The sequence below is a fragment of the Streptomyces sp. NPDC040545 genome, assembly GCF_055595065.1.
The window spans coordinates 1-54,839 of record NZ_JBVIWA010000033.1 but is presented as its reverse complement, the minus strand read 5'-3'; the positions used below and the strand labels follow the sequence as shown (position 1 = coordinate 54,839).

Annotated in this window: 54 protein-coding genes, 3 tRNA genes and 1 pseudogene; 19 read left to right on the top strand and 39 right to left on the bottom strand. The window is 72.7% G+C overall.

Annotated elements, in window-relative coordinates:
- Positions 1 to 184: 184 nt before the first annotated feature.
- The gene (locus ACZ573_RS36625) at positions 185 to 781 is read right to left on the bottom strand and encodes a histidine phosphatase family protein (RefSeq protein ID WP_329101729.1); all 597 of its coding nucleotides are present in this window, start codon (positions 779 to 781) and stop codon (positions 185 to 187) included.
- Positions 782 to 867: 86 nt separating this feature from the next.
- Between ACZ573_RS36625 and ACZ573_RS36620 the strand changes: the two genes are divergently transcribed.
- From ACZ573_RS36620 to ACZ573_RS36610, 3 genes are read left to right on the top strand one after another with little or no spacing between them, the layout of a single operon-like run.
- The gene (locus ACZ573_RS36620) at positions 868 to 2,076 is read left to right on the top strand and encodes a hypothetical protein (RefSeq protein ID WP_471312910.1); all 1,209 of its coding nucleotides are present in this window, start codon (positions 868 to 870) and stop codon (positions 2,074 to 2,076) included.
- Positions 2,064 to 3,647, top strand: coding sequence for a hypothetical protein (locus ACZ573_RS36615; protein ID WP_471312908.1), 1,584 nt, complete (start codon positions 2,064 to 2,066; stop codon positions 3,645 to 3,647). The genes ACZ573_RS36620 and ACZ573_RS36615 overlap by 13 nt, the downstream gene beginning before the upstream one ends.
- Positions 3,644 to 4,984: an AAA domain-containing protein gene (locus ACZ573_RS36610; protein ID WP_471312905.1), complete on the top strand. Its 1,341-nt coding sequence runs from the start codon at positions 3,644 to 3,646 to the stop codon at positions 4,982 to 4,984. Before ACZ573_RS36615 ends, ACZ573_RS36610 begins: the two co-directional genes overlap by 4 nt.
- 38 nt (positions 4,985 to 5,022) lie before the next feature.
- Here the strand turns inward: ACZ573_RS36610 and ACZ573_RS36605 are convergent, their stop codons facing one another.
- On the bottom strand, positions 5,023 to 5,505 hold the full coding sequence (locus tag ACZ573_RS36605; RefSeq protein ID WP_471312903.1) for a MarR family winged helix-turn-helix transcriptional regulator: 483 nt from the start codon (positions 5,503 to 5,505) through the stop codon (positions 5,023 to 5,025).
- A gap of 115 nt (positions 5,506 to 5,620) precedes the next feature.
- On the opposite strand from ACZ573_RS36605, the gene ACZ573_RS36600 reads away from it, so the two are divergent.
- Positions 5,621 to 6,190, top strand: coding sequence for an NADPH-dependent FMN reductase (locus tag ACZ573_RS36600; protein WP_471312901.1), 570 nt, complete (start codon positions 5,621 to 5,623; stop codon positions 6,188 to 6,190).
- Here the strand turns inward: ACZ573_RS36600 and ACZ573_RS36595 are convergent.
- The gene (locus ACZ573_RS36595; protein ID WP_471312899.1) at positions 6,180 to 6,386 is read right to left on the bottom strand and encodes a hypothetical protein; all 207 of its coding nucleotides are present in this window, start codon (positions 6,384 to 6,386) and stop codon (positions 6,180 to 6,182) included. The genes ACZ573_RS36600 and ACZ573_RS36595 overlap by 11 nt on opposite strands.
- A 226-nt stretch (positions 6,387 to 6,612) precedes the next feature.
- Here ACZ573_RS36595 and ACZ573_RS36590 point away from each other — a divergent pair, with 226 nt between their 5' ends.
- The 4 genes and pseudogenes from ACZ573_RS36590 to ACZ573_RS36575 all read left to right on the top strand — a co-directional run bounded on the left by ACZ573_RS36590 (position 6,613) and on the right by ACZ573_RS36575 (position 8,255).
- Complete coding sequence (locus tag ACZ573_RS36590) at positions 6,613 to 6,954, top strand: hypothetical protein (RefSeq protein WP_301370906.1); 342 nt, start codon at positions 6,613 to 6,615, stop codon at positions 6,952 to 6,954.
- 131 nt (positions 6,955 to 7,085) lie between these two features.
- Positions 7,086 to 7,710, top strand: a pseudogene (locus ACZ573_RS36585) (bifunctional DNA primase/polymerase).
- Positions 7,701 to 7,774, top strand: a tRNA-Lys gene (locus ACZ573_RS36580). Before ACZ573_RS36585 ends, ACZ573_RS36580 begins: the two are co-directional and overlap by 10 nt.
- Complete coding sequence (locus ACZ573_RS36575) at positions 7,764 to 8,255, top strand: Crp/Fnr family transcriptional regulator (protein WP_471312920.1); 492 nt, start codon at positions 7,764 to 7,766, stop codon at positions 8,253 to 8,255. Before ACZ573_RS36580 ends, ACZ573_RS36575 begins: the two co-directional genes overlap by 11 nt.
- A gap of 381 nt (positions 8,256 to 8,636) precedes the next feature.
- Here ACZ573_RS36575 and ACZ573_RS36570 read toward each other — a convergent pair whose 3' ends face one another.
- Positions 8,637 to 9,845: a M6 family metalloprotease domain-containing protein gene (locus ACZ573_RS36570; protein WP_471312896.1), complete on the bottom strand. Its 1,209-nt coding sequence runs from the start codon at positions 9,843 to 9,845 to the stop codon at positions 8,637 to 8,639.
- 373 nt (positions 9,846 to 10,218) lie between these two features.
- Between ACZ573_RS36570 and ACZ573_RS36565 the strand changes: the two genes are divergently transcribed.
- Positions 10,219 to 12,090 carry a putative bifunctional diguanylate cyclase/phosphodiesterase gene (locus tag ACZ573_RS36565; RefSeq protein WP_471312894.1) on the top strand — a complete coding sequence of 624 codons (1,872 nt, stop codon included), beginning with the start codon at positions 10,219 to 10,221 and terminating at the stop codon, positions 12,088 to 12,090.
- A 128-nt stretch (positions 12,091 to 12,218) separates the two neighbouring features.
- The gene (locus tag ACZ573_RS36560; RefSeq protein WP_471312892.1) at positions 12,219 to 12,785 is read left to right on the top strand and encodes an ALF repeat-containing protein; all 567 of its coding nucleotides are present in this window, start codon (positions 12,219 to 12,221) and stop codon (positions 12,783 to 12,785) included.
- 83 nt (positions 12,786 to 12,868) lie between these two features.
- On the opposite strand, the gene ACZ573_RS36555 is transcribed toward ACZ573_RS36560, so the two are convergent.
- The 4 genes from ACZ573_RS36555 to ACZ573_RS36540 form a co-directional block, all read right to left on the bottom strand.
- Complete coding sequence (locus tag ACZ573_RS36555; RefSeq protein WP_471312890.1) at positions 12,869 to 14,179, bottom strand: tachylectin-related carbohydrate-binding protein; 1,311 nt, start codon at positions 14,177 to 14,179, stop codon at positions 12,869 to 12,871.
- 94 nt (positions 14,180 to 14,273) lie between these two features.
- Positions 14,274 to 15,440, bottom strand: a complete 1,167-nt coding sequence (locus ACZ573_RS36550) for an aggregation-promoting factor C-terminal-like domain-containing protein (protein WP_471312917.1) — start codon at positions 15,438 to 15,440, stop codon at positions 14,274 to 14,276.
- A 7-nt stretch (positions 15,441 to 15,447) separates the two neighbouring features.
- Positions 15,448 to 15,774 (bottom strand): hypothetical protein, encoded by a 327-nt coding sequence (locus ACZ573_RS36545; RefSeq protein WP_471312887.1) that lies wholly within the window; start codon positions 15,772 to 15,774, stop codon positions 15,448 to 15,450.
- 5 nt (positions 15,775 to 15,779) lie between these two features.
- On the bottom strand, positions 15,780 to 15,962 hold the full coding sequence (locus ACZ573_RS36540; RefSeq protein WP_471312885.1) for a hypothetical protein: 183 nt from the start codon (positions 15,960 to 15,962) through the stop codon (positions 15,780 to 15,782).
- Between the two features lie 263 nt (positions 15,963 to 16,225).
- Here ACZ573_RS36540 and ACZ573_RS36535 point away from each other — a divergent pair, with 263 nt between their 5' ends.
- Positions 16,226 to 17,212, top strand: coding sequence for a helix-turn-helix transcriptional regulator (locus tag ACZ573_RS36535; protein WP_471312883.1), 987 nt, complete (start codon positions 16,226 to 16,228; stop codon positions 17,210 to 17,212).
- Between the two features lie 3 nt (positions 17,213 to 17,215).
- On the opposite strand, the gene ACZ573_RS36530 is transcribed toward ACZ573_RS36535, so the two are convergent.
- The 4 genes from ACZ573_RS36530 to ACZ573_RS36515 form a co-directional block, all read right to left on the bottom strand.
- Positions 17,216 to 17,404 (bottom strand): DUF397 domain-containing protein, encoded by a 189-nt coding sequence (locus tag ACZ573_RS36530; protein ID WP_471312881.1) that lies wholly within the window; start codon positions 17,402 to 17,404, stop codon positions 17,216 to 17,218.
- Positions 17,352 to 18,212 carry a helix-turn-helix domain-containing protein gene (locus ACZ573_RS36525; RefSeq protein WP_471312879.1) on the bottom strand — a complete coding sequence of 287 codons (861 nt, stop codon included), beginning with the start codon at positions 18,210 to 18,212 and terminating at the stop codon, positions 17,352 to 17,354. The genes ACZ573_RS36530 and ACZ573_RS36525 overlap by 53 nt, the downstream gene beginning before the upstream one ends.
- Before the next feature lie 160 nt (positions 18,213 to 18,372).
- Positions 18,373 to 20,067, bottom strand: coding sequence for a glycosyl hydrolase family 18 protein (locus tag ACZ573_RS36520; RefSeq protein WP_471312877.1), 1,695 nt, complete (start codon positions 20,065 to 20,067; stop codon positions 18,373 to 18,375).
- 255 nt (positions 20,068 to 20,322) lie between these two features.
- Positions 20,323 to 21,462 (bottom strand): LLM class flavin-dependent oxidoreductase, encoded by a 1,140-nt coding sequence (locus ACZ573_RS36515; protein WP_471312874.1) that lies wholly within the window; start codon positions 21,460 to 21,462, stop codon positions 20,323 to 20,325.
- A 250-nt stretch (positions 21,463 to 21,712) separates the two neighbouring features.
- Between ACZ573_RS36515 and ACZ573_RS36510 the strand changes: the two genes are divergently transcribed.
- Positions 21,713 to 22,471 (top strand): IclR family transcriptional regulator, encoded by a 759-nt coding sequence (locus ACZ573_RS36510; RefSeq protein ID WP_030012142.1) that lies wholly within the window; start codon positions 21,713 to 21,715, stop codon positions 22,469 to 22,471.
- 99 nt (positions 22,472 to 22,570) lie between these two features.
- Here the strand turns inward: ACZ573_RS36510 and ACZ573_RS36505 are convergent.
- From ACZ573_RS36505 to ACZ573_RS36475, 7 genes are all read right to left on the bottom strand, one after another.
- Positions 22,571 to 22,644 (bottom strand) — tRNA-Lys (locus tag ACZ573_RS36505).
- A gap of 48 nt (positions 22,645 to 22,692) precedes the next feature.
- Complete coding sequence (locus tag ACZ573_RS36500; RefSeq protein WP_471312872.1) at positions 22,693 to 23,364, bottom strand: response regulator; 672 nt, start codon at positions 23,362 to 23,364, stop codon at positions 22,693 to 22,695.
- Positions 23,331 to 24,632: a sensor histidine kinase gene (locus tag ACZ573_RS36495; RefSeq protein ID WP_471312870.1), complete on the bottom strand. Its 1,302-nt coding sequence runs from the start codon at positions 24,630 to 24,632 to the stop codon at positions 23,331 to 23,333. Before ACZ573_RS36495 ends, ACZ573_RS36500 begins: the two co-directional genes overlap by 34 nt.
- A 108-nt stretch (positions 24,633 to 24,740) precedes the next feature.
- On the bottom strand, positions 24,741 to 26,411 hold the full coding sequence (locus ACZ573_RS36490; RefSeq protein ID WP_471312868.1) for an AMP-binding protein: 1,671 nt from the start codon (positions 26,409 to 26,411) through the stop codon (positions 24,741 to 24,743).
- A 26-nt stretch (positions 26,412 to 26,437) separates the two neighbouring features.
- Complete coding sequence (locus ACZ573_RS36485; RefSeq protein ID WP_468114083.1) at positions 26,438 to 27,031, bottom strand: lytic polysaccharide monooxygenase auxiliary activity family 9 protein; 594 nt, start codon at positions 27,029 to 27,031, stop codon at positions 26,438 to 26,440.
- 211 nt (positions 27,032 to 27,242) lie between these two features.
- On the bottom strand, positions 27,243 to 29,153 hold the full coding sequence (locus tag ACZ573_RS36480) for an SPFH domain-containing protein (protein ID WP_471312866.1): 1,911 nt from the start codon (positions 29,151 to 29,153) through the stop codon (positions 27,243 to 27,245).
- Positions 29,150 to 30,496, bottom strand: coding sequence for a peptidoglycan-binding protein (locus tag ACZ573_RS36475; protein ID WP_471312915.1), 1,347 nt, complete (start codon positions 30,494 to 30,496; stop codon positions 29,150 to 29,152). Before ACZ573_RS36475 ends, ACZ573_RS36480 begins: the two co-directional genes overlap by 4 nt.
- A 223-nt stretch (positions 30,497 to 30,719) precedes the next feature.
- Between ACZ573_RS36475 and ACZ573_RS36470 the strand changes: the two genes are divergently transcribed.
- A tRNA-Lys gene (locus tag ACZ573_RS36470) sits at positions 30,720 to 30,793 on the top strand.
- 80 nt (positions 30,794 to 30,873) lie between these two features.
- Here the strand turns inward: ACZ573_RS36470 and ACZ573_RS36465 are convergent.
- The 13 genes from ACZ573_RS36465 to ACZ573_RS36405 all read right to left on the bottom strand — a co-directional run bounded on the left by ACZ573_RS36465 (position 30,874) and on the right by ACZ573_RS36405 (position 44,414).
- A complete protein-coding gene (locus ACZ573_RS36465; RefSeq protein ID WP_471312864.1) occupies positions 30,874 to 31,542 on the bottom strand; it encodes a class F sortase in 669 nt (222 codons plus the stop codon).
- Between the two features lie 55 nt (positions 31,543 to 31,597).
- The gene (locus tag ACZ573_RS36460; RefSeq protein ID WP_468113589.1) at positions 31,598 to 32,194 is read right to left on the bottom strand and encodes a hypothetical protein; all 597 of its coding nucleotides are present in this window, start codon (positions 32,192 to 32,194) and stop codon (positions 31,598 to 31,600) included.
- A gap of 186 nt (positions 32,195 to 32,380) precedes the next feature.
- The gene (locus ACZ573_RS36455) at positions 32,381 to 33,160 is read right to left on the bottom strand and encodes an HAD-IIA family hydrolase (RefSeq protein WP_030016791.1); all 780 of its coding nucleotides are present in this window, start codon (positions 33,158 to 33,160) and stop codon (positions 32,381 to 32,383) included.
- A 141-nt stretch (positions 33,161 to 33,301) separates the two neighbouring features.
- Positions 33,302 to 34,825, bottom strand: coding sequence for an alkaline phosphatase family protein (locus tag ACZ573_RS36450; protein WP_471312861.1), 1,524 nt, complete (start codon positions 34,823 to 34,825; stop codon positions 33,302 to 33,304).
- A 174-nt stretch (positions 34,826 to 34,999) separates the two neighbouring features.
- A complete protein-coding gene (locus ACZ573_RS36445) occupies positions 35,000 to 36,076 on the bottom strand; it encodes a 2-aminoethylphosphonate ABC transporter substrate-binding protein (RefSeq protein ID WP_471312859.1) in 1,077 nt (358 codons plus the stop codon).
- A gap of 68 nt (positions 36,077 to 36,144) precedes the next feature.
- Entirely contained in the window at positions 36,145 to 36,942 is a 798-nt protein-coding gene (locus ACZ573_RS36440) for an ABC transporter permease (RefSeq protein WP_471312857.1), read from the bottom strand.
- Complete coding sequence (locus ACZ573_RS36435) at positions 36,929 to 37,744, bottom strand: 2-aminoethylphosphonate ABC transporter permease subunit (RefSeq protein ID WP_471312913.1); 816 nt, start codon at positions 37,742 to 37,744, stop codon at positions 36,929 to 36,931. The genes ACZ573_RS36440 and ACZ573_RS36435 overlap by 14 nt, the downstream gene beginning before the upstream one ends.
- A gap of 283 nt (positions 37,745 to 38,027) precedes the next feature.
- Entirely contained in the window at positions 38,028 to 39,077 is a 1,050-nt protein-coding gene (locus ACZ573_RS36430; RefSeq protein ID WP_471312854.1) for an ABC transporter ATP-binding protein, read from the bottom strand.
- Entirely contained in the window at positions 39,074 to 39,823 is a 750-nt protein-coding gene (locus ACZ573_RS36425; protein WP_471312852.1) for a phosphonatase-like hydrolase, read from the bottom strand. The genes ACZ573_RS36430 and ACZ573_RS36425 overlap by 4 nt, the downstream gene beginning before the upstream one ends.
- Before the next feature lie 5 nt (positions 39,824 to 39,828).
- Positions 39,829 to 41,004 (bottom strand): TIGR03364 family FAD-dependent oxidoreductase, encoded by a 1,176-nt coding sequence (locus ACZ573_RS36420; protein WP_471312850.1) that lies wholly within the window; start codon positions 41,002 to 41,004, stop codon positions 39,829 to 39,831.
- A gap of 148 nt (positions 41,005 to 41,152) precedes the next feature.
- Positions 41,153 to 41,917 (bottom strand): GntR family transcriptional regulator, encoded by a 765-nt coding sequence (locus ACZ573_RS36415; protein ID WP_301370853.1) that lies wholly within the window; start codon positions 41,915 to 41,917, stop codon positions 41,153 to 41,155.
- A gap of 238 nt (positions 41,918 to 42,155) precedes the next feature.
- Entirely contained in the window at positions 42,156 to 42,899 is a 744-nt protein-coding gene (locus ACZ573_RS36410; RefSeq protein WP_471312847.1) for a hypothetical protein, read from the bottom strand.
- A gap of 285 nt (positions 42,900 to 43,184) precedes the next feature.
- Positions 43,185 to 44,414, bottom strand: coding sequence for an ROK family transcriptional regulator (locus ACZ573_RS36405; RefSeq protein WP_471312846.1), 1,230 nt, complete (start codon positions 44,412 to 44,414; stop codon positions 43,185 to 43,187).
- A 56-nt stretch (positions 44,415 to 44,470) separates the two neighbouring features.
- Here ACZ573_RS36405 and ACZ573_RS36400 point away from each other — a divergent pair, with 56 nt between their 5' ends.
- Both ACZ573_RS36400 and ACZ573_RS36395 read left to right on the top strand, forming a co-directional pair.
- Positions 44,471 to 45,574 (top strand): Gfo/Idh/MocA family protein, encoded by a 1,104-nt coding sequence (locus ACZ573_RS36400; protein WP_471312844.1) that lies wholly within the window; start codon positions 44,471 to 44,473, stop codon positions 45,572 to 45,574.
- A 61-nt stretch (positions 45,575 to 45,635) separates the two neighbouring features.
- Positions 45,636 to 45,812, top strand: a complete 177-nt coding sequence (locus ACZ573_RS36395) for a hypothetical protein (RefSeq protein WP_471312842.1) — start codon at positions 45,636 to 45,638, stop codon at positions 45,810 to 45,812.
- Here the strand turns inward: ACZ573_RS36395 and ACZ573_RS36390 are convergent.
- From ACZ573_RS36390 to ACZ573_RS36375, 4 genes are all read right to left on the bottom strand, one after another.
- On the bottom strand, positions 45,785 to 46,642 hold the full coding sequence (locus ACZ573_RS36390) for a fumarylacetoacetate hydrolase family protein (protein WP_471312840.1): 858 nt from the start codon (positions 46,640 to 46,642) through the stop codon (positions 45,785 to 45,787). The two genes, ACZ573_RS36395 and ACZ573_RS36390, sit on opposite strands and share 28 nt — an antisense overlap.
- Positions 46,643 to 46,764: 122 nt before the next feature.
- Complete coding sequence (locus ACZ573_RS36385; RefSeq protein WP_471312837.1) at positions 46,765 to 47,535, bottom strand: YidC/Oxa1 family membrane protein insertase; 771 nt, start codon at positions 47,533 to 47,535, stop codon at positions 46,765 to 46,767.
- Between the two features lie 114 nt (positions 47,536 to 47,649).
- Positions 47,650 to 47,997, bottom strand: a complete 348-nt coding sequence (locus tag ACZ573_RS36380) for a DUF6412 domain-containing protein (RefSeq protein ID WP_471312835.1) — start codon at positions 47,995 to 47,997, stop codon at positions 47,650 to 47,652.
- 96 nt (positions 47,998 to 48,093) lie between these two features.
- Positions 48,094 to 48,921 carry a class E sortase gene (locus ACZ573_RS36375; RefSeq protein WP_471312833.1) on the bottom strand — a complete coding sequence of 276 codons (828 nt, stop codon included), beginning with the start codon at positions 48,919 to 48,921 and terminating at the stop codon, positions 48,094 to 48,096.
- A 56-nt stretch (positions 48,922 to 48,977) separates the two neighbouring features.
- Here ACZ573_RS36375 and ACZ573_RS36370 point away from each other — a divergent pair, with 56 nt between their 5' ends.
- Both ACZ573_RS36370 and ACZ573_RS36365 read left to right on the top strand, forming a co-directional pair.
- Entirely contained in the window at positions 48,978 to 49,982 is a 1,005-nt protein-coding gene (locus ACZ573_RS36370) for a tetratricopeptide repeat protein (protein ID WP_471312831.1), read from the top strand.
- Between the two features lie 150 nt (positions 49,983 to 50,132).
- Positions 50,133 to 50,555, top strand: a complete 423-nt coding sequence (locus ACZ573_RS36365; protein WP_471312829.1) for a very short patch repair endonuclease — start codon at positions 50,133 to 50,135, stop codon at positions 50,553 to 50,555.
- A gap of 288 nt (positions 50,556 to 50,843) precedes the next feature.
- Here the strand turns inward: ACZ573_RS36365 and ACZ573_RS36360 are convergent, their stop codons facing one another.
- Positions 50,844 to 51,140: a hypothetical protein gene (locus ACZ573_RS36360; protein ID WP_301370832.1), complete on the bottom strand. Its 297-nt coding sequence runs from the start codon at positions 51,138 to 51,140 to the stop codon at positions 50,844 to 50,846.
- A 39-nt stretch (positions 51,141 to 51,179) separates the two neighbouring features.
- A complete protein-coding gene (locus ACZ573_RS36355; protein ID WP_471312827.1) occupies positions 51,180 to 51,371 on the bottom strand; it encodes a hypothetical protein in 192 nt (63 codons plus the stop codon).
- 185 nt (positions 51,372 to 51,556) lie between these two features.
- Here ACZ573_RS36355 and ACZ573_RS36350 point away from each other — a divergent pair, with 185 nt between their 5' ends.
- Complete coding sequence (locus tag ACZ573_RS36350) at positions 51,557 to 52,093, top strand: GNAT family N-acetyltransferase (RefSeq protein WP_471312825.1); 537 nt, start codon at positions 51,557 to 51,559, stop codon at positions 52,091 to 52,093.
- A gap of 34 nt (positions 52,094 to 52,127) precedes the next feature.
- Positions 52,128 to 53,150, top strand: coding sequence for a hypothetical protein (locus ACZ573_RS36345; protein ID WP_471312822.1), 1,023 nt, complete (start codon positions 52,128 to 52,130; stop codon positions 53,148 to 53,150).
- On the opposite strand, the gene ACZ573_RS36340 is transcribed toward ACZ573_RS36345, so the two are convergent.
- On the bottom strand, positions 53,120 to 54,436 hold the full coding sequence (locus ACZ573_RS36340; protein WP_471312820.1) for a DUF445 domain-containing protein: 1,317 nt from the start codon (positions 54,434 to 54,436) through the stop codon (positions 53,120 to 53,122). The genes ACZ573_RS36345 and ACZ573_RS36340 overlap by 31 nt on opposite strands.
- Between the last annotated feature and the right edge of the window lie 403 nt (positions 54,437 to 54,839).

Genomic DNA, 54,839 nt, shown 5'->3' with positions numbered 1-54,839 from the left:
ACCCCGCCCCGGCACCCCACCCCGCCCCCTGCCGACAGGCCCGCCACCCCCAGCCCCGCCGGCGATTGAGGCGCGGGTCCGGGCAGCGCCCGGCACACGGCCCGCACCCGGCAGACAGCCCGAGCCGAACACACGGCCCGCGCCGAGAACACCGGCGAGCCGCCCGCAGGGCAGACGGCTCGCGCTAAGCGTCGAGGTGGCCGGTGTCGTTCCAGCGTTCCAGCGCCGGCGCGCCATACGCCCAGCCCAGCACCGACAGGGACGTCGGCTCCAGCCGGATGCGGGCACCGAACGAGGCTTCGAAGCCCAGCCAGCGCGCGGCCAGCGTCCGCAGGATGTGCCCGTGCGCGAAGACCAGGACGTCGCGTTCCGCCGAGCGGGCCCAGGCCACCACCTCGTCCGCGCGGGCCGCCACATCGGCGACGGACTCCCCGCCCGGGACCCCGTCGCGCCAGATCAGCCAGCCCGGCCGGACGGCCTGGATCTCGGCCGGGGTCATGCCCTCGTAGTCGCCGTAGTCCCACTCCATCAGCGCGTCCCACGGCTCGGCCCGCGCGCCGAAGCCCGCCAGGTCGCAGCTCTCGCTCGCGCGCACCAGCGGGCTGGTGCGGACCTCCACGCCCGGCAGCCCCCGCCACGGGTCACGGGCCAGCCGCTCGCCGAGCAGCTTCGCGCCCAGCTTGCCCTCCTCCAGCATCGGCACGTCCGTGCGTCCGGTGTGCTTGCCGAGCTGGGACCACGCCGTCTGGCCGTGGCGGGCCAGCAGGATGCGGGGGGCCATGTGAATTCTCCCGGTTCGTTTCGAGGTCCGTCCATCATCCATCACCCCTCCGACGGCCGGTTTCCGCGCCAGGTCCCCGATTGTCAGTGGCGGATGGGACACTTCCGCGGGTGAGCTCCTACCCGCCCAGCAGCCCCGCGCAGCCGACGACTCTGCGGCAGCGGCTCGCCGGTCTGCGCGGCCCCGCCGTGCCGCCCCGTCCGCTCGACGCCCGGGCACTGGCGGCCCTCGCCGCCAATCCCGGCTGCGGCAGACGCGCCCTGCTCGACGGCGCGGGTGTGGACAAGACCGCCCTCGCCTCGGCGCTCGGCTCGCCCGCCTCCTTCGGGCAGTCGCAGTTCGCCATAGTCCGCGGGAACTCCTTCGAGGCCAAGGTCAAGGGCGACGGCGGAGCCGAGCTGCTGCGGCTGGTGCACGCGCACCTCGCACCCGCCGCCGAGCCTCCCGGGGCCGGTGCCCGCGTCCCCGACCTGACCGCCGCCGGCCCCGAGGGCCGCGCCGCCCGGACCGCGCTCGCCCTGCGCGAGGCGACCGCCGCCGGCCGGGACAGCGGGGCCTGGACGCTGCTGGACCACCCGATGCTCGCCCTGGAGGTGGCCGGCTCCCCCGCCTACCTGGAGCCCGACGCCGTCGTCGTCCACCCCGACGGCCGCTGGACGGTCGTGGAGATCAAGTCGTTCCCGATGATCGACGGCGCCGCCGACGCCGCGAAGGTGGGCGCCGCCGCCCGGCAGGCCGCCGTCTACGTCCTGGCCCTGGAGAAGACGGCCGCGAAACTGCCCGGCGCCGAGGTCGGGCACACCGTGCTGCTGGTCTGCCCGAAGGACTTCTCCAACCTGCCCACCGCCTCCCCCGTCGACATCCGCCGCGAGCGCTCCGTGACCCGTCGCCAGCTGGACCGGCTGACCCGCGTCGAGGAGCTGGCCGCCGCCCTGCCCGAGGGCCTCAGCTTCGACCCGGCGACGCGGACCGCCGAGGAGCTCGCCGAGGCGGTGTCCGCGGTCGACGCCGCCTACGCGCCCGAGTGCCTGGCCGCCTGCGAGCTCGCCTTCCACTGCCGTGACCGCTCCCGCGCCGCCGACCAGGTCACCGCGCTGGGCCGGTCGGTACGGGGTGAGCTGGGCGCACTGACCACCGTCGAGGCCGCCCTGGCGGCCGCCTCCGGGGCCGGCTGCGCCGAGGATCCGACCGCCGCCGCGCTGCACCGCGCCGCCCGGCTGCGCGCCGAGGCCCTGGAACTGGCCGCCGCCCGTCCGCCGCACCACGCCCCGGAGACCCCCGCATGTCCCTGCTGAGCACCCTGGCCCGGCTGGAGGCCGTACGCGCGGGCCGCGCCCAGCCGCTCGCGACCGTGCGGCACCGCCATCTGAGCGAGCGCCCGATGGTCTTCGTGCCGCTGACCACGGCCGGTGAGGCGGGCGCCCCGCTCGGCGCCATGGTCGGCACCGACCGGCACGAGCCGCGGGTGTTCGTGATACCCCAGCCGCGCGACCGCGACCGGCGCTGGGCCTTCCTCGCTGACCTCGCCGTACAGGTACTGGCCCACATCGACGCGTACGCGGACGCCGTGGAGCCGGCCGAGCGCAGCGAGACCGACCCGGAGACGGGCAAGCGGGTCAAGGTCGAGACGGAGCTGTGCGTGGACGCACCGCAGCTGATCGTGCCGAGCCGGGCGGGCATCGAGTACGTACGGCTGCTGGGGCGCTCGATGCGGTTCCGGCGCACCGCGGAGGAGGATCCGGACAATCCGTATCCGGCGCCCTCGCAGGTGCCGATGCTCGGCCGCTGGTTCACCCACCTCGCCGAGCGTTCGCGGGTGCCCGGCTCCTCGATGCTGCTGTCGGCCACGGATCTGCTGTCCCGGCACTGGGCCACCGGCCAGAGCAATCTGGAGGACCAGCACCTGGGCGCGCTCCTGGGCTGGATCGACCCGCCCGGGGGCCGGTCGGGCGCCGAGGAGGCGCACCGGGCCGAGCTGGGCCGTGACAAGGACGGCCAGCTGCTGTGCCCGCCCGCCGGTCCGGCCACCGACCCGGCTTTCGACAACAAGCTGCTGGCCCCCGCGATCGCCCGCTACGACGCCGCGCGCGCGGCCCTGGCGGCCGGGCCCGGCGACGACGACCGCCATGTCCGGGCCGCCGAGCTGGAGGTGCACCGGCTGGTCGAGTCCCAGCTGTCGGGCACCTGGTCGAAGACCTGGGAGGCGATCGACCTGCTGCGCGCCCTGCCGCCGGGCGAGCGCGCGGAGGAACGCTGGACGCGCGACCGCTGGTCCTACACCGGCCACCGGGACCGCGTGCGGGCGGGCGAGCCGCCGCAGCCGCGCCGCGACGACGCGGTGACGGCGGCCCAGAAGCTGGCCACGCGGGAGACCGAGCAGGTGCGGCTCGACGCCCAGGAGGCGCTGGACGACCCGCTGGTGATGGCGGGCCGGCGGCTGGCGGGCGAGGCCTTCGCGGGCGAGGTCACCGAGGTGGTGATGGAGTGGACGGAGTCGAAGCGGCCGAGTCCGCGCCCGCTGGTGACCGTGGTGACGGAGGACCGGCCGCAGCTCGCGGAGGAGGGCGGCGGGAAGGTGTTCCGTTCGCTGGACGGGCGCCCGCAGAGCGCACAGTTCGTCCGCTTCGAGGAGGACGGGCGGCTGGTGCTGCGGCTCCTCGACAAGATGGGCCGCGGCCGGGACCCGGAGCCGGGGACGGTCCCGGAGAAGGGTGACCGGCTCTGCTGGACGCTCTTCGAGCACGACGCGCGCGGCGGCCCGAAACTCCCGGAGCCCGAGCAGACCCCGTGGACGCACGGTGGCCCGCCGGGATCGGCGCTCGCCCTTCCCCTGCCCGACTCCGTGACCGACGAGGACCTGCTGTGACCAGCACCGCTCCCTTCGACCCGGGCGCGGCGGCCGCCCGGGCGACCGCCGCGATCCTGGCCGACACCCTGCACGGGGCCGAGCGGGGCGTGGTCGTCGATTCCCCGCCCGGAGCGGGCAAGTCCACGCTCGTGGTCCGCGCGGCCCGGGAGCTGGCGGCGGCCGGACGCCGCCTGATGGTGGTGGCGCAGACCAACGCGCAGGTCGACGACCTGGTGCTGCGTCTCGCCGAGAAGGACCCGGAGCTGAAGGTGGGCCGGCTGCACAGCAGTGACGGGGAGGCCTACGACCCGGCGCTGCGCGAGCTGCCCTCGGTCACCCTGTCGGCCAAGCCGAAGGACCTGGCGGAGCTGCCGATCACCATCTCAACGGCGGCGAAGTGGGCCTTCGTCAAGGATGTGGAGCCCTGGCAGCACGCCATCGTCGACGAGGCGTACCAGATGCGCTCGGACGCGCTGCTGGCCGTGGCCGGGCTGTTCGAGCGGGCGCTGTTCGTGGGTGATCCGGGGCAGTTGGACCCGTTCAGCGTGGTCGGCGCGGAGCAGTGGGCGGGCCTGTCCTACGACCCTTCCGCCTCGGCGGTGAGCACCCTGCTGGCGCACAACCCGCAACTGCCGCAGCACCGGCTGCCGGTGTCCTGGCGGCTCCCGGCGACGGCGGCGCCGCTGGTCTCCCGCGCGTTCTACCCGTACACGCAGTTCCGCAGCGGTACGGGCCCGGGCGAGCGGCGGCTGTCGTACGGGGTGGCCTCGGACGGGTCGGGCCCGGACCGGGTGCTGGACGAGGCGGCCGAGGCGGGCTGGGGCCTGCTGGAGCTGCCGGCGCGGCACACCCCGCGCACCGACCCGGAGGCGGTGCGGGCGGTGGCCCTGGTGGTCCGCCGGGCGCTGGACCGCGGGGCGGTGACCTCGGACGAGCGGTCCCCGGACCCGGCCCCGCTGACGGCGGACCGGATCGCGGTCGGCACGGCCCACCGCGACCAGGCGGCCGCGGTCCGCGCGGCGCTGGCCTCGCTCGGGGTCACGGGGGTCACGGTGGACACCGCGAACCGGCTCCAGGGTCGCGAGTACGACCTCACGGTGGTCCTCCACCCGCTGTCGGGCCGCCCGGACGCGACGGCCTTCCACCTGGAGACGGGCCGCCTGTGCGTGCTGGCTTCCCGGCACCGGCACGCGTGCGTGGTGGTGGCCCGGGCGGGCATAGCGCAGCTGCTGGACGACCATCCGTCGACGGAGCCGGTCCAGCTGGGCGTGACGGTCAAATTCCCGGACGGCTGGGAGGCGAACCACTCGGTCCTGGCCCATCTGGCCGAGCACCGGGTGTCCTGGCGGCCGTAGGGAGGCGAGCGGCGGCCGATCCGGTCACGACCGCCGGATCACGCCTTCCGGCGGGCGCCCAGGCGTTCGCGGAGCACCTCGCCGACCTCGGCCAGGGTGCGCAGCTGGTCCGGGGTCAGTGCGTCGATCAGGTGGCGGCGGACGGATTCCACGTGGAGCGGGGCCGCCTCCGTGATCAGGGTGATGCCGGCGTCGGTGAGGACCACCTCCGCCCCGCGGCCGTCGGTGGCCACCCCCTCGCGGCGGACGGCGCCGCGCTGCTCCATGCGGGTGAGCTGGTGGGACAGCCGGCTGCGGGACCAGCGCATCAGCTCGGCCAGGGCGCTGATGCGCATACGGTGGCCGTTCGTGGAGCCGAGTACCGACAGAACGTCGTAGTCGGCCTCGGAGAGTCCGCTGTCCTGCGTGAGGTCGCGCGCGATCTCGGCGTTGACCAGCGGGAACACCCGCCGCCACGCGTACCAGGCGTCCTGTTCGGACTCGGTGAGCCAGCGGGGCCCGGGCTCCGGTGCGGGGGTCATGTCCGCCACTCTAGCCAGGTCGGTGACACATCACTTATCTGGTTGACATGTCATTCAGATCCTGGGTTTCATCAGGTGACACATCAACAACCGCACCCAACGGGGAGTCCTCAGCATGACCCGCCTGCACGTCATCTCCGCCGCCACCCGACCCACCTCCGCCGGCCGCCCGCTCGCCCGCTGGGTCACCGAGCAGGCCCGCGAACGGGGCGGCTTCGACGTCACCTCCGTCGACCTCGCCGAGATCGCCCTGCCCTTCCTCGACGAGCCCGAGTACGCCTCCACCGGCAACTACGCGCATCAGCACACCCGCGACTGGAGCGCCCTGGTCGACTCGGCCGACGCCTTCCTCTTCGTCCTGCCGATGTACAACGGCGGCTTCACCGCCCCCTTCAAGAACGCAATCGACTTCCTCTACAACGAGTGGAAGGGCAAGCCGGTCGGCATCGTCAGCTACAGCGCCGGCCCCACCGGCGGCGTCCCGGCCGCCGAGATGCTGCTGCCGGTCCTCACCCGCCTCGGCATGCTGCCCGCCGAGCGCTCCGTCGCGATCCCGGGCATCCCCAAGCTGCTCGGCCCCGAGGGCTTCCAGGCCCCGGAGACGCTGGCGGGCGAGCTCGCCGGAGTCCTGGACGACGTGGCCGGGCTGGCGGCGCGGCGCGCCGCCGAGGCCGTCACGGTGTGAGCAGGCTCCCCGCCGGACGGTCGCACGCGGCGTGCGCGTGCAGCCGTACGCCGGTGAGCGGCGTGCCGTCGGCGGCGTAGGAGGCGGGATGGCGGTTGCCCGCCATCCCGCGCCCGCCCGGCACCGCGACGGGCCCGCCGGGGGCCGATGCCGCGCGCCAGGGCGAGGAGGCGTGCGACTGACGGCCGGTCAGCACGATACGGACCAGGTGCCGGCCTCGCGGTCGGGAAGCTCGGGATCGCGGTGCGGATACCGGCGCCGGCCGATCACCTGTGCGACTCGCCCGCCACTGAGCCTGCCGATCTGCTCATGCCCCTCATCGGCCGTACGGGTGTTCCAGCCCATCGCGCAGGGGTCTTGCGCGGCGTTGGACAATGGACGGTGGCCCGGAATCACTTCGCACGCGCAGCAGGAGGACACGCATGGCAGAGCCCGAGCGGACCGAGCGGCGGCTGCGGCCGGCGCCTCTGCTCTTCGAGCCCTCGGAGGCCGTGGCGGACCCGGAGCACTTCTTCGACCTGGAGTCGATCGAGGACCCTCGGGAGCTGCTGGCCCGTGCGACCGAGCTGACGCTGGCCTTCCGGGCCGCGCAGGAGCGGGCGGTGGAGTTCCAGGCGCTGGCGGCGGCCCAGCTGGCGGATCCCCGCCGGTTCGACCGACTCTCACCGGCCCTGATCGCCGAGCAGGCGGAGTGGACCGAGGACTATGCCCGCAAGATGATCGAATTCGGCGAAAGCCTCCAGCGCGGCGCGGGTACGCCGTAGCCCCCGGAGGGGCCGGACACCCGGCCCCGCCCGGCGCGCGAGGAGCGCACCATACTCCGGCGACGGCCCCGCCGTCCCCGTTTTCGGTAACTCGCGGATATCGCTCCGCTACGGCGGGTAGACAGTGGCATATGACGACGCTGACGAAGGCTCCCGGCTGCACCGCCCTCCACGCGCGCGGCGAGCGCACCCGCACCGCACCCGCCACCCACGTCACCCCTCAGGGCGCCGCCTGGCTCACCTCCGCGGCCGCCCACCCCCGGCGCACCCTCGCGGTGTGGGAGGCGCGGCCGGGGCTGCCCGCCACGCTGCCCTGCGGCGACCCCTTCGACGTCGTCAACGTGCCGCTCGTCCTCGGGCGCCGCATCCTCGACCTGCTGTGGGCCGAGGGTCCCGGCTCCGGGCCGGTCGCCGTGCACCGCGGCCGGATGCTGCTCTTCGCCGCCCCCGGCACCGCGCACCGGCTGCCCGCCCTGCTGGCGTGGGAGGAGTGGGGCGGCTCCCGCACGGCCCCGGCTCCGCTGTGCCACGGCCGCGGCGATGCCGTCACCGTGCCGCCGCTGGCCGCCACGCCCGGGCAGTCCCGGTGGCTGGTGGCCCCCGACGCACGCGAGCCCTGGCTTCCCGGGCCCGAGGCCCTGCTCTGGGCCTTCGTACGGGCATCCCGCAGCCCGGCACCGACCGGACCTGGGGATATCGATTTTTCGTTCCGCGGATCCTCCTGCTAATGTCTTCCTCGTCAGCAAGCGCCGCTAGCTCAGTTGGTTAGAGCAGCTGACTCTTAATCAGCGGGTCCGGGGTTCGAGTCCCTGGCGGCGCACAGCGAGGCAAACGTCAAAGGCCGCTCTTCCTTCGGGAAGGGCGGCCTTCGGCGTTCCCGCGGATCGGCGCCGGCGAGGGGCTGCGGCGGACCCCCGGGAGCCCGCACGGTCCGGTACGCGGCCGGAGACGTGATCCTGCGCGAGCACGAGCCGTCGACGCACGCGGTCCTGCTGCGGGAGGGCATCGCCAGGGTCGTGGTCACCGCGGAGACCGGCCAGGAGGTCATCCTGGGGCTTCGCGAAAGCCCCGACATCGTGGGCGAGATGGCAGCGCTGGACGGCCGGCCGCGGTCCGCCTCGGTGATCGCGAAGACCGACGTCATGGCGACCATCGTCACCGCCGCCCTGGCGATCGTGTCGCCCGGCCCGCTTCCGGCCGGTGACCGCTCTCCGCTCTCCGACCGTTCAGCACGGCGGGTGTGCTGCGCCCCGGCCAAGGAAACGCAGCCCACCTCACCGCTCAGTCACGCCCAGAGATGAGGACACGACGTCATGGACACCACCCCGACCTGGCCTGACGGCCGGCCCCACGACGAGCAGCAGCCCGAGCCGCAGTCCTTCTGGCGGACGGCCAACCTGTCCGTACCGCTTCCCCGCAACGCGACGAAGGCCGTCGCCCATTACCGGGGCATGGCGCCCGCCGGCCTCGCCGTCTACATCCCGTTCGGCGACGTCCACGGTGAGAACCTCTGGGCACTGGTGACCGTGATCGCCTCCTGGTGGTGGCGGACATCGCCGTCACCTGGCGGCGCGCCGCCCCCGCATAGCCCCCGGGGACCGCGCACGAAACGGAAGGAGGCCCCCACGCGCGTGGGGGCCTTCTTCGCCGTCCCGCGGGGCGCCCGGCCGAGCGCCCCGCGGTCACGTCGTGATCTTCACCGTGTACGCGCCGGACCGGGTGCGGTCCGCCACCTCGATGGTGATCCGCTCCCCCGGCACCGTGTACGTCTCGCCCACCTCCAGCGGCGCGTCCGCCAGCGGCGGGTACACCGAGCGGTCCCAGCACGCCTCCGTCGACGGGTGCGCGTCCAGCACCTCGATCGGACCGCCGCCCGACGAGGCCTCGTTGCGCACCCGGTAGACCAGGACGCCTTCCGTGCAGGTGTCCCCGTCGTTGCCGGCGGAGCCCCGCGCCTCGACGGCGATGGCGCTGCCCGGGCCGGTACGGATCACCGCGAGCCGGGTGCCGCCCGTTCCGCCGCTCGGCGGGGCCTGGGCCAGCGGCTGCAGGGTGTGCAGCGAGGAGCCCGACTGCACGCAGTCGACCTGGGAGGCGTCCAGCCAGCCCAGCTTCCACTTGTGCCAGGCGAAGAGGTCCGGGGCCATGCCGAACTGGCTGCCCATGACGTCCCAGTCCCCGACGTACGTGTCCCAGTCGCCCTTGCCGTCCGAGGGCCGGTGGTAGAGGTCGGGCAGGTCGAAGACGTGCCCGGTCTCGTGGGCCAGCACGTTCCGGTCCGGCGGGTGGCGCTCGAAGACGGTGACGATCCGCCGCAGTTCCGTGCCGTCCGCGACGATCGGGTTCTCGAAGTTGACGACCTTCGTGGCGTCGGAGTCCACGCCGGGCGCGTCCGGGTCGGCGACGAAGTAGACGACGTCGTACTTGCGGAAGTCCACCTGGGCGTCGGCCGTCGCGACCGCGTCCCGCAGGTAGGAGGCCCGGTCCCCGGCGGCCCAGTCCCGCTTTATCCCGTACGCGGTGGAGGGCTTGGGCATCTGGATCCACTGCTTCTGCGGGTGCGGGGTCAGCTTGAACCGCCCGTACGAGGCCTGCTCGAAGAAGTCGCTGGTGGCGGGGAAGTAGTCGCCGACGATGTCCTCGGTCTTCAGGGTGCTGCGGTGGTCGGGGAAGGAGAGGAAGACCATGACGGCGTTGAGCGTGCGCTCGGGTTTGGGGTAGGCGCCGTTCCAGGTGTCCAGGCCGAGGGAGTGGTGCGCCGAGGTGCGGGTCAGCGCGCAGGGCGCGGATCCCGAATCGGCCACCGCGGGACCGGCGACGAGCGACATGGCGGCGAGCGCCGTCAGGGAGGTGAGCGCCGCGGCGGTACTTCGGATGCGGGAGCGTTCCACTCCCCCGGGTGTCTGCTGTCGCGCCACATCGACCTCCGGTGGTGGATTCGTACCTGTTCATCCACCTTGAGGCGATTGTCTTACTAATGCCCTGTTCCGCTGCCCCACACGAGTGAGTAATACGGCAAGTCGGTGACCCTCGAACTTCACGCCCCTGCCTACAGAACGTCACGACCGATCACCTGAGAACAGCAGGGACCGCCGCATGCTCAGAGCCGCGCAGAAACGATCGCCCGGTCTTTCGCCGCCGATCCGTCATCACGCCGAACTGAACCGTCTCAACCGGTGGCGCCGCTGGATAGGGCCTCCCGGCAGCCTCTATGATCGGCACACTTTCCTGCGCGGACACTCACGAACACTGCGGGAGCCAACGGTGAGCGGAACCTCAGAAGGAACCGGTTCGGCGGCCGACAGCATCCGATCGGCCATTACGGAGCGTCACCCGGCAGTGCCGGCAGTGCCGTCGGCATCGGCCACCCAGGCCACGCCGGCGTTGTCGTACCGCGCCGACTCCGACCTGCGCGACTACCGGGCCGCCTTCAACGCGGCCCACCTCGCCATGGCCGTCGTCGACCGCGAGGGCTACGTGGTCGCCGCCAACCAGGCCTTCGCCGGGCTGCTCGGCAGCGAGCCGCACACGCTCGTCCACCGGTCGGCCGCCGACCTGGTCGACCTGGCCGCGGAGGCCCGCACCTGGGCCTCGTACCAGGAGGTGCTCCGCGGCCGGCAGGCCCGGCTGCGCTGCACCCGCCGCCTCAAGCACCCCGACGGGCACTCGCTCTGGACCGAGGTCACGCTCGGACCCGTCCCCGGCACCGGGGACGTCCTGCTGTCGGTGGCCGACATCAGCGACCGCCGCGACCTCCAGGCCCGCCTGCGCCACCTCCAGATGCACGACCCGGTCACGCGCCTGCCGAACCGCGCCCTGTTCTTCGAGCGGCTCTCCTGCGCCCTGGAGGCCGCTTCGTACGAACACGGCGGCGGCACCGGCCGGATCGGGCTCTGCTACCTGGACCTCGACGGGTTCAAGGCCGTCAACGACACCCTCGGCCACCGGGTCGGCGACCGGCTGCTGACCGCCGTCGCCGCCCGCCTCACCCAGTGCGCCGACCAGTCCGGCTACGGGCGCACCGGCGGGCACCTGGTCGCGCGCCTCGGCGGCGACGAGTTCGCCCTGCTGGTCGAGGACTCCACCGGCACCGAACAGCTCGCCGACCTGGCACGGAGCGTGCTGGCCGCCGTCCAGGAACCTTTCGACCTGGCCGGCCAGCGACTGTCCGTCTCCGCCTCGATCGGGGTCGTGGAGCGGGCGGCGGCCGGCACCTCGGCGACCGGCCTGATGCAGGCCGCCGACACGACCCTGTACTGGGCCAAGGCGGACGGCAAGGCCCGCTGGACCCTGTTTGACCCGGAGCGCAACGCGCACCGGATGACCCGCCAGGCGCTGTCCTCCACGCTCCGACCGGCCGTGGAGCGGGGGGAGTTCGAGCTGGAGTACCAGCCGCTGGTGGACCTGGAGAGCGGTGCGGTGCGCGGGGTCGAGGCCCTGGTGCGCTGGAACCATCCGCAATTCGGCACACTCACGCCGAATCGGTTCATCGGGATCGCCGAAGAGGACGGGTCCATCGTCCAGTTGGGACGGTGGGTGCTGCGGACCGCCTGCCGGCAGGCCCGCCGCTGGCAGATCGAACAGCCCAGTGACTCCCCCGTCTTCGTGTCGGTGAACGTCGCCGTCCGGCAGGTCTGGGACTCGGACCTGGTCGGCGACGTCGCGGAGATCCTGGCCGAGACGGGCCTCGCCCCGCAGCTGCTGCAGCTGGAGCTGACCGAGTCGGCGGTGATGGGCTCGGCCGGGCGCCCCCTCCAGGCCCTTCAGGCGCTCAGCGACATGGGCGTGCGGATCGCGATCGACGATTTCGGCACCGGCTACTCGAACCTCGCCTACCTCAGCAGGCTTCCTGTATCAGTTCTGAAACTGGACGGTTCCTTCGTTCGCGGATTCCGCTACGAGGAGGGCACGCACCCGAACCCGGCCGACGAGACGATCGTCGAAGCCCTGGTCCAGCTCGCCCACCGGCTCGGTCTGACGGTGACCGCGGAGTGCGTGGAGACCGCCGGACAGGCGGCACGGCTGCGGCGCGTCGGCTGCGACACGGGGCAGGGCTGGCTCTACTCGCGGGCGGTGGCCCCGGAGCGGATCGCCGAGATGATCGGCACCAAGCCGGGTGCGGAGAACCGCCTCTAGCAGCATTCCGCTTCCCCGTTCCGCGGTCACTTTGATGCCATTTGTGCGTTTGGCTGACCGAAAAACCCCTGAAACGATCACCGGGCAAAGGCTTTTGACCAACTGCCGTGATCCACGGGGGAACACCAGTGAAGCTCACCCGTACCGCGCTCGCCCTGACCGCCGGCGCCCTCGCTCCGGCCCTGCTGTTCGCCACCCCGTCCCTCGCCACCGCTGCACCGGCCAAGGCGTCGGTCACGGCTCCGGCGAGCACGGCGCTGGGCTCCGACACGGAGAACGCCGTCGCCATCACCAAGATCCTGGCGGACCCGGCGAGCGGCAAGGCCGTGATCCGCGCGGCGAACGCGGCCCTCAGCGGCACCCCCGAGGACCGCGTGGCCTTTCTGACCACGGGCTTCGCCAAGGCCCGGGACGAGGACAACAAGGTCGCCCTCCTCCGGATCCTCGCCGGCAAGCCGGGCAAGGGCGTCACCCGCGAAGCCAACAAGGCCCTCGACGGCACCGCCGCCGACCGCGCCGCGTTCCTGAAGACCGGCCTGCGTCTGGCCCAGGCCGAGGACGACCGGGTCGCCGTGGGCCGGATCCTGGCCCGCCCCGGCATCAGCCCGGCCCTGTACGCGGCGGCCCAGAAGGTCATCGACGGCGCGCCCGAGGAGCTGCGCCACTTCATCACGGTCGGCCAGTTCCAGGTCTGACCACAGTGAGCGGCAGCTAGGACCGACATGTGAAGGCCGGGCCGCCCGAGGGGGGTCCGGCCTTCACCTACGTGCTCGTCCGGCTATCCGCTCACGACCTTGTCGTAGCGCAGGGCGACGTAGCCCGAGGCCGCGTGGCCGGCGATGCGGCCGTCGGTGCCGCCGTTGAGGTAGTCCTGGCCGCGCATCATGTCGTCGTTGGTGTTGGCCTCGTGGATGTACGAGAACTTCCCCGCGGCCTTGTCGACCCACTTCTCGAAGAGCACCACGTGCCCGTCCAGGGTGTTCAGCGCGTCGCCGGGCTGGAGGTCGGACTTGGAGATGGTGGCGGCGATGCCCGGAAGGCTCTGGGTCGTGTAGCTGGTGCCGGCGTGCCAGACCATGGAGACGAAGCCGGAGCAGTCGGTGCGGTAGGTGTGGTCGCCGTCCGGGTCGGAGGCGTACGCGCCCTGGTTGTAGGGGATGTCACGGCTCAGCCAGTTCGCGGCACGGCTCATGATCTCACTGCGGGCGATCTGCCCGCCCTTGGTGGAGGGGGTGGGGGTCGGGGGCGCCGGCGGCTGGTAGGTGCAGTCGCCCGCGAAGGCGGAGAGCAGGCTCTGGGTCCAGCCGCTCGCGTCGACCGGGTCGGCGGGGTGGTAGGCGATGTCGTCGCCCTTGCCGTCGGTGGGGTCGGCGTCGTGGTACCAGTACATCCCGCCGTTCGTACGGCCGTAGTAGAGGCCGCCGCCGGGCGAGACGAGGTTGTCGACCGCCGACCAGCCGGAGCTCTTGAGCACCGAACTCTCCCAGTCCCCGACGCCGTTGATCTGGTAGGAGAGCAGTCGGCCGTCGGCCGTGCTGGCGATGAGGACGTCGTCCCCGGCGGCGGCGAGCGTCTTGAGGACGAAGCCCGTGTCGATCACCGCGTGCTTGGCGATGTGGGCGGGCCCGCTGGGCTTGGCCTGGGAGACGTTGTAGCGGTGGAGCTCGCCGCCGACCGTGCCGTAGAGGTGACCGGCGCCGTCGTAGGTCAGCTTGTCGAAGGTCCAGCCGCTGTCCCAGATCTTGGTGACTCCGGCCAGGGCCAGGGCGCTGTCGTTGGTCTGGATGTCGACGCGGTACAGCTCGCCGGCCGTCGAGGTCACGAGGACGGTGTTGAAGTTGAGGGTGGCCATCGCCTTGGGCGTGAAGCCGAGGTTCGCGCCGATCAGGGTCTTGACGCGGTCGCCGGTGTTGGGGGCTATCGCCGTGTAGGTGAGGCGTCCGTCGGGGAGGGTGCCGTAGACCGACACGTTGCCGCCGCAGATCGCGGCGGCCTGGGCCGGCGCCGAGGTGAGGGTGACCAGGCCGAGGGTGGTGGCAGAGACGGCCAGGGTGGCGGCGAGGCGGCGCTTGAGGGACGACGAGGACATGGGTGTCTCCGGATTCTGGGCAGCCCTGACGTACGCGCGCCGGGCCGGGAGCGAGGGGAGGGAGAAGGGGGGAGCGGGCGTGACTCGGGGCCGCTCAGTACCAGTTGTTGTTCAGGAAGTGGGTCCAGGCGCCGCAGGGCGTGCCGTACTGGCCGTCGATGTAGGACAGGCCCCACTTGATCTGGGTGACCGGGTTGGTGCGCCAGTCGTCGCCGAAGGCGTCCATCTTGGAACCGGGCAGGGCCTGGGGGATGCCGTACGCCGTGGAGTTCGGGTTGTCGGCCCAGTAGCGCCAGCCGCTCTCCCGGTCCCAGAGCTGCTCCAGGCAGTTCCACTGGGTGGAGCTGTTCCAGGCGCCGCCGTCGTACTTGTTCATCAGGTCGCGGCCGGCCGCCTTCACGGCGGGTATGTCCTTGCCGTCGAGCGGGTCCGCGGTGGTGGTGCAGCTGAAGGTCGCCGGCTGGGCGGAGAGCAGCGTCTGTGTCCAGCCGCCGGTGTTGACGGGGGTGTCGTTGTGGTAGGCGATGTCGCTGCCGCTGCCGTCGGCCGGGTTGGCGTCCTTGTACCAGTACATGGCGCCGGTGGTTTCGATCCGGCCGTAGTAGAGGCCGCCGCCGGGCGATACGACCTGGTCGAAGCCGGACCAGCCGGAGGTCTTGAGGTCGTCGCGGTCCCAGCTGCCATCGCTGTTGATCTGGTAGGAGTAGAGGGCGCCGGCCGAGGTGGTGGCGAGGAGGCGGTCGTCCCCGGCGGCCGTGAGCGTCTTCAGGACGAAGCCGCTGCCCACCTCCTTGCGCTGGCCGATGTGCGCCGAGCCGGTCGGCTTGGGCTGTGAGACCAGGTACTGGAGCAGGACCCCGCCGGCCGTGCCGTACAGGTGGCCGTGTCCGTCGTAGGTGAGCTTGTCGTGGGTCCAGCCGCTGTCGAAGATCTTGACGGGCGGGCGCTCCAGGACGAGGGACTCGTTGTTGGTGAGGACGTCGAGGCGGTAGAGCGCGCCCGTCGTCGAGGTCACCAGCACGGTGTTGAAGTTGAGGGTGGCCATCGCCTTGGGCTCGAACCCCAGGTCCGCCCCGACCCGCACCTTCTTCAGCGCGCCGGTGGCCGGGGTGATGGTGCTGAAGGTGAGACGGCCGTCGGGAAGGACCCCGTAGATCGAGGCGGTCCCGCTGCAGGTGCTCGCGGCCTCGGCGGCCGGGGCGGTGGCGACGGCCGCGGCGGTGAGCAGGCCGGCGCCGAGGGCGGTGGAGAGGGCGGCCATCGCGCTCTTACGGGCAGCCTGACGGAGGGTGGTGGTCACTGCGTTCTCCTGAGGAACGGTCACGGTGCGGCTCGGTGGTGCGGTAGCCGTGCGCCCGCAGCGGGGCGCGGGCGCCGTCGAGGATCGCGTGGGCCTGGGTGAGGGCCGCGGCTTCGGAGGCGGCCCGCAGGAAGAGGTAGACGTCCACGCCGTCGCGGGCGGCTTTGGCCCGCAGGTGTTCGAGGCCGTGCGCGGCGGGGGTGTGGGCCCAGATCAGATCGGAGACGAGCGCGAGGATGCCCTCCTGGTCCGGATCGGCGCGAGGCCCTGAGAGGGAGGCTCGGACGACGCGCATCCCGGCTAGTCCCAGTTGATGCTGTCCCGGGCGGACGAGGGCGCCGTGTCCCAGTTGATGCTGCCGTCGTCGGAGGCACTGACGTGGTGGTGCCCGGCGGAGGCGGTCACCGGGGTGGTGGTGACGGCAGCGGCGCACAGGGCGGTGAAGACGGCGGCGACAGCGGCGAAGCGGGCGGTGCGGGACATGGTTTCCCCCAGGTCACAGGCTCGGAAGCGATGCGGTCGGTGCGGTGTGCTGCGCGCTGGCCCGGATCGTCCTTGCGGCTCTGGCCTGAGTCGGGGAGTTCCCTCCCCGCCGTCCCGGTGATCACCATGTTGCTGCCCCCGGGCCCGGCGAAGAAGAGGTTCCGGCTGTCACCAACGGGCCTGGCACCTTGGTGACAGACTTCGCCTACGATCGCGGAGGCGGTGCCGGCCGGGCCGCCCAACTACCGCCGGGGGGCTGGGAGATGCTGCAGACACTGGGTCTCGGAGCAGATGTGGAAGCCGTGTACCGGGGCATGCTGGCCGACCCTTCCGGAGGGATCGCCGAGCTCAGCGCCCGCCTCGGCCTCAGCGAGACGCAGGTCCGCGAGGGCCTGGACCGGCTCGTCGACCTGGACCTGCTCAGACCGTCACGGGACTGCCCGGGCGGGCTGCGCGCGGTGAGACCCGAACTGGGCCTGGAGCTGCTGCTGCGCCGCCAGGAGGAGGAACTGGCCCGGCAGCAGCAGGAGCTGGCCCGCAGCAAGGCGGCCGCGGCGCAGGTGGTCTCGGAATTCGCGGAGCTCAGCCCGAACACCGAGGTCGACGGCGCGGAGCGGCTCGTGGGGATGGACGCCATCCAGGGCCGACTGGAGCAGCTCGCCCACGGACTGACCCGCGAATGCCTGGCGATCCTGCCGGGCGGCGCACTGTCCGAGGCGAGCCTGGAGGCCTCCCGGCCGCTGGACGAGCGCGCACTGGCCCGCGGCATCGAGATGCGCTCGGTCTACCAGGACAGCGCCCGCAACGATCCGACGACCCTGGCCTACGCCCGCTGGCTGACCGAGCAGGGCGGCCAGGTGCGGACGAGTCCGCTCCTGCCACCCCGCCTGCTGATATTCGACCGCGCGGTGGCGGTCGTCCCGATCAACCCGGACCACTCCCGGCTGGGCGCGCTGTGCACCAGCGCGCCCGGGATCGTGGCCTCCCTGACCAAGCTGTTCGAGCAGACGTGGGACTCCGCCGTACCGCTCGGAGCCGACCGCCCCCGCCCCAGCGACACCCGCCCCACTGCGACCGAACTCGAACTGCTGAAGCTCCTGGCCTCGGGCATGACGGACGAGGCCGCGGCCAAGCGGCTCGGGGTGTCGCTGCGCACGGTCAGGCGCCAGATGGCCGCCCTCATGGAACGCCTCCACGCGACGAGCCGCTTCGAAGCCGGCCTCAAGGCGGCCCAGCAGGGCTGGCTTTGACGGTCAGAGACTCCGGACGAAGGTCGCGAATGCGTCTGCCGTGACCGTGAAGACCGGCCCGCCGGGGTCCTTGGAGTCCCGAACGGCGACCTGGCAGGGCTGTGCGGCCACCTCGACGCATTCACCGCCCGTGTTTCCGCTATAGCTCGACTTCCGCCACACCGCGTCGGTCAGGTTCTGGCTGGTGCCCATAACGTTCCTCCATTACGCGGATGATCAATGCTGCCGAGTCCTCCACAGAGAGAGCAGCGGCCTGCAAGTGAGCGTAACGAAGGGCGCCTTCCTTGACCGTGTCAGGGTTGGCCGTCATGTGTCCGGAGATCAGGTCCTCCGAGTAGACGATGTCCGGGTCACCCTCGAACCGCATGGCCGTGAACGAACCGATCAAACTGGCGTGTTCACCGGCCGAGAAGGGGAGCACCTGGATCCTGACCCACCGCCTGTCGCGAAGGCTCAAGAGGTGAGCAAGCTGTTTCCGCATGACCTCCCGACCACCGATCGGCCGGTGCAGGGCGGCTTCGTCCAGCACCACCCACACCATGGGCGGATTCTCCTGACACATGATCCGCTGACGGTCCATGCGGGCCGCCACCAGATCATCCACACTGTCCGGCAGTCCGGTCGCCAGTACCGCGCGCGCATAGGCCTCTGTCTGGAGGAGTCCGTACACCAGCTGGGCCTGGTACGTAGAGATGTACGACGCCCGGGCTTCCATCTCCGCGAACGGCTGGAACCACGTCGGCAAGACGCTCCGCAGGACCAGGCCCACCAGGCGGGAGAAGTGCCCGTCCGTGCCCAGCGCCGCGTCCACCCGTTCCGAGAAGTCCCGCGTCGGGACCCGCTTGCCGTTCTCGATCATTCCGATCAGCGACCCGGTGCAGAAGATGATCGCGCCCAGCTGGGCCTGTTTCAGGCCCGCCTCTTCCCTCAGCCGGCGCAGCTCGTAGCTGTAGTAGTCCAGCGGCGAGGCACTGGGATCGATGTCACGGGCCTGAGCCATGAGACGGCACCCCCAAGCGGAGAATGAGCTTGTGGCCGAGCGTAGCGATGCCGACACGGAGTGATGTCCGAAATCCCGCAACCATGTCACACACCTCCGCCCCGCCCCCGGGAGAGTGGGGGCGGGGCGGAGGCGTCGCTCGGCGCGGGGTGGGGGGAGATCAGCAGGCGCCGAGGTCCTTCCAGACACCCCATTCACCGGTGGTGCCCGGCGTCTCGTTCTGCGTCCACCACTGGGCCTTGTACTTGCGGCCGTTGTAGGAGACCTCGTTGCCGGCCGTGTAGATCGTGCCCGCGAGGTACGCCGGGGTCGAGCCGCAACCCGTCGGCGGGGTGGTCGGGGGCGTGGTCGGCGGGGTCGTGGGCGGAGTGGTCGGAGGCGTCGTCGGCGGGGTGGTCGGCGGGACCGTGGTGCCGCCGAGGGCGTCCGAGATCTGGTTGAGCAGCGTGGTGTTGTTGTCCAGGCCGAGCAGGGAGTACATCATCGCGCCGGCCAGGCCGCGCTGCTTGCCGTAGTCGACCCGGGCCTGGACGGACCTCTGGTTCAGACCGGTGAAGAACTCGCCGTCCTTGTAGAAGTACGAGGCCTTGGCCTGGTCGTCCCAGAAGGTGGTCGCCGGGTTGTCGACGAGGCCGCCGAGCTCCTTGTAGTTGGCGATACCGGCCTGCTGGCTGGTGGGCCGGGCGCCCGAGGCGCCGGTCGCGGACTGGGCGAGTCCGTTGTTCGCCCCGGCGGGGACGCCCTTCCAGCCGCGGTAGTAGAACTCGTAGCCCAGCGTCAGCTTGTTGGCGGGGAAGCCGCCGGTGATGCCGTAGGCGGGGTTGCCGTCGATCCAGGAGTCGATCGCGTTGTCGATGCTGTACTTCTGGGTGCCCGGCGCGATCGGGTCGGTCGGGTCGTTGGCGCCGGAGTAGAGCGGGGACTGGTGGTACGTCGGCCCGTCGCCGTCCCAGGCGCCGTGCATGTCGTACGTCATGATGTTGGCGTAGTCCAAGTACTGGCCGATCTTGTCGGTCTCGATGTACTTGATCTTGTCCTGCCCGGCCGGGAGGGCCGAGGTCAGCAGGTACTTCTTGCCGCCGTTGGCCTGGCCGTAGGCGTCGAGCTGGTCGCGGAACTCCTTGAGCAGGAGCGTGAAGTTCTGCTTGTCCTCGGGGGCGTAGTGGTTGCCGAGGTGGCCGCCGGAGGAGCCCGGGTACTCCCAGTCGATGTCGATGCCGTCGAAGATCCCGGCCGCGACGCCCTGGCCGCCGTAGCCGCCCTCGACCGGGAGGTTTCCCTTGATGTACTGGTCGATGCAGGAGGAGACCAGCTTCTTGCGGGAGGCGTCGGTCTTCGCCGCGTCGCTGAAGTACTTGGAGTAGGTCCAGCCGCCGATCGAGATGTTGATCTTCAGGTGGGGGTACTTGGCCTTCAGCTGCTTGAACTGGTTGAAGACGCCGACGATCGGCTGGTCCCACTTGTCGGCGACCCCGCTGACGCTGTCCACGGCGCTGAAGGACTTCTGGTAGTCGGCGTACGAGTCACCCGCGCCGTCACCGGCGTTGGGGTTGTTGTCGTCACCCGCCGCCTTGTTCGCCTCGAAACAGGTGAGGTTGGTGGGGTGGATGTTGCCGAACGAGTAGTTGATGACGTCCAGCTTGCCCGCTATGCCGCGGGTGTCGAGGTGCTTGGGGTAGAAGGCGTTGCCGTACACGCTCCACTGGTCGTAGTAGGCGATACGGACACCGCCCGCCGCGGCGCCGGCCGAGGCGTCGGCGGCCTGGGCGGTGCCGAGTCCCGCGAAGGAGGCCAGCGCTCCGGCGGCCAGCGCGGCCGTGGCGGCGGCTGCGAGGAGTGGTTTACGGATGTGCATGAGCTGTCTCCGTGGGGGTGGGAGGGGAGTTCAAGCGGTTCGGGTGAGAGAAGTGATAGCGATCACTCCACCCCCACGTCAATGGTTCGGACCAAAGAAGGACTAGACCACTCACGCGCTATTTCCCCAAGTCAGAGACTTGAGCGCACATCAGAAACCGCTCGCCACCCCGGGTGACGAGCGGTTTAAGGCTGCCTTCAGGCAGCTCCGCGCAAGGTTTCGGCAACAAACCAGCCAAACGCCGTTCGCATGCCGTCAATCGGCGGCGGGCGCCTCCACCGGCATGCCGTACGCATCTGCGATGAGCTCGTACGAGCGCAACCGGGCCGCCCCGCCGTGGGCGTTGGTGGTCAGCATCAGCTCGTCCGCGCCCGTCCGCTTCGCCAGGTCGTCCAGCCCGGTGCGGACCTCGTCGGGGGTGCCGTGGACGACGTTCGCGAGCCAGCTGTCCACGAACTCCCGCTCCAGCGGGGAGAAGGGGTACGCCGCCGCCTCCTCGGGCGTCGGGATCAGGCCGGGCCGTCCGGTGCGCAGGCGCAGCATCGACAGCGCGCCCGTGAGCACCTGGGCCCGGGCCGCCTCGTCGGTGTCGGCGGCGAGCGCGGAGACTCCGATGACGGCGTAGGGGGCATCGAGGACGGCCGAGGGGCGGAAGCTCTGGCGGTAGAGGTCGAGCGCGGGCAGGGTGCCGGCCGCCGAGAAGTGGTGGGCGTAGGCGAAGGGCAGGCCGAGCTCGCCTGCGAGGCGGGCGCTGAAGCCGGAGGAGCCGAGCAGCCACAGCGGCGGCCGGCCGGCGGGCCCCTGGACCGGGCCCGGTACGGCGTGCACGCGGGCGTACGGATGCCCGTCGGGGAAGTCGTCGTCGAGGAAGCGGGTGAGCTCCGCGAGCTGCCGGGGGAACTCGTCGGCGGCCTCGTCCAGACGCCCGGGTCCGCGCAGCGCGGCGGCGGTGCGGCCGTCGGTGCCGGGCGCGCGGCCGAGTCCGAGGTCGATCCGGCCCGGGGCGAGCGCCTCCAGGGTGCCGAACTGCTCGGCGACGGCGAGCGGAGCGTGGTTGGGCAGCATGACCCCGCCGGAACCGAGCCGGATGCGGGAGGTGTGCGCGGCGAGGTGGGCCAGGATCACGGCGGGCGAGGAGCTGGCGACGCCGGGCATGGAGTGGTGCTCGGCGACCCAGTGGCGGTGGTAGCCGCGGGATTCGGCGAGGCGGGCGATCTCGACGCTGGTGCGGAGGGAGGCGTGGGCGGTGCTGCCCGCTCCGACGGTGACGAGGTCCAGGACGGAGAGGGGTACGGTCGCCCGGCCGTGGGCGGTGCCGCGGATCCCGCTCGCGTTCCGGTTCTCCGCCGCGCCCGCCCTCACGCGGGCCTGTGCGTCGTCCCCTGCGTCACTCATCGTCGCTCCCGTTTCGCTCTCCTGTGCGTGCGGCATCAGTGCGACACCGTACGAAGAACTCGAACCGTGGACGGCCGCCGGGCATTCCCGGTGGGACGGAGCGATGATCATGCCAATGGCATATGCCATTGGAGTAGATCCAGGCAGACAGACATCTTTGAGCCAGCAATCTCTCCAACAGGCGCTCCACATGCGCCTCTTGATGGCTATCGTGGTAGGGCAAGCGGTAACAACCTGCTAGGGGGAAACCGTGGCGCTGAAGCCCGAGCCGACCGCGCCGTTCCACTCGGTGCAGTACGCACTACGCGTACTCGAAACGATCGCACGTCACACCGGCGGTGTGACGGACGTGCAGATCGCGCGTGAGACCGGCCTGCCCGCAGCCCATCTCGCTCCGATGCTGCTCATGCTGCGCCGGGAGGGATATGTCCTGCAGGTGTCGGACGGTGCTTACGCCATAGGGGATTCCCTCGTCCTGCTCGGCTCCGGCATCGACCGGCAGCAGGCGCTCACCGACAAGCTCCAGGAGACCCTGGACCGGCTGCGCGACTCGGTCGGCGCGGCCGTCTACATCAGCCGGTACGTGGACGGTGAGGTCCGGATCACGCAGTTCGCGGACAGTCCCCGCACCCCGAAGGTGCACGAGTGGGTCGACTTCCGCTCCGCCGCGCACGCCAGTGCGGTCGGCAAGTGTCTGCTGACCCAGCTCGACCTGAACGGGCGGCGCGACCACCTGTCCCGGCACAAGATCGCCCGGCTCACGTCGAAGACGATCGTGAACGAGCGGATCCTGTTCTCCAAGCTGGACGCCCAGCCCGCCACGGTGCCCATGCTGGACCTGCAGGAATACGCCGTGGGCACGGTCTGCGCGGCGGTCCCGATCACGGCCGGGGCCTCGGTGGGCTGCCTGGCCCTGTCGATGCCGGTCGAGCACGCGCACCGGCTGCGGGCCGCGGCGGACACCTTGAACCGGAAGGCCGCACCGCTGCTGCTGTCGCTCACGCTCTAGGACGGTCGGGAGCGCGGGGCGGGCGGGCCGATGGGCCGACGGGCCCGGAAAACACTTCGGGCGGTTCCCGGTGAAACCGGAAACCGCCCGAAGGACAGGTGCGCCGCCAGGGACTCGAACCCCGGACCCGCTGATTAAGAGTCAGCTGCTCTAACCAACTGAGCTAGCGGCGCCTGCTGACAGAGAAAATACTACCTGGTCCTCAGGGGTGCTCAAAACCATTAGCCGCGGAGGTACGCGAGGACCGCCAGGACCCGGCGGTGGGTGTCCTCGGCGGGCGGCAGGTCGAGCTTTCCCAGGATGTTCCCGATGTGCTTGCCGATGGCCGCCTCGGACACCACCAGCTCCCGGGCCACGGCCCCGTTCGACTTCCCCTCCGCCACCAGGGCCAGGACCTCCCGTTCCCGCGGGGTCAGCGCGGCCAGCGGGTCGCGCCGCCGGCGCAGGAGCTGGCGTACGACCTCCGGGTCCACCACCGTGCCGCCGCCGGCCACCGTGACCACCGCGTCGAGGAACTGCTCCACCTGCCCGACCCGGTCCTTCAGCAGGTAGCCGACGCCGCTGCCGTCCCCGGAATCCAGCAGGTCGGCGGCGTACGAGCGCTGCACGTACTGGCTGAGCACCAGCACCGGCAGGTCCGGGCGCGCGGTCCGGAGCTCCACGGCGGCGCGCAGTCCGTCGTCGGACAGGCCCGGGGGCATCCGTACGTCGGTCACGACGATGTCCGGGGCGTGGACGGCCACGGCGCGACGGAGCTCGTCCGCGTCCCCGACGGCGGCCGCCACCCGGTGGCCGAAACGCGTCAGCAGGCCTACGAGCCCTTCGCGCAGCAGGACCCCGTCCTCGGCGAGGACGATGCTCAGGGATTGCTCGTGGGGCTGATCACCGGGCACGGGATCTCCAGGCTCAGAACGGTCGGGCCACCGGGGGGGCTGGTGATCGTCAGTGTGCCATCGAGGACCGCGATCCGGTCGGCCAGTCCGGTCAGCCCGGACCCGGCGGCCGGATCCGCTCCGCCGCGGCCGTCGTCGGTGACGTCTATGAGCAGCGCGGCGCCGGTGTGCCGGGCGGTGACGGCGGCGCGGGCCGCGCCGCTGTGCCTGCCGATGTTGGCGAGGGCCTCGCAGACCCCGAAGTAGGCGGCGGCCTCGACGGCCTCCGGGAGGCGGGGCAGACCGGTACCCAGATCGGCGTCCACGGGGACGGTGGAACGCTCGGCGACGTCGGCGAGGGCGCCGGTGAGGCCGTAGTCGGTGAGCACCTGGGGGTGGATGCCGTGGATCAGCTCGCGCAGTTCCGCGAGGACCTTGCCGGCCTCGTCGTGGGCGGTCGCGAGCCGGTCGGCGAGCGGGCCCGGGGGTGCGTCGAGGCGGGCGAGGCCGAGGGTCATGGTGAGGGCGACGAGCCGCTGCTGGGCGCCGTCGTGCAGGTCGCGCTCGATCCGGCGGCGCTCGGCCTCGAAGGCGGCGACGAGCCGGGCCCGGGAGCGGGTGACCTCGGCGAGCAGACCCGGGAGCTCGCGCTCGCGGGGAGCGAGCAGGGAGCGGGTGAGGGCGGCGCGTGCCCCGGCGAGGGCGCCGAGCGGGTAGAGGAGGGCGGGGAGCAGCAGGGCCCCGGCGGCGGCGATCGCGAAGGCGACCGGGTAGGAGGTGACCAGCCAGAGCTTGACCACCTTGACCTCGCCGTCGGCGGCGAGGGCGAGCTGGAGCGGGGTGGTGAGCAGGAGCAGCGGCAGGCCGAGCAGGGTCCCGACGGCGGCGAGGTCGACCCACCAGAGCAGGAGGCCGTGCAGGACGGCGTAGGCGAGCTCGCGCCAGGTGGCCTGCTCGCGGTAGCGCAGCCGGGCCCAGGCGAGGAGGCCGGGTTCGGCGGGGGTGCGATGGGGGGTGCCGGTGGGGGTGCGGTCGACGAGGCGCAGGCGGCGGCGTTCGACGGCGCCGGCCGGTACGCCGACGAGGCCGAGCAGGGCGAGCAGCGGCAGGCCGACGAGGACGGGGCCGAGCGTGGCGCCGGCCCCGGCGAGGAGGACGAGGGCGAGGAGGACGGGGATCCCGGTGAGGGCGCTCCCGGCGAGGTACCCAGCGGACCGCCACGGCCAGGCGGAACGCAGGTACCGGCCGCGGGTCAGGGCGGGCCAGGGGGTGCGGGGGTGATCGTCCATGCGGGCACGCTAGCCGCGGGCCGCCTGCCCGGACCATGGCCCCACCGGGCGTCCGCCGGGTATACCCAGCCCCACCCCGGACCCCGCCCGGCGACGGTGGGGCCGCGGTCAGTGGGTCAGGAGGGCCGTGCGGCCCTGGGCTTCGTACGCGGCGAGGAGGGCGGTCAGGGCGGCCGCGTCCAGGGGGGTGTAGGCGCCGGACGGGGAGCGGTGCCAGACCGGGTCTTCGCAGCGGAAGCCCTCGCGGCGGAGGGAGACTCGGTGGATCTTGCTCGTCGCCGTGGTCGGCATGGCCTCGACGACGCGGACGTAGCGCGGGGCCATCTTCGTGCCCAGGTCCGGCTGGCGGGAGAGGAAGGTCTCGAAAGCGGACGGGTCGAAGGCCGCGCCCTCCCGGAGTGCGAGGGCCGCCATGACCTGGTCCCCCGCCACCTCGTCCGGGACGGCGTAGACGGCGACCGCCGCCGCGTCCGTCCAGCGGGCCAGGATGTTCTCGATCATCGCCGCCGCGAGGTTCTCGCTGTCGACGCGGAGCCGGTCGTCGGTGCGGCCCGCGAAGTAGAGGAAGCCCGCCGCGTCGCGGAAGAAGAGGTCTCCCGTCCAGTACCAGCCGTCGCGGGTGCGGTCGGCCTCCGCGTCCGGGTTGCGCCAGTAGCCCTCGAACAGGCTGCGGCCCCGGTTGACCAGTTCGCCGATCGCCGCCGAGCCGTTCAGCAGGCGGCCGTCCGGGGCGAGGACCGCGGGCGGGCATTCCGCGCCGGTGGCCGGGTCGATCACCGCCAGGTCGTCGCCCGCGCCCGCCCGGCCCAGGGCGCCCGGCGGGGTGTCCGGGGTGCGCTGGACGGAGGCGCCGCCCTCGGTGGCCCCGTAGCCCTCCACCAGCCGGACCCCGAAGCGCTCGGCGAAGCGGGCCGCGTCCACCGCGCCGGCCTCGGTACCGAAGCCGAGCCGGAGGCTGTGCTCGCGGTCGTCGGGGCGGGGTTCGGTGGCCAGGAGGTACTGGACCGCCCGCCCGACGTAGGTGAAGTACGTGGCCCCGTACGCCCGTACGTCGTCCAGGAACGCGGAGGCCGAGAAGCGGCGGCGCAGCGCCACCGGGGCCCCGCCGACGAGCGCCGGCAGCCAGTCGGCGATGACGGCGTTGCCGTGGAAGAGCGGCATGCAGATGTAGTGGACGTCGTCCGGGGTGACGGAGAACTGGCGGGCGAGTGCCGAGCCGGCCGCGGCGAGGCGGCCCTGGGTGCAGATGGCGGCCTTGGGGGCGCCGGTGGAGCCGGAGGTGAAGTAGAGGAGGAGGCGGGAGCCGGGTGCGGGGGCCCGCAGCGCGGCTTCGCCGGGCTCGGCGGCGGCGTAGGGGGCGAGCAGGGCCTCGTACTCCTCGGTGCCGGTGACCAGGACGCGTACGCCGGGCAGGTCGAGGCCGCGCAGCAACGGCAGGTGGGCACGCTCGGTGATCAGGATCCGGCAGTCGGTGTGGAGGATGTCGCGGGCCAGTTCGGGACCGCGCCGGGTGGGGTTGATCCCGGCGACGGCGGCCCCGGCGAGGGCCGCCGCGCCGAGCCAGAACGGGAACTCGGGGGTGTTGTCGAGCAGGACCCCGAGGTGCGGCTCGGCCCCCGGAGGCATGAGATCGACGAGGAGCGCGGCGCGCGCGGCGGCCTCCTGGGCGGTCCGGTGGTGGGTGAGGACACCGTTCTCGTGTTTCAGCCCGGGCCGGTGGTCGCCCCATTGGCGCGCTATGAGCTCCGCGACGGTTTCGGGTGCAGTCGTCGTCCGCATGCCGCCGGAGGTTAGCTGACGTAGCGTCAGAATTGAACGTCGGAGCAGGCGTAGAACGCCATCGGGGTGTCGTTGACGGTCCAGACGGCCAGGATCAGGTGCCGGCCCGTCTTGCCGCTCGGCATGGCGCCCTGGTGGACGGTGGTCATGGCGGGGCGGGCGCCGTTGTAGGCGACCGTGAGGAAGGGCTGGGGTTCGAGGTCGGCGCGGGTGAGCGCCTTGGTGCCGGTCCAGCCGTTCTTGGTGACGTAGTACTTGAAGTCGGTGGTGGAGTGGTTGGCGGTGAACTGCCACCGGAAGGAGTAGCTCTGCCCGCTGGTCACCTTGGTGGTGGGCCAGGCGCCGCCGCGCGGGTCGTCGAGCTCGGAGAACTGGGAGAGTCCGCCGGAACATATCTTGCCGTCGGCGGGGCCGGCGGCCGGGAACCCCTTGAAGCCCTCGACGCTCTGCGGTTCCCACTGGATCGCGCCGCAGTCGGAGACGGTGCGGTTGGCGCAGAGCTTCTGGCGGCTGATCGGGGTGTCGGTGTAGCCGTGGCTGCTGGCGGTGGGGGCGCTGACGAGGGTGATCCCGGCGACGAGGCCGAGGCCGAGCGCGGCGACGCCGGCCCGTTTGGGCATGCGGATGGGACGCATGATGCTCCTTGAACGTGGGGGGAGTTCGATGAGAGCGCGCGCGCGTGAGGGGATTAGGTCTAGACCAAGTCCCAGATTATTGACGAGAGTTGGCCATGTCCATACCACTGGGAAAACGGGTGGTCCGGTAACTTCCGGCCACCCGCTCCCGTACCACTGGACCTTCCTGAACTCCTCCGGTCTCCCCTGTCGCTCTTTACTCGGAGCGGCCCGTGTAGAAGGCGACCGTGAGGTCCTTCACCAGCGCCTTGCGCTCGTAGTCGTCGAGCTCGACCAGCCCGCGCGAGGTCAGCCGGTGGACGGTGTCGTCGACGGCGTCCACGACCGAGGTCAGCACGGCGTCCCGGTGCTTGGCGTCGATCGCCGCGACCCGGCGGCGGCGCATGGCCTCGGCCACCTCGGCCGCGTACTCGATCCGGGTCGGCTGGGCCGAGAACACCTCGATCCCGACCGCCTCGGTCTCGGCCGCCAGCATCCGGGTCAGCGCGTCACCGACGGCCTCGGCATCGCGCAGGGTCGGGGCGTCCTCGTGGAAGGCGTCGGCGGGCAGCTGCGACAGCACGCGGGCCATGGCCGATTCGACCTGCTCGGCGAGGTACTCCGTGTGGTCCTCGACGGCGAGGGTGGCGCGTGCGGTGTCCCTGACCTGCCAGACGACCTGGACGACGACCTGGAGGGCGAGGCCGCCCGAGTCCACGGCGGGCATCGGGTCGCTGCGCCAGTGGCGCAGGCGTACGTCGACCCGGCGGCGCAGGAGCAGCGGACTGACCCAGGTCAGGCCGGTACGCCGGACCGTGCCGCGGTAGCGGCCGAAGAGGGTGAGCACCCAGGCGTGGCCGGTACGGGCCCGGCCGAGTCCGCCGAGCGACACGAGGGCGACGATCCCGAGGAAGGCGAGCGGCGGCCAGTGCGTGGCGCGCAGGCCGTGATAGGCGCGGGGGGTCGCGCCGAAGGCGGCCACGAAGGCGGCGGGGACGACCCCGGCCCGCCACAGCACGGCCACGCAGCCGGCGAGGGCCAGCCCGCCGACGGCCACGCCGACCCAGCCGGGCAGCACCGGGCCGCGGTGTTCCCGGAGGCGGTCGTCGCCGCGGGGGACCCGGCGTCCGGGGGCGGGGCGCGGGGCACGGGCGGCGGGTGCGGTGACCGCGGGTGCGGGTGCGGATGCGGGTGTGGGCACCGCCGGGAACTGCTGCGTCCCGCGGAACGGGAGGTGCACCGGCACCTCGGTGACCGAGGTGCCCCGGTGGGCTCCGGGGCGCGGGAGGTCCGGCACGGCGCCGCCGTCGTCCAGGCCGCGGGCCACCGCCTGGGCGACGATCTCGACCGGTCCGGGCCCGGGGATGCCGGAGTGCGGTGGCGGCGGCGCCAGGTGCACGGGTTCGGGTTCGGGATCGGGATCGGGATCGGGATCAGGGGCGATGACGGGCTCGTACTCGGGCACGTGCTCGTACTCGTGCTCGGGTGCGGGCACGTACTCGGGTGCGGGCACGTACTCGGGTGCGGGCGCGGTCACCGCTTCGAGCGCGGCTTCGGGCTCGGCTTCGGGCTCCGCTTCGGCTTGGGTGTCGGCTTCGACCTCGACGGTGCGCAGGCGCAGGGTGGCCACCCCGGCGGGGGCCTCCGCGTCCTGCGGGTGCGGGATGGTCGCGGTGCCCTGGTCCCCCTCGTCGTACGGATGGGCCCGGGCCGCCGGGACCTCCCACCCGTGCGGCAGCTCGGGAGCCGGGCGGGCGGCCCGTGCCGCGGCCCAGCCGAACGAGGTCTCGGCGGCGACGGCGTGCTCCGGCGCGGCGGGGCTGCCCACCAGGGCGGGCGGCGGGCTCGGCGGGACGGCCTCGCGCGGCGCCGCGACGGTGACGGCCGCGTGCACCGGCTCCGGCATGGGCGTCGGCTCCGCGGCCCACACCGGGTGAGCTGCCGGCATGACTACGGAGGCAGGGGCGGGCTCGGGCGCGGGCGCGGGGGCGGGCGCGGGGGCAGGGTCAGGGGCAGGAGCGGGCGCGGGATCCGCCGCCCGGACCGCCACCGGGGCGGCCAGCGGCGGCACTCGGAGGGTGCCCGTCGTCGAGGTGGTGCGCGTGGGGAACATCGTTACCTCCGTCATGCGAACAGCCGGCGCCAGGTTTCCGGGCCCGGGTAGCCGTTGGCCGATGCGCCGGTCCAGCCCTGCGCACGCTGGAAGGCCTCGACGTTGCGGCGGTCGGCCTCGCTCCAGCGCAGGCCCGGACCGGATGTGTAGTACTTGCCGAAGCCCTTCTTCGCCAGCTGACGGCCAAGAGCCCTGATGGCCTCGTGCGACTGGCCCGGGCGGAACACCGCGGCGCCCGGGTAGGCCCGCACCCCGCCCGGCCCCGGCGCGCCCGCCACCGTCGGCGGAATGTTCTTGCCCTGCTTCTCGACCAGCAGCTTCCAGGTGTGGGTGCCCGGGATGCCGTCGGCGTCCGCGCCCGTCCAGCCCTGTGCGCGCTGGAAGGCCGCGGTGGCGAGCTTGTCGTGGTCGCTCCACGTCCGGTCGGCCACGCCCTTGGGGTAGAAGCGGTACGCGCCGCGCTCGATCAGCATCCGGCCGAGCTGGGCCACGTAGTCGTTGGTCACGCCGGGGCCGAACTTGTCCGCGCCCGGGAAGACGGTCGCGTCCCCCGGCTTGGCGCCCGCCGGGGGCTGGTCGCCCGGGACGTCGGGCAGGATGCCGCCCGGCACCCCGTTGAACCGGTACGGGACGTACTTCGTCGCGTTGCTCCAGTACCCGTAGGGCGTGGCCAGCTTCCGTGTGTTCGGGCGCGTCTGCTCGTAGGCGACGTAGTGCGTGTGCGTCGAGTCGACCCAGCCGCCGAAGATGACCACGTGCGAGCCGTTGTTGGGGTCGGCCGGGTTGTGGAAGAGGAGCATGTCCCCCGGCAGCAGCTCATCTTTGGTGATCTTGGTGGCGAATTTGTCGAGACTGCCGGTCCATTCGTTCGTCCCGAGGTTCCAGACCATGGAGACGTAGCCCGAGCAGTCCTGCCGGTACCCGTCCGTCCAGTACTCGGACATGCTGTACGGGACCTCCGCGTCCAGCCACAGCTTCGCCCGGTTGATGATCGTCGCGCGGTCGATCCGCCGCACCGCGCCGGGCCTGGCCGGAGCGCCGGGCTTCCCCACCGGCCCGCCCTTCGGGCCGTGCAGCGGGGTCCGGCCGCCCTGCGGGGAGCCCGGGTCGTCCAGGGCCACCGGCCCCGGCCCCGGGGCCGGGGTGGTCACGGCCACCGCGGTCGTACTGCCGCCGCCCAGGACCACTCCCGCGGCGGCGGCCAGCACCAGCGCCCGGCGGGCGCCGCGTGCGGCCGGGTGCCCCCCGTCCCGGAGCGGTATGGCCCGCGCGCGGGTGAGGGTGCGGCGGCGCTGGGCGCAGCCCCGGCACACACAGTCGCCCGCGGGCTCGTACTCCTCGAAACCGGGCATCGGCATCTGCACATGCGTCGGAGGCTGCATCGTCATGCGGTTCCGTCCACTCCCCTGCTCGTCCACTCGTCCACCGGTCGGCCGGAGCCACAGCTGATGAAGCATCAGATGCGGCACGCGCAGACATATGGTGCACGATAAACCCCCCAAACATGGGCTAATCGGACAAGGTGGGCGTGGCTGGTCACGGGCACCCCTGGAGGTGGGGTAGAGTTTTCCCTGTCAGCAAGCGCCGCTAGCTCAGTTGGTTAGAGCAGCTGACTCTTAATCAGCGGGTCCGGGGTTCGAGTCCCTGGCGGCGCACAGACGGAGGAAGCCCCTCGCAGCGAAAGCTGCGAGGGGCTTCTTCGTTTCCGTTCGTTTCCCGTCGGCGGCGCAGGGTCTCAGGCGGCGGTGCCCGGCGCGCCCGGGCGGGCTCCCACGCCCGTCAGGTAGGCGGAGACCACCACGTTCGCCGTGTACTCCTTGGCTGCCTTGTCGTACGAGCCCCCGCAGGTCACCAGCCTCAGCTCGGCGCGGCCCCGGACCCGCTGGCCGTAGGCCTTGTGGGCGTCGAAGGCCGCGCGCTCGTAGACCCGTACGTCCTCGATCGTAAACTCGGCGACCGAGCCGTCCGTCCGCACCACCCGCACCTTGTCGCCCGGCTGCGCGGAACTCAGGCCGTAGAACACCGCCGGCTTGGAGCGGGTGTCCACGTGCCCCACCATCAGCGCCGTCCCGGCCGTCCCCGGCTGGGTGCCTCGGCCCCACCAGCCCACCGTGCCCGGCTGGTCGTACGGGGGCGGCTCGATCGCCCCGTCCTTGTCCAGGTCCCGGGAGATCACCGGGGCCTGGATGCCTATGGAGGGCACGTCGACGCGCTGGGGCGGGGCCGCGGCCAGCGGGGCGTGCGCGGCCGGCAGCCCCGGACCCACCGTCCCGCCGGCCTGACCGGCGGGCGGGGCCGGCGCCACCGTGAGCTGGCGGCCCCACAGCCACAGGCCGAGCACCAGCACCGCCCAGGCGGCGAAGGTCAGCAGCCGGCCGCCGGCGGAGGCCTTGTCCTCACTCACCGGCGCTCACCGGCAGCCACGCGCATCCACCGGCACCCACCGGGACTCACCGGCCTCACTCCCCGCTGCGGCGGCGGCGCAGGGCCAGCGCCCGGCCCGCGACGGCCAGGGTGGCGACCGCGGCGAGGACGGCGCCGATCACCGTGTGCGGCAGCCCCGGTCCATCGGCGCCGTGGGTCTTCTTGGCCGACTGCGCCGCGAGTTCGGCGGACATGCCGCCGCCGCCCGCGTGCACCGGCCAGACGGGCGAGGCGTGGTGGGACGGGCGGTACTCGGAGATCTGGACGGAGCCGCTGACCTTGTCGTGGCCGTCGCACGTCACCCGGACGGAGTGCCAGCCGGGCGAGGCGTGCGAGCTGATCATCGCGTCGCCGTAGAGCGGGCTGCGGCCGCCGTCCCGGCCGTAGAGGTCGACGTCCGACACGAAGGCGGCCGACTTGGCCGCTCCGCGGGTGCCGTCACAGCCCTGGACGCGCAGCTTGACCTGCGCTCCGGGGTGAGCCGGATTCGGGTCGACCGTGACGCTGCCGCGGTCTCCGCGGTCACCGCGGTCCTCCTCGCCCGCGAGGGCGATCGGCGCGGTCACCGCCGAGAATGCCGCCAGGGCGACGGCCATCGCGGTGGCGCGGACAGCGATCGGAACACTGCGCATGGTGAACCTCCTCGACAAGGAGATTCACGCGCGGCGCGCCGCCGCGCATCCGGAGCGGCGCCGTACGTGTCGGCCGTACGCCCCAAACGCGGTACGCCCGTTCGGCCGTACGCCGTACGCGGGTGCGCGGCAGACGGGTGCGCGGCACGCGGGTGCGCGGCACGCGACGCGGCTACGGCGTACGCGTCAGACCAGGTCGACCAGGTCGGCGATCGAGGCGACCGTCTTGGTCGGGCGGAACGGGAACTTCTCGGTGTCCTGCTCGGTGGTCAGGCCGGTCAGGACGAGGAAGGTCTGCATGCCCGCTTCCAGACCGGCCAGCACGTCGGTGTCCATCCGGTCGCCGATCATCGCGCTGGTCTCCGAGTGCGCGCCGATGGCGTTCAGGCCGGTGCGCATCATCAGCGGGTTCGGCTTGCCGGCGAAGTACGGCTTCTTGCCGGTCGCCTTGGTGATCAGCGCGGCGACGGCGCCGGTGGCCGGGAGCGGGCCCTCGGTGGAGGGGCCGGTCTCGTCCGGGTTGGTGCAGATGAAGCGCGCGCCCGCGTTGATCAGGCGGACCGCCTTGGTCATCGCCTCGAAGCTGTACGTCCGGGTCTCGCCCAGGACCACGTAGTCGGGCTCGTGGTCGGTCAGGATGTAGCCGATGTCGTGGAGTGCGGTGGTCAGGCCGGCCTCGCCGATGACGTAGGCCGTGCCGCCCGGACGCTGGTCGTCGAGGAACTTCGCGGTGGCCAGCGCCGAGGTCCAGATGTTCTCGACGGGGACCTGCAGACCCATGCGGGAGAGGCGGGCCTGGAGGTCGCGGGGGGTGTAGATCGAGTTGTTGGTCAGCACCAGGAAGGGCTTGCCGGACTCGCGCAGCCGCTTGATGAAGGCATCGGCGCCGGGGATCGGGGTGCCCTCGTGGATGAGGACCCCGTCCATGTCGGTGAGCCAGGATTCGATCGGCTTGCGCTCTGCCACTGGACTGTTCTCCGCTCTCGGTGACCTGCGACCTCTGGTCTGTACCACCCTATCGGGGCCGGGCCGCGGACGTCCTTGCCGTCCACAGCCCGGACCCGGATCACGAGCAGGGGCGGTCAGCCCAGGTGATCGCCCAGGTGATCAGCCCAGGCGGACGTTGTCGACGGTCCAGAACCAGTTGTTGTTGCCGCTGTAGCGGAAGCGGACCTGGACGTCGGTGGCGCCGGCCGGGACCTGGAGGGCGAAGGACTCCGACTTGGCGACGGCGTCGGCGGTGTAGGTCTTCACCACGGCCGGGGCGGCGCCGTTGTAGGAGACCAGGACCTGGGCGGTCTGGCCGGCCTCGTGGCGGTAGTGCGTCTGGAAGGTCAGATTCCGCGTGCTGCCGCCGCTGACCGCCCACTTGGGGGTGACGAGGGTGGAGTCGAAGGTGCCGGTGTGGCTCTTGTCGTCCCACTCGTCGGAGTCGGCGACGGCGAAGACGTCACGGGAGCGGACGTTCAGCTCGCGCCACTGGTCGCGCTGCGACTGGCTCCAGAACTCGTCGGTCGCGAACGCCCAGCCGGCCCACTCCGTGACACCGCCCGTGCCCATGTTGGAGTTGTCGACGGACCAGCCGGCGGGCGGGGTGTGCGTGAAGCCCTTCACCCCGGCCGGGATGCCCGTCTCGTCCACCCGGGCCCGGAGGTTCGGGCGCAGGGTGTCGAAGGGGTCGTCGTCCGGGGCGTTCAGCGGGACGCCGTCGAGGCCGGAGCCGCTGACGCCGACCTGGGCGAGGGCGGTGGCGGCGACATCGGCCAGCCGCACGTCGGCGCGTACGGAGCCGGCCGGGATGCCCGCGCCCTTGGCGATGACGAAGGTGCCGCGCTCCTGGACGGTCGAGCCGCCGTGGCCGCCGGAGTCGGTGTGGCCGTGGTCGGTGGTGACCAGGATCTTCCAGTTCTCCTGGGCGTACGCCGGGCGGTTCTTGACGGCGGTGAGGAGCTGGCCGACCAGGGTGTCGACGCGGGCGATGGTGTCGAGGTACTGCTGGCTGGCCGCGCCGTAGGAGTGCCCGGCCGCGTCGATCTCGCCGAGGTAGACGAAGGCGGCGTCCGGGTTCTGGTCGCGCAGTTCGGCGGCAGCGGCCGCGGCGATCTTCGGGTCCTCGGTGCGGTAGCCGTCGCGGTCGCCCTTGAGGGAGAGGCGCTTGTCGACCTTCGCGGAGAAGATCGGGCCGTTCTGGTCGGTGGAGGTGACGGGCTCCCAGTCGGCGGCCGCGTACGTGTTGAGCGCCGGCTTGGCGTTCTCGATGCGGGTCAGGAAGTCCGGGTAGGCGGCGTAGTTCTTGCCGGTGAAGGAGTTGTCCTTCACGCCGTGCTTGTCGGGCCAGACCCCGGTGGCGATGGTGGACCAGCCGGGGCCCGAGGAGGTGGCGGCCATCGGGCTCGCGTAGAGGGTGCTGCGGGCGGTCAGGCCCTGGGCCATCAGGCCGTTCAGGTGGGGTGCGTCGGCGGCCTTGACGCGGTCCAGGACCGCGCCGTCGATGCCGATGACGAGGACCTTGTCGGTGTTGACCGCGGCCGCGGCGGCACCGGCGGGGGTGGCCGCGGCGGTGGCGGCGATCAGGGCGGAGGTGACGGCGGTCGCGGCGATGGCACGACGTCCGGGCAGGACAGGGGACACGTACTCCTCCTGGGAGCAGGTGAGCGGCGAAAGGAGCGGGGGAGTTTCGACGTTCGACGTACGTTCCGGTGTGCGCCGGGTCCGGACCGAAGGTGCGGTCTTCGGTCCAGCTTCGGTCCAGACCCGTTATACAAAGGTCACTCTGCCGGTCGGGGGTGGCCGGCAAGTGACCGGTCAGCTTCCGGTTGCCGACTTCCACGCGTCGACGTAGCCGGTGAGGTTCTTGTCGATGTCGGCCCAGTCCGGCTCGAAGATCTCCACGCCCGTCATGAGCTTGGTCAGCTCGACCGCGTTGGCGTCCGTCGGCTTGACGTCGGTGCGCGCCGGGAAGCCGCCGCCGACCCCGCTGACCAGCTGCTGGGCCTCCTCACTGAGCAGGAAGTCGAGGAGCTTCTTGCCGTTCTCGGTGTGCGGGGCCTTGTCGACCAGGCCGGCCGCGTACGGCAGGGCGAAGCTGGTGGGCTTGCCGCCCTCCTTCGCCGGGAACCAGATGCCCAGGTTCGGCATGGACTTGGACTGTGCGAAGTTCATCTGGACGTCGCCGTTGGCCACGAGCAGCTCGCCCTTGTCGGTCTTGGGCGCGAGCTTGCTGGTGGAGGAGGACGGGCCGACGTTGTTGGCCTGGAGCTTCTTCAGGTACTCCATCGCCGGCTCCTGGCCGCCGAAGTCGTGCATCGACTTGATGAGCACGGCGGTGCCGTCGCCCGCGACACCCGGGGTGGAGTACTGCAGCTTGCCCTTGTACCTGGCGTCCAGCAGCTCTTCCCAGGTCTTGGGGGCCTCGGTGAGCTCCTTCTTGTTGTAGACGAAGCCGAAGTAGTTCTTGACGACCGAGGTCCACTTGCCGTCGGCTGCCTTGTCCGCGCCGTTGACCTTGTCGGATCCCTGCGGCTTGTAGGGCTGGAGCAGACCCTTGCCGTCGGCCTGCTGGATGAAGGGCGGCAGGGTGATCAGTACGTCGGCCTGGGTGTTGGTCTTCTCACGGACAGCGCGCTGCACCATCTCGCCGGAGCCGCCCTCGACGTACTTGACCTCGATGCCGGTCTTCTTGGTGAAGTCGGCGAAGACCTTGTCGTACCAGCCGTCGCCCTTCTCGCTCTTGAGGCCGTCGGCGCTGTAGACGGTGACGACCTTCTCGCCGCCCTCGGAGCCGGCGGCGGAGGTACCGCCGCCGCAGGCGGTGAGGGAGGAGGCGAGGGCGAGGGCGCCGGTGACGACGGTGGCGGTGCGCTGGAGTCTCTTGCCGGTCATGGAACTTCCTTACGGGGAAAGGGAGTCGGAAAGGGGGGCGGTTCGCGGTGCGGTGCGGTGCGGGCGGTTCAGCGGTAGGAGGCCCTGGTGCGGACGCGAGAGACGGCCAGGAGGACCAGCAGGGTGGTGGCCATCAGGACCACGGCGACGGCGGAGCCGCCGTAGAGCGAACCGCGGTCGGTGGCGGTGAAGATGCGGACGGGGAGGGGCATCCAGTCCGGCGGGTAGAGCATCATCGTGGCGCTCAGCTCGCCCATGGACAGGGCGAAGCAGAGGCCGGCGGCGGCCGTGAGGGACGGCAGCAGGAGGGGGAGTCTGACCCGCCACAGGACGTACGCGGGACGGGCGCCCAGGGAGGCGGCCGCCTGCTCGTACGCGGGGTCGAGCCGCACGATCGCCGCCGAAACCGACTGGTGGGCGAACGCCGTGACAAGGATCGTGTGCGCCAGGATGACGATCGAGCTGGTGCCGTTGAGCAGGACCGGGGGCCGGCTGAAGGCGACCAGCACGGCGAGGCCGACGACGACGGACGGCACGGCGACGGGCAGCATGAACAGCGCGTCCAGGACCCGCTTCGGGCGCTTCCTCAGGGTGGCGGCTGCCAGCGCGGCCCAGGTGCCGACGGCGAGCGCGAGGAGGCTGGCGGCGAGGGCGGTGACCAGGCTGGTGGTCAGGGCCTGGAGGGATTCGCCGCGCACGGCGGCCGCGTAGTTCTCGGTGGTCGGACCGGAGGGGAAGGCCCCGGACCAGTGGGTGGCGAAGGAGGCCGCGACCACGACGAGCAGGGGCAGGGCGAACAGCGGCAGGAAGAGCAGGCCGAAGAGGCCCCAGGCGGCCCAGCGGCCGCTCTTGCTATGCACCAGCACGCTGGCCCACCACCCGGTAGAGGCCGAACAGGCCGACGGATATCGCGATGTTGACGACGGCGACCACGCAGGCGGCCGCGTAGTCGGATTCGAGGATGGCCTTGCCGTAGATGAGCATCGGGAGGGTCGTGACGTCCTTGGCGCCGGTGAACAGGACGATCCCGAACTCGTTCAGGCACATGACCAGGACGAGGCTGCCGCCGGCGGCGAGGGCCGGGAGGGCCTCGGGCAGGATCACCTGCCGGACGATCCGGGCGGGCCGGGCGCCGAGGCCGGCGGCGACCTCCAGCTGGGCGGTGTCCAGCTGGGAGAAGGCGGCGAGCAGCGGGCGCATCACGAAGGGTGTGAAATACGTGATCTCCGCGAGCAGGACGCCCCAGGGGGTGGTGAGGAAGTGGAAGGGCCCCTCGGCGGCGCCGGTGAGGTCGGTCACGAGGCCGTTGGCCATGCCGACCGTTCCGTAGACGAAGAGGAGGGCGAGGGTGATGAGGAAGGAGGGGAAGGAGAGGAAGACGTCGATGAACTTGGCGACGGCGCGGGCCCCGGGGAAGGGCACGAAGGCGATGATCAGCGCGAGCGTGAAGCCGAGTACGAGGCAGCCGGCGGTCGCACCGACGGCCAGCCAGACGGTGGTCCCGAGGGCCTCGCGGAAGCTCTGCGAGGCGAAGACGGAGGCGTACGCGTCGAAGGCGCCGCCACCGTTCTCGGGGCTGAGCGACTGCTGGACGACCAGCGCGAGCGGATACAGGAACACGAGCGCGAGCACGGCGACGGGCGGCAGGGCCCATAGTGCCGAATTCAGCCCCGCCGGCGTTCGAGGCGCGGGGCCGGGGGCGGAGCCCCGATCCTTCAGCCCCGCCGGCGATTGAGGCGCGGGGTCCGGGGCGGAGCCCCGATCCTTCAGCCCCGCCGGCGTTCGAGGCGCGGGGCCGGGGGCGGAGCCCCGATCCTTCAGCCCCGCCGGCGTTCGAGGCGCGGGGCCGGGGGCGGAGCCCCGATCCTTCAGCCCCGCCGGCGATTGAGGCGCGGGATCCGGGGCGGAGCCCCGGTTCTCGGCCGGGACGGGCACCGCGCGCCGCGTGGCCTCAGCCATCCGACACCCCTGCGGCCAGCAGCACGGCGTCCCGCGGCTCGAAGTGCAGCGTGACCCGGTCCCCCAGCGCGGGCGTCTCCCGCAGCTCGGGGAGGTCCGCCTTCACGCGGTGGCCGCCGACGTCCACGTACAGCCGGTGCGTCGAGCCGCGCCACTGGACCTCGGCGATGGTGCCGCTCAGCGCGTTGGGCCCGGTACCCAGGCAGAGCAGGTGCGGCCGTACGCACAGGGTCGCCGTCGAACCCGGCGCCGCGCGCCCGCGGTCGAGGGTCAGCGTCCGGCCCTCGAAGACCGCGCCGCTCTCGGCGACCGTCACCGGCAGCAGGTTCGCGTTGCCGACGAACGAGGCGGTGAACTCGGTGCGCGGGGCCCGGTACAGCTCCTGCGGGGTCCCGCAGTCCCGCAGCCGGGCCTGGTCCATCACGGCGATCCGGTCGGCCAGGGTCAGCGCCTCCACCTGGTCGTGGGTGACGTACAGGATCGACACGTCGGGCAGCTCGCGGTGCAGACGGGCCAGCTCGGTGAGCATCCCGGAGCGCAACTGCGCGTCGAGGGCGGACAGCGGCTCGTCGAGCAGGAGCACCCCGGGGCGGATGGCGAGGGCGCGGGCGATGGCCACACGCTGCTGCTGGCCGCCGGAGAGCTCGCGGGGGTGGCGCCGCGCGTAGGCGGCCATGCCGGTGAGTTCGAGCGCCTCGGCGACCCGGCGGGGGATCTCGGCCCTGGGGGCCTTCTGGGCCTTGAGGCCGAAGGCCACGTTGTCCTCGACCCGCATGTGCGGGAAGAGCGCGTACTGCTGGACGACCATGCCGATGCCGCGCTTGTGCGGCGGGAGGGCGGTGACGTCCCGGCCGCCGATCAGTACCCGGCCCGCGACGGGCCGTACGAAACCGGCGACGGCGCGCAGGGCCGTGGTCTTGCCGGAACCGGAGGGGCCGAGCAGGGCCATCACCTCGCCGGGTTCGACGGTCAGGTCGAGGGAGTCCAGGACGGTGTTGCCGCCGTAGGCGACGCTGACCCCGTCGAAACGGATACCGCTCACGGCGACTCCACGGGCGGAGTGGGGAGGGCGAGGAGTGCGGGGAGTGCGAGGAGTGCGGGGAGTTCGGCGACGGAGGCCAGGACGTGGGTCGCGCCGTGCCGGGTGAGCGCCGCGCGGTCGTGGGCGCCGGTGAGGACGCCCGCCACGGTCCCGGCGCCGGCGCGGCGGCCGCTGAGCATGTCGTAGGCGGTGTCGCCCGCGACCACGACGTCGCTCACGTCGGCCACGGCGCCGGTGCGCAGGAACGCGGTCAGCACCATGTCCGGGAACGGGCGGCCGCGGCCGCCCGCGTCGGCGGGGCAGAGGGTGAGGTCGGCGAGGTCCTGCCAGCCGAGGGCGTCGAGGATGGCGTCCTGGGTGACCCGGGCGAAGCCGGTGGTCAGGACGACGGTGCGGCCGTCGGCGCGGAGCTGCTCGATCGCGGCGCGGGCGCCGGGGAGCGGGGTGACGAGACCGCCGTCGACGAGGGCTCCGTAGGCCTCCTCGAAGGCGGAGTTGGCGCGGCGGGCGAGTTCCTCCGTACCGAACAGGTGGCGGAAGACCGAGATCTTGGACTCGCCCATGGTGTCGAGGACGTACCGGAGCTTCTCGGCGTGGTCGGGGGTGCCGGGCTCGACGCCGAGGCGCTGGGCGGCCTGCTCGAAGGCGCGCTCGACGAGGCCGCCGTCGGCGACGGTGGTGCCGGCCATGTCGAGGACGACCAGCTTGCCGCGGGTGATGTCGGTTTCAGGTGTGATGTCACTCATCTGACTTACCAGCCCAGTTCGTTCGCGGTGGTCTCGGCTATGGCGGGCGAGCAGGTCATGCCGCGGCCGCCGGGTCCGGTCACCAGCCAGACGCCGTCGGCCACCTGCTGGCGGTGGACGACGCGGGTGGTGTCGGCGCACTGCGCGTACACGCCCGCCCAGCGGTGGCGGATCCTCGGCAGCGGGCGGCCGAGGAAGGATTCGGCCACGGCGGCGACGTGCTCGTAGGGGTCTTCGAGGGTGTCGAAGGCGAAGGGGTGCTCGTACTCGTGGGTGTCGCCGATGGTCAGCCCGCCGTCGCGGCGCTGGACCATCAGCAGCTGCATCTTGTGCTCGGCGGCGATCGGCGCCTGCGCCTGCTCGGCGTTGAGGGTGTCGAGCGCGGGGGACTTGTAGGCGGGGTAGTAGCGGAAGCTGTCGGCGTCCGCGACGGAGGTGGTCAGCGGCTCGCCGAGCGGGTCGGTCTGCATCATCTGGAGGCGGACGCGGCGCACGGGCAGGTCGGGGACCAGTTCGCGGACCAGGCCGGACAGCCAGGCACCGGTGGCCAGGACCACCGCATCGGCGCGGTGGACGTCGCCGTGGTCGTCGCGGACGGCTGCGGGGGCGGTCCTGGTGGCTACTGCGGGTCCGGCGCTGCGGCCCGCTCCGAGGCCGGCCACCTCGCGGACCTCGCGGCCGGCGAGGAAGGTGTAGCGGCCGGCGGCGCGGGTGCGCAGGGCCTCCCGGAGGTGGAGCTGCGCGGTGCGCGGCTCGACGGCCGCGTCCCGCTCGCACCACAGTGCGGCCTCGAACGCGCCGCGCAGGGCCGGGTTGATCTCCCGCGCCTCGGCCGCGGTGAGCAGCTTGTAGCCGCGGGCGGCGGCGTCCGGGCGGGCCAGGGCCGCCTCGGCGACCGCGAGTTCGCGAGCGGTGCGGACGGGGGTGAGGGAGCCGTTGGCACGGAAGCCCAGGCCGGGCACCTCCGCGCCGATGCGCTCCCAGAGCTCGCGGGCCCGCAGGGCCGTGTCGAGCTCTTCTCCCCCGGCCCGTCCGCTGACCCAGATCTGGCCGAAATTACGCAGGGACGCGCCGCGGGCCTCCGCTTCTCGCTCGATCTGGACGACCTCGTGGCCGCGTTCGACTGCTTGCCAGGCGTGCATGGTGCCGACCACGCCGCCTCCGACGACTATGACTCTCACGCCGCCAACGGTGGGTCGGGTCCGTGACCCGGGAAGGTCGGTCCGGCGACGGCCCGGTGAACAACCCCCGACACTTGGACTAGACCCGTTATCTTTCTGTGATGTGAATGCGTCCCGTTCTGCCCGGTACGGACCGATAGCTCCTGCGCTATTCGGCGCGCAGGCGGGTCGTGAAGCTGAACCGGTCACCACGGTAAAGCGAACGCACCCGTTCCAGCGGCCGGCCGTCCTGGTCCCGCGAGAAGCGGTGGATGAGCAGCATGGGGAGAGCGGGCGGGGTGCCGATCAGCAGGGCCTCGCGCGGGGTCGCCAGGACCGTCTCCAGCTTCTCGTCGGCCTCGCCGAAGGAGATGCCGAGGCTGTCGCGGAGGTACACGTAGAAGGAGGAGTCCGGCTGGAAGTCACTGTCCAGGCGAGGGGCCCGGGCCACCCGGATGTACGTGCTCTCCAGGCCGACGCGCTCGTCGTCGGCGAGCAGGACACGCTCCAGGTGCCAGACGGGCTCCCCGGGCTCGGCCCCGATGCCGGGAGCGACGTCGGGCGGGCAGGGGAACTGCTCCAGGCCGATGAGGTGACGGCCCGGACGGCGGCCCTGGCGGCGCACGCCCTCGGTGTAGCTGGCGAGGGAGAGCGGCTGCTCCAGCTTGGGGCCGGCGACGACGGTCCCGCGGCCGGAGCGGCGCAGCCGGCCCTCCAGCAGCAGCTCGCGCAGGGCCTGGCGGACGGTCTCGCGGGACACCTCGTACCGCTCGGCGAGATCGCGCTCGGTGGGCAGCGTGCCGCCCTCGCCGAGCTCGTCGAGGAGCTCGGCGATGCGGGCCTTGACGGCGTAGTACTTGGGGATGCGGCCGTGCTCGGGAATGCCGGAACGCACGGGTGAGCCGGGGCGGTGCCGCTGGGTCTGTTCTTCCACGGTGGGACTCTATGCGGGGCGGCCGGCGCCACGAGGTGACGGGGGCACGGACGGTGTGCGGTCGATCCGCGGACGGTGCGCGGGCGGCTGACGGGCGGTTCGGCGTGCGGTCCGGTGTGCGGTCCGGCGTGCGGTCCGCGGACCGTTCAGGGTGCGGTCCGCGGACCGTTCAGGGTGCGGTCCGCGGACCGTTCAGGGTGCGGTCCGCGGACCGTTCAGGGTGCGGTCCGCGGACTGTTCAGCGTGCGGAGCGGCGCAGTCGGCGGGCCCCCAGCAGCAGGCCGCCACCGGTGGCGAGCGCGGCCACGGCGCCCGTCCCGTACGCCCACTCGCGCGGGCCGGTGTGGGCGAGGGAGCCCGCCTCGACCGGATCCTCCGGCCCCTCGACCGAGAACCGGTAGCCGCCCGCCTCGCCGATCCAGTCGCCGTCGTCACCCTTGCGCTGGACGAGGGCGGCGTCGGCGACGACCTCGCCGACGGGCGCGTCGGGGGCGAAGGAGAGGCCCACCTTGACGGTCAGGGAACCGCCGGGGCCGACGGTGAAGCCGGGGAAGGCGTCGCCGCCGTCGAAGACGGCGATGATCTCGTCGCGGTCGCTGCTCTCCAGGCTGACGGGGAAGGTGCCGCCCGGGGCGTCGAACTCCATGCGCAGGTGCGCGGGGCGCAGGGCGCGGGCCTTGTCCGTGAAGACGACGATCGGGTGGATGGCCGTGCACTCGGAGTTGGTGGTGTTGGTCAGGTCCAGGTACCACGTCTGCGGGCCGGCGCCGGTCCGGTACACGGCCGGGCCGCCGCGGATCCGCGCCCCGATGGGGAAGGCGGTGCTCTTCCCGTCGCCGCAGGTGGCCTGCGCGCGGGAGGGCAGTGCGGGTGCGGGGCGTCCGCCGCCCGCGCCGATATCGGCTCCGGCGGTGGGCGCGGTGGTGGCGACCAGTGCGGCGGAAAGGGCGGCGGTGAGGGCAAGGGCTTTGCGCAGTCGCATGGAAGACCTTCGCTGCTCGCCGGACGGGACGATGATCGGACGAGGTGACAATCACCCCGGCTCTGCCCGCACCCTGCCACCCCCGCGCGACCCCCCATCGGGAGCCACGCCTGAGTTGCTCCGGTTTACGCCCGAATGACGCACGGGGTCAAGTCCTTCCCCCGCCCGAACCTCATCCGACCCCGCCGCCCGCATCCAGCCTGGCCGGCGATTGAGGCGATCTTTCAGCCCAGCCGGCGATCGAGGCGCGGGGTCCGGGGCCGAGCAGGGCCGAGCCCCGGTCCTTCAGGCCAGCTGCCCGAACGTCGGCCCGAGCGCCAGCTCCGCCGCCCCCTCCGCCACACCCGCGCCCGCCAGGGCGACCACCGGCCGGGCCGGATCCAGCGCGCGGGCCGCGAGAACGGCCCCGACCCCGGCCACGAAGACCTCCGGCGCCGCCTCCACCACACGCCCGCCGAGCAGCACACGGTCCACGTCCAGCAGCGCGACCAAGTTGGCCGCCCCCTCACCCAGGATCCGTGCCGCCTCGGGCATATCGCCCCGGGCCACCGCCCCCAGGCACAGCACCTCCACGCAGCCCCGCGCCCCGCACCGGCACGGCGGGCCGTCCAGCAGGAGGACCTGGTGGCCGAACTCCCCCGCCGCCGAGCGGGCACCCCGGTAGACCCCCCCGCCCAGCCACAACCCCGCGCCGAGCCCGGTCCCTACGTGCAGGTACACGCAGGTGTGGGGCCCTCCGCCGGCATACGCATCCGCGGCTGCCGGTACGGCTGCGGGTGCAGCCCGTCCGGCGTCCACGTCCCGCCCGGCATACGCAGCCACATCCGTGGCCGCATCCGCATCCGCATCCACATCCACATCCGCATCGGGCCAGGCGGCCCGGAGCCACGCCCCGGCGGCCGCTGCCGCACCGGCGTTCGTGTCCTTGTCCAGCAGCACCGGAAGGCCCAGCAGCCCTTCCAGCACCCCGCGCAGCGGAAAGCCCTTCCAGCTCGGGAACCCGGTCACCCGCCCCATCGCCCCGGCCCGGTGGTCGAGCGGCCCCGGTGCGGCCACGCCGACGCCCAGGAGCGGCAGCCCGGCCGGATCCCCGACCCTCGCGACCGCCCGTACGACCGCCTCCACTGCCGCTTCCGGGCCGGCCCCGAAGTCCAGCGGGCCACTGCTCTCGGCGACGACGCGGCCCGCCAGGTCCACCCGTACCGCACGGAGCTCGTCGCGGTCCAGGTGCACCCCGACGGCGTGACGCGCGTCCGGCACCAGCCGGAGCAGCGTGACCGGCTTGCCGCCGGTGGACGCCGCGCGGCCGGCCTCCACGACCAGCCCGTCCGCGCCGAGCCGGGCCGTGATCTTGCTGACGGCCTGCGGGGTGAGACCCGTACGGGCCGCGAGTTCGGCGCGGCCCAGGCCCGCCGGCCCGGCGCCGCGCAGCAGATCCAGCAGCAGCGCCTCGTTGTACCCGCGCAGCGCCGGCAGGTTCACCCCGCCACGACTCTCCCCGCTACCCCTGTTCACTCGCCCATTGTCCACCCTCCTTGCACTTTGACAACACTGTCGCCAAAGTGGTCACCATGAGCACCCCCGCCCCCTCCTCCCCCCTCCGCGTCGGCCTCATCGGCTACGGACTCGCCGGCTCCGTCTTCCACGCCCCCCTCGTGGCCGCCACGGACGGGCTCACCCTCGACACCGTCGTCACCTCCGACCCGGCCCGGCAGGCCCAGGCCCGCGCCGAGTTCCCCGACGTACACATCGCCGCCACCGCCGCCGAGCTGTGGGACCGGGACCTCGACCTGGTCGTGATCGCCTCCCCCAACCGGACGCACGTCCCGCTCGCCACCACCGCCCTCGAAGCCGGCATCCCGGTGGTCGTGGACAAGCCGCTCGCCGCCACCGCGGCCGAGGCCCGCGCGCTCGCCGCCCTCGCGGACCGCAGCGGCACCTTCCTCTCCGTCTTCCAGAACCGCCGCTGGGACAACGACTTCCTCACCGTGCGCCGCCTGATCGCCGACGGGGAACTCGGCGAGGTCCAGCGCTTCGAGTCCCGTTTCGAGCGCTGGCGTCCGCAGCTGAAGGGCGGCTGGCGCGAGTCGGGCGCCCCGGAGGAGATCGGCGGCCTGCTGTACGACCTCGGCAGTCACGTCGTGGACCAGGCACTGGTGCTGTTCGGCCCGGCCGTACGGGTCTACGCGGAGGCCGACCTGCGCCGCCCGGGCGCCGAGACCGACGACGACACCTTCATCGCGATCACGCACGCGAACGGGGTCCGCTCCCACCTCTACGTCAGCGCGACCACCGCCCAGCTCGGACCGCGGTTCCGCGTCCTGGGTTCGCGGGCCGGCTACGTGAAGTACGGCCTGGACCCGCAGGAGGGCGCCCTGCGCGAGGGGCTGCGTCCGGACGGGGACCTGCCCTGGGGCGAGGAGCCCCCGCACCTGTGGGGCGTCCTCGGCTCCGGCGAGTCCCCGCTGACCGGCGGCGGGATCCCGGTTCCGACCGAGCAGGGCGACTACCCGGCGTACTACGCGGCGGTGGCGGCCGCGCTGCGCGCGGGCGGCCCCGCGCCCGTGACGGCGCGCGAGGCCGCGGACTGCCTCGACGTACTGGAGGCGGCCCGCCGGTCGTCCGAGGAGGGCGTGACTGTGGAGATTCCCGCCACGGTGTCCGATTCCGACTGACCGGGCCGCGATCAAGGCGATCCCGGACCGCCGGCCGGCCGGGCCGGCCGGCGGTCCAGGCGTGCGCGAGGCGGCACACAAGGCCCTCGGCGGGCATCCGTCCGACGCCGAGCTGCGGGAGTTCGTGAAGAACACCCCGCACGCACGGGTAAGGGGCGGGGCCGCCGATGGCGGCGGCCCCGCCCCTTCCATGTCCGCGTCCGCGTCCGGCTACGCGCCCTTGAACTCCTGGCGCTGACGGCCGAGACCCGTGATCTCCACCTCGACCACGTCACCGGCCCGCAGGTAGGGCTTCGGCTCCGGCTGGCCCATGGCCACGCCGCCCGGCGTGCCGGTGACGATGACGTCGCCCGGGTACAGGGTCATGAAGTGGCTCAGGTACCGGACGACCTCGCCGACCGGGAAGATCTGGTCCGAGGTGTTGCCGTCCTGCTTGAGCGCACCGTTGACCCACAGCTTCACGTCCAGGACCTGCGGGTTCGGGACCTCGTCGGCGGTAAGCAGCCAGGGGCCGATCGGGGTGAAGGTCTCGCAGTTCTTGCCCTTGTCCCAGGTGCCGCCGCGCTCGATCTGGAACTCGCGCTCCGAGACGTCGTTGACCAGCACGTACCCGCCGACGTGTGCGAGCCCCTGCACGGCGGAGTCCAGGTAGCGGGCGGTGCTGCCGATGACGACGCCGAGCTCGGCCTCCCAGTCGGTCTTCACGCTGCCGCGCGGGATCAGCACGGTGTCGTCGGCGCCGACCACGGTGTCCGGGGCCTTCAGGAACAGGATCGGCTCGGCCGGCGGCTCCGCGCCGATCTCGGCGGCGTGTCCGAAGTAGTTCAGGCCGATGCCCACGACCTTGCCGATGCGGCCCACCGGGGCACCGATGCGCAGGCCTTCGGCGCTCAGGACCGGAAGCTCACCGGACTCGGCCGCTTCCCGTACCCGGGTCAGCACGGAGTCGTCGGCCAGCAGGCCGCCGTCCACATCCGTGATCAGGCCGGACAGGTCACGCAGGGTCCCGTCCCGGTCGAGCAGCGCGGGGCGTTCCGACCCTACGGGTCCGACACGCAGCAGCTTCATGGGCATTCTCCCGTGGTCGTGGGTGGTCGGCCCGGGGCGTACCCAGGGCCGGCCGATGGGTTGCGGCCATCGGAGGATTTGGTCGATCCTCCAAGATGGCCACCCAATCCGCAAGACCCTGTTCACAGACTGGAACGCGCGCCTCCACCCGCCTGGTGCTCCGCCCGCTCCTTGCGGTACTGGAGCCAGGCCCGCTCCGCCACCGACCAGGCGGTGGTGGTCAGCAGGTACAGCCCGGCGGCCAGCGGCACCACGGCGGCCGTGATCAGCGTCCCGAACGACAGCAGGGGCAGTACGCCGCCCAGCTTGCGCATGACCTCCTGCTGCTCGGCACTCACCTCGGCCATGACCCCGACCCCGGCCTTGGGCCCGCCGCCGACCCCGGCCTTGGACCCGCCGGCCCCAGCCTTGGCCCCGGGCTTCTTGGCGGCAGCGGCCTTCTTGGGGGCAACGGCAGCGGCGGCCTCCGCGACCGAGGCAGCCGTCCGGCGCCCCCGCACCGCGCTCCACCCGGCCACCACCGCGATCGCCCCGAACAGCCCGAGGAACACCAGCCCCTGCGCCCCGAACGGGCCGCCCTCGCCCAGCGCCTCGGTCCACCGGGCCCCCAACGGCGCGGCGAAGAGCCGGTGCCCGAGCAGCTCGTTCGCCTTCCCGCCCACCTCGGCGGAGGAGAACGCCTGGTACATCACGAAGAACACGGGCAGCTGCAGCAGGATCGGCAGGCACCCCGCCGCAGGAGTCGCTCCCCGGAAGGCGGCCCGGCTCAGCGGGTGCAGCGCGAGCCGTACGAGCACGGTGAACAGCACGATCGCGGCAGCGGTCGCGGACTGCGCCAGCACCGGCTCGAGAAGCTGGCCCAGCTCAGCAACAAGGTGGGTGAAAACGGACACGCGGGCCCTCCGAAGGGTCTCGTCGAACGTCGAAAGAGATGCATTTCGGCGTGACGACCCGCGAGGGGCGACAACAGTGATCAGTCAGCAGAAGGCGAGAAGTACTGCGCGCCCCTACGCGGCCGTCGGGACGAGACGGCCGGGCGCCCTGGGCCTCGACCGGCCCGAGGCATCGGGATCACGCTGCGGCAGGAAAGCCGTGCGCTGCTCGCGATCACGGATCGCGGTGCGTATTCGGTGCGGCTGCACCGGCCGCACGAGCCGCGCGGCGGCGAGAGCCGCGGCGCCCACGGCGACGGTGGCCGCGAAGGCGACCACCACGGCGCCCAGCCCGCCCTCCCCGGCGAACAGCCCGAGGATTCCCCCGAGCAGCACGAGCGGGAGCAGCAGGCCAAGGACCCGCGAGGTCCGCGCGTACAGGGCGAAGGACAGCAGGCCGCCTTCGCGTCGTTGCCGAGCCATACGGACCTCCCCCTCTCCACTCCCGCGCGCGAACTCCCGTACGACATCGATGGTAACCGGCCCCGCCGACAGATCCATCGGCCGCAAGTATCGAGGTCAGGAAGACTTGAGTAGGGTCCCCCAGACCACCAGCCGGTACTTCGAGGTGTACTCGGGCGTGCAGGTGGTGAGCGTGATGTACGCCCCGGGCTCGCTGTACCCCTGGTCCGGCTTCACCACGCTGCGCGGCACGGGCGCGATCACCCCGGTGTCCCGCTCGGTGGTCTCGCCGAGGATCTTCCCGACCACGTACGTGTACCGGCGCCCGCGCACGTCGACGATCAGCTCGTCGCCCGCCCGCAGCCGGTTGATGTACCGGAACGGCTCGCCGTGCGTGTTCCGGTGCCCGGCCAGCGCGAAGTTCCCCTGCGCCCCGGGCCCGGCGGTCCCCGGGTACTGCCCGGCGTAGCCCTTGTCCAGGACGGCCCGCTTGTCGACGCCCTGCGCGACGGGCACGACGAGCCCGAGGCGCGGGACACGCAGCACGGCGTACGCCCGGTCCCGCTCGGAAGGCCCGGCGGCGGGCCCGGCGGGCCGGGCGGGCCGGGCGGCCGGGGTCGCCGCGGGCACCGCCCCCGAATCCGCCGGCGCACTCGGCTCCGGCCCCACCACCGGCCCGCCACCGACCTCGGTCTCGCCCCCGCCATCAGCCCCTCCACCGGCGAGGGCCCCCTCACCCCACGCCCGCTCCAGCGCCTGGACCTGCTCCTGCGCGGCAGCCGCGGCCTGCCGATTGGTCCACCACACCTGATGCACCACCAGCAACAGGACCACCACCCCCACGGTGACGATCAGCTCGGCGCCCGCCCACAGCACCCCCGCGAGACCGGCCCGGCGCCCCCGCCGGCCGCTCCCCTGCACCACCACAGGTACGTGATCTCGCACGGGCGGCACCCTAAGTCCTCCCCCGCCAACTGACCAGCGGCAGTACGGTGTGAACCATGCGCCCCGACACGCCTGCCGAGCACATCGCCGAAGCCGAGCGCCTCATCCGCACGGCGACCCGCTACCCCGAGGACCAGGAGCCCTTGCTCCTCCAGGCCGCGGCCCACCTCGAACTGGCCGACGCACGTGACCGGGCGAGTGCCCTGTACGACCAACTCCTCTCCTCCTCACCCGCCGACCCCCACCTGATCAAGGCCCTGCAGGCGGCGAACCTCTGGGAGTACGGCCACGAGGCGGAGGCACGCGCCCTCATCACCGGCATCCGCGCCGCCTCGCCCAAGGACCCGGCGCCGTGGGAGGTCATCGCGGAAGCCCTGGAGGCCCACGACGAGTTGGAGGCCTCGCACGACTGCTTCACCGAGGCGGCCACCCTCCTCATCGCGGAGGACGACCCGCTGACCCCGGCCACCACCGCCCTCCTCACGGGCCGCCACCGCGTACGCCGCCTCCTCGGGCGCACGCACGACGACTGGGACATGGTCGCGGACACCCGCCACATCGGCCCGATCCCCCTCGACGAGCTCCACGACCCGAAGCGCATCTGGGCCCTGGGCTCCGACGACCCCGCCGAACTGCGCGCCGAGATCGCCCGCCTGCGCGCCGAACTGGGCGACCGCCGCGCGGCCCTCTCCCGCCCCTTCCCGGTGGCGATCCTGCACTGGCCGCAGCGCGAACTGTCGGAGCTGCTGACCAGCTACCCGACCCTCGCCTCCGAATACCCCTCGCACGAGGCCCACCTGAGGGAGATCGAGACCTCGCTGCGCGCCCTGGCCGCCTCGGGCACCACGAACCTGGGCATCGTCACGGCGAGCGTCCCCTCCTACGAGGCCTTCGCGGCGTCGGAGAAGACCTCCCCGGCCTCCCCGTCCCTCCTGGCCGAATACGCCACGACCCTGGCAGCCCGCGGCAAGGCCACCCCGTGGCCCCCGACCCCCACCGCCGCCTGCTGGTGCACATCGGGCAAGCCGTACGCGGAGTGCCACGAGGTGTCCGGCGGCTGAGCAGGGCGATCCGGCCGGGGACACGATGTCGCGGTCCGGTGATTACGTACCATCGGCTTCAGGTGGGGGTGCCGTGCCGAGCCTTCGTCGTGACTCGACCGAGCGCGCCTGCCGGGACCAGCAGGCGGAAAGTGGAGAAGGGAGACCGTCATGATCGCGGCCGTGCCTTCCTCCCCGTCCGTGTCGGCCCGTATGAGTCGCCAGGCGCGCCGGAACACCACCCCCGAACTGGCGGTGCGCAGGCTGCTGCACGCGGCGGGCCTGCGCTATCGCCTGCATGTGAAGGTGCCCGGCATGCCGCGCCGCACGATCGACATCGCCTTCCCCGGAGCCAAGGTCGCCGTCTTCCTCGACGGATGTTTCTGGCACGGGTGCCCCGAGCACGCGACGCAACCGAAGTCCAACGCACAGTGGTGGCGTGAGAAGCTCGACAAGAACATGGCACGGGATCGCGAGACGAGCGAGGTGTTGGCGGCGGCCGGCTGGACCGTGCTGCGGTTCTGGGAGCACGAGACCCCGGAGTCCGTTGCGGCCCGTGTCATCGTTGCCCGCCGCGGCGCGACGAGCAACTGAACCGCCCTCCTGGGCCACCGACATGCGTCCGACCGACGCGGCCAGGACGACATGACGAGCTCGGTACCGGCCGGGCTCACCTCTGGAGCTGTGTGCCGGCGCCGGAGGTTTGGCGCTGGGCCTCGACGAGGCCGGGTTCGACCCGATCGCGCTCCTGGACACGACGCCGACTCCTGCGCGACCCTGCGCGGCAACCGCCCGGACCGGACCGTGCTGGAGCAGGACATCCGAGACTTCCTGCCGTCCGACCGACCTGATCTGTTCGCCGAAGGGCCCGGCCGGGCAGCCCTAGCGGTCCGCCGCCGCGTAGGCGGCCGTGGCTACCGCGGCCGCCGCCGTGAAGACCGCCGGCCAGGCGCCGATCTTCTTCGCCAGGGGGTGTGATCCCGCGAACGCGGCGACGTAGGCCGCGCCCAGGAGGGCCGTCGTCGCCGGGGTCGTGCGGCGGTGCCATTCGCGCGCCGCGAGGGTGCCCGCGGCCGCGAGGACCACGCCGCCCAGCGGGCGTACGCCGGTCCAGCGGGCCGTGGCGTAGCCGCCGACCAGGCCGGCCGCCGCTACTGCCGAGGTGGGAATCTGCGCCATCGTGGGGTCCTCCAGCCGTTCGAACGTCTCCGGACGAGGCTAACGCGCCCGCCGCGTGAAGCGGCGCGCGGTCGTCACGCCCAGGACCACGACGCCTCCGCCGAGGACGCCGGGCGGGACGGTGTCCTGGACGGCGCGGGGAAGGACGGCGATGACGCCCAGGGTGATGAAGAACGCCACCGCGCACGCGGCGAGGCCGATGAGGGCTTTGCGCAGGAGAGAGCTGGACACACGGGTTCAACGCCGGGCCGGGGGACGGCGATACGGCCGGGCCGGGCCACGTACGGAAGTCGGATTTGTCGCACACCCTCCGGATCCGCACAGGTGCCCTCCGTGGAACCTCCCCGGCGTAGATTCACTCTCCTACACGGGCGATACGACCGAAGCCGCCCAAGCCGGCCCAAGGAGCTGCAAACGTGATCTGTTATGGACCGGCCGTGCTGGACCTGTCGGACGAACTGGCCGACGCCTACAGCGAAGTGTTCTCCGCGCCACCGTGGAACGAGGACGAAGAAACCATTCGCCAGTTCTCCCTCCGGCTCCAGGCCGACAGCCGCCGCGCCGGTTTCCGCACCGCCTTCGCGCAGTCGCCCGCGGGCATCGACGGCTTCGCCACCGGCTGGCTGACCCCCAAAGCCTTCCCCCGCGACCGCGGCTACGGGCAGGTCTCCGCGCAGCTCGGCCGGCAGCGCGTACGGGAACTCCTCATCGGCGCCCTGGAGATCGACGAGCTCGCCGTACGCCCGCACGCGCGCGGGAACGGCACCGGGCGCACCCTCCTCGCCGAGATCACCGCCGACGCCCCCGACGGCCGCGCCTGGCTGCTGACCGCCCGGATGGCCACCGACACCGTCGCCACCTACCGGCGCCTCGGCTGGCACGAGGTCACCCCGCTGCCCGGCACCCAGAACGGCGTCGTCGTCTTCCTGGCCCCGGGCCACCCCTCGGCCTGAGCATCGCGCACGCCCCACCGGGCATACCCGGGGCGTGATCACCGCACTCGCCCGCACCGCCCGGCGACAGCTGAACATGGCCACCTACCACCAGCTCAGGCAGGCCGGGATCCCGGCCGCCACCATCAGCGGCCGCAGCCGCCGCGAAGGGCCCTGGCAGCGGCTTCTGCCACGGGTGTACCTCCTGCAGACCGGCCCGCCGGACACCAGGCAACAGGCGCTGTCCGCCGTCCTCTACGCCGCCCACCCCGCGGCCGATCCGCTCTCCGGGGCCACCGCCGCGCTCACCGGCGGCGCCGCGCTCGCGCTCCTCGGCATCCGCGACGCCCCGCCCGAACCGCTGGACGTCCTCGTCCGCGCCCCGCGCTCACCGGCCGCCGCAGGCCGCGTCCGGCCCTGCCCGACCTCGCGCTGGCCCGCCACCATCCACATCTGCGGCATCCCCGGCGCCCGCCCGATCCGGGCCGCCGCCGACTTCGCGGCCCGTACGGACGATGCCGACCTGGTGCGCTCCGTCCTGGCCAACGTCGTCCAGGGCGGCTGGTGCCACCCGCACGACCTGCACGCCGAACTGCGCGCGGGCCGCGTCCGTGGCCGCCCCGCCGTACGGGCCGCGGCCGCGGAGCTGGTCGCCGGGGTCCGCTCGATCGCCGAGGGCCGCGCACGCGACACCCTGGCGGCGACCGACCTCCCGGCCCCGCTCTGGAACGCCCGCCTCCACGACGGGGACGGGGCCTTCCTCGCCAGCCCGGACGCGTACTGGCCCGAGGAGGGCGTGGCACTGGAGATCGACTCCGCGGAGTACCACTACACGCGCGACGCCTGGCAGGCCACCCTGCACCGGCGGCTGCGCCTGGAATCCCGGGGCGTCCTGGTGGCCAGTACGACCCCCGGGCTCCTGCGCGACAGACCGGCGGACGTGATCGCGGCCCTGCGCGCGCTCCTGGTCCTGGGCGCCGCCCGCCCCGCACCCCCGCAGGTCACCACACGCGGGCACGCCCAGCTGGAACTGCCGCTCCCGCCGGCCTACGCCCCCAAGGCGCGGGACACCGTATAGATCAGCAGGCCCGCCAGGGCGCCGACCACCGTGCCGTTGATACGGATGAACTGCAGGTCACGGCCGATGTGGGCCTCGATCTTGCGGGAGGTGTGCTCGGCGTCCCAGCCCGCCACCGTGTCCGTGATCAGCGAGGTGATCTCGGTCCGGTAGGTGGTGACCACGTAAACCACCGCGCCCTCGATCCAGCCCTCCATCTTCGCCTGCAGACGGCCGTCGGTGGCCAGGCGTGCACCGAAGGCGATCAGCGAGGCACGGACCCGCAGGCGCAGCTCGCTCTGCTCGTCCTCCGCCGCCGAGATGATCATCGACCGGATCGCCGACCACGCGGAGGCGATGACGTCCTGGACCTCGTCACGCGCCAGGATCTCGGACTTGAGCCGCTCCACCTTCGCGCGGGTCTCCGGGTCCGACTGGAGGTCCACCGCGAAGTCCGCCAGGAAACGGTCCACCGCCCCGCGCGCCGGATGCTCGGGCATGTCCCGCATCTCCGTGACGAAGCGGAGCAGCTCCTTGTAGACGCGCTCGCCCACCTTGCGGTCCACGAACCTCGGGGTCCAGCCGGGGGCCCCGCCCTGGACCGCGTCCGTGATCGACGCCCCGTGCGTGACGAGCCAGTCGTGGGCCTTGGCGCAGATGAGGTCGACGGCCCGGCGGTGGCCGCCGTCCTCGACGACCCGCTCCAGGGTCTTGCCGATGCCCGGCGCGATCTCGGCGGCCTCGGCGCGGCGGGTGATGGCCTCGCCGACGACGGCCTGCACGTCGGAGTCGCGCAGCACGGTGAGCGCGCCGCGCAGGGCGGCGGCCAGCTCGGCCGTGACCCGGTCGGCGTGTTCGGGATCGGCGAGCCAGGAGCCGAGGCGGCCGCCGATGCCGAGGGCGTGGAGCCGGGCCCGGACCACGTCGGCGGAGAGGAAGTTCTCCCCGACGAACTCGCCCAGGGAGACGCCGAGCTGGTCCTTCTTGGTCGGGATGATCGCGGTGTGCGGGATGGGCAGGCCGAGCGGACGCCGGAAGAGGGCGGTCACGGCGAACCAGTCCGCGAGCGCGCCGACCATGCCGGCCTCGGCCGCGGCGGCGACGTACGCGGCCCAGCCGCCCGCGCCCCAGGCGTGCTGGGCGTACTTGGCGAGTACGTAGACCAGCGCGACCAGGATCAGCAGACCGGTCGCGGTGGCCTTCATCCGGCGGACCCCGCGGCGGCGCTCCTCGTCGGCGGCGCTGAACACGAACGCGCCGCGGGTGGGTGGCGGTGCGGTACCTCCTGTGGTGCTGCGGTTCTCCATGTGCTCCTGCCTTCCCCGGGGGCGCCGGTTTTGTCTGCACAGCATCCGACTCCTGAGCGGGGCGAGGAGTTCCCGCCACGCCAGTCCGCTCCCGCGGGGGTGACGGTGACGGCCCGGGGCACCCGGACCCGCCGCTTCGCCGGTCCGCCGGTCCGCTCCCGCGGGGGAAGCAGTCCGGGCGACCCCGGGAACCTCCGGGCCCACCGCCGAGCCGGTCCTGCAGGGCGGGCCGGTCCGGTCCGCACCGGCCTGCGGGCCGTCCGGGGCCGGGCCCGTACGCACCGGCCAGCGGGCCGGGATCCGGGTGTGGTGTGGGCCGGTGCGCGGGGCCGGGGAGGGGTGTCTCCTCGGCTCGGCGCATGCGGGCAATCTCGGCCGTACCCGGTGGTCGCGCGCTCGTCCT

Excerpts from the sequence above, each read along its gene's own strand:
- ACZ573_RS36625 (WP_329101729.1), bottom strand. The coding sequence starts at position 781 with ATGGCCCCCCGCATCCTGCTGGCCCGCCACGGCCAGACGGCGTGGTCC.
- ACZ573_RS36615 (WP_471312908.1), top strand. The coding sequence starts at position 2,064 with ATGTCCCTGCTGAGCACCCTGGCCCGGCTGGAGGCCGTACGCGCGGGC.
- ACZ573_RS36605 (WP_471312903.1), bottom strand. The coding sequence starts at position 5,505 with ATGACCCCCGCACCGGAGCCCGGGCCCCGCTGGCTCACCGAGTCCGAA.
- ACZ573_RS36600 (WP_471312901.1), top strand. The coding sequence starts at position 5,621 with ATGACCCGCCTGCACGTCATCTCCGCCGCCACCCGACCCACCTCCGCC.
- ACZ573_RS36590 (WP_301370906.1), top strand. The coding sequence starts at position 6,613 with ATGGCAGAGCCCGAGCGGACCGAGCGGCGGCTGCGGCCGGCGCCTCTG.
- ACZ573_RS36555 (WP_471312890.1), bottom strand. The coding sequence starts at position 14,179 with ATGTCCTCGTCGTCCCTCAAGCGCCGCCTCGCCGCCACCCTGGCCGTC.
- ACZ573_RS36550 (WP_471312917.1), bottom strand. The coding sequence starts at position 15,440 with ATGGCCGCCCTCTCCACCGCCCTCGGCGCCGGCCTGCTCACCGCCGCG.
- ACZ573_RS36545 (WP_471312887.1), bottom strand. The coding sequence starts at position 15,774 with ATGCGCGTCGTCCGAGCCTCCCTCTCAGGGCCTCGCGCCGATCCGGAC.
- ACZ573_RS36540 (WP_471312885.1), bottom strand. The coding sequence starts at position 15,962 with ATGTCCCGCACCGCCCGCTTCGCCGCTGTCGCCGCCGTCTTCACCGCC.
- ACZ573_RS36535 (WP_471312883.1), top strand. The coding sequence starts at position 16,226 with ATGCTGCAGACACTGGGTCTCGGAGCAGATGTGGAAGCCGTGTACCGG.
- ACZ573_RS36530 (WP_471312881.1), bottom strand. The coding sequence starts at position 17,404 with ATGGGCACCAGCCAGAACCTGACCGACGCGGTGTGGCGGAAGTCGAGC.
- ACZ573_RS36525 (WP_471312879.1), bottom strand. The coding sequence starts at position 18,212 with ATGGCTCAGGCCCGTGACATCGATCCCAGTGCCTCGCCGCTGGACTAC.
- ACZ573_RS36520 (WP_471312877.1), bottom strand. The coding sequence starts at position 20,067 with ATGCACATCCGTAAACCACTCCTCGCAGCCGCCGCCACGGCCGCGCTG.
- ACZ573_RS36515 (WP_471312874.1), bottom strand. The coding sequence starts at position 21,462 with ATGAGTGACGCAGGGGACGACGCACAGGCCCGCGTGAGGGCGGGCGCG.
- ACZ573_RS36495 (WP_471312870.1), bottom strand. The coding sequence starts at position 24,632 with ATGGACGATCACCCCCGCACCCCCTGGCCCGCCCTGACCCGCGGCCGG.
- ACZ573_RS36490 (WP_471312868.1), bottom strand. The coding sequence starts at position 26,411 with ATGCGGACGACGACTGCACCCGAAACCGTCGCGGAGCTCATAGCGCGC.
- ACZ573_RS36485 (WP_468114083.1), bottom strand. The coding sequence starts at position 27,031 with ATGCCCAAACGGGCCGGCGTCGCCGCGCTCGGCCTCGGCCTCGTCGCC.
- ACZ573_RS36480 (WP_471312866.1), bottom strand. The coding sequence starts at position 29,153 with ATGACGGAGGTAACGATGTTCCCCACGCGCACCACCTCGACGACGGGC.
- ACZ573_RS36475 (WP_471312915.1), bottom strand. The coding sequence starts at position 30,496 with ATGCCGATGCCCGGTTTCGAGGAGTACGAGCCCGCGGGCGACTGTGTG.
- ACZ573_RS36460 (WP_468113589.1), bottom strand. The coding sequence starts at position 32,194 with ATGCGCAGTGTTCCGATCGCTGTCCGCGCCACCGCGATGGCCGTCGCC.
- ACZ573_RS36445 (WP_471312859.1), bottom strand. The coding sequence starts at position 36,076 with ATGACCGGCAAGAGACTCCAGCGCACCGCCACCGTCGTCACCGGCGCC.
- ACZ573_RS36425 (WP_471312852.1), bottom strand. The coding sequence starts at position 39,823 with ATGAGTGACATCACACCTGAAACCGACATCACCCGCGGCAAGCTGGTC.
- ACZ573_RS36410 (WP_471312847.1), bottom strand. The coding sequence starts at position 42,899 with ATGCGACTGCGCAAAGCCCTTGCCCTCACCGCCGCCCTTTCCGCCGCA.
- ACZ573_RS36400 (WP_471312844.1), top strand. The coding sequence starts at position 44,471 with ATGAGCACCCCCGCCCCCTCCTCCCCCCTCCGCGTCGGCCTCATCGGC.
- ACZ573_RS36390 (WP_471312840.1), bottom strand. The coding sequence starts at position 46,642 with ATGAAGCTGCTGCGTGTCGGACCCGTAGGGTCGGAACGCCCCGCGCTG.
- ACZ573_RS36380 (WP_471312835.1), bottom strand. The coding sequence starts at position 47,997 with ATGGCTCGGCAACGACGCGAAGGCGGCCTGCTGTCCTTCGCCCTGTAC.
- ACZ573_RS36370 (WP_471312831.1), top strand. The coding sequence starts at position 48,978 with ATGCGCCCCGACACGCCTGCCGAGCACATCGCCGAAGCCGAGCGCCTC.
- ACZ573_RS36365 (WP_471312829.1), top strand. The coding sequence starts at position 50,133 with ATGATCGCGGCCGTGCCTTCCTCCCCGTCCGTGTCGGCCCGTATGAGT.
- ACZ573_RS36360 (WP_301370832.1), bottom strand. The coding sequence starts at position 51,140 with ATGGCGCAGATTCCCACCTCGGCAGTAGCGGCGGCCGGCCTGGTCGGC.
- ACZ573_RS36340 (WP_471312820.1), bottom strand. The coding sequence starts at position 54,436 with ATGGAGAACCGCAGCACCACAGGAGGTACCGCACCGCCACCCACCCGC.